General features: G+C 42.5%; 45 protein-coding genes and 1 riboswitch (1 of these 46 running past the window's edge). Of the genes, 5 read left to right on the top strand and 40 right to left on the bottom strand.

Features of this window, described 5'->3' with window-relative positions; translation table 11 throughout:
- The 28 genes from cls to EUAN_RS07995 all read right to left on the bottom strand — a co-directional run.
- On the bottom strand, window positions 1–1233 hold the 5' portion of the coding sequence (gene cls / locus EUAN_RS08130) for a cardiolipin synthase (protein WP_071063701.1). Its footprint begins 279 nt before the window's first position; 1233 of the gene's 1512 nt are visible here — the first part of the coding sequence; it begins with the start codon at window positions 1231–1233; its stop codon lies off the left edge, out of view.
- A gap of 42 nt (window positions 1234–1275) precedes the next feature.
- Window positions 1276–2340, bottom strand: coding sequence for a nicotinate-nucleotide--dimethylbenzimidazole phosphoribosyltransferase (gene cobT / locus EUAN_RS08125; RefSeq protein WP_071063534.1), 1065 nt, complete (start codon window positions 2338–2340; stop codon window positions 1276–1278).
- Window positions 2341–2432: 92 nt separating this feature from the next.
- The gene (galE, locus tag EUAN_RS08120) at window positions 2433–3413 is read right to left on the bottom strand and encodes a UDP-glucose 4-epimerase GalE (protein WP_071063531.1); all 981 of its coding nucleotides are present in this window, start codon (window positions 3411–3413) and stop codon (window positions 2433–2435) included.
- 1 nt (window position 3414) lies between these two features.
- A complete protein-coding gene (locus tag EUAN_RS08115) occupies window positions 3415–4566 on the bottom strand; it encodes a glycosyltransferase family 4 protein (protein ID WP_071063529.1) in 1152 nt (383 codons plus the stop codon).
- Between the two features lie 2 nt (window positions 4567–4568).
- Window positions 4569–5459: a UTP--glucose-1-phosphate uridylyltransferase GalU gene (gene galU / locus EUAN_RS08110; protein WP_071063526.1), complete on the bottom strand. Its 891-nt coding sequence runs from the start codon at window positions 5457–5459 to the stop codon at window positions 4569–4571.
- The gene (locus EUAN_RS08105) at window positions 5449–6309 is read right to left on the bottom strand and encodes an NAD-dependent epimerase/dehydratase family protein (protein WP_071063524.1); all 861 of its coding nucleotides are present in this window, start codon (window positions 6307–6309) and stop codon (window positions 5449–5451) included. Before EUAN_RS08105 ends, galU begins: the two co-directional genes overlap by 11 nt.
- A 31-nt stretch (window positions 6310–6340) precedes the next feature.
- The gene (locus EUAN_RS08100) at window positions 6341–6946 is read right to left on the bottom strand and encodes a sugar transferase (protein ID WP_071063522.1); all 606 of its coding nucleotides are present in this window, start codon (window positions 6944–6946) and stop codon (window positions 6341–6343) included.
- A gap of 35 nt (window positions 6947–6981) precedes the next feature.
- The gene (locus EUAN_RS08095) at window positions 6982–8433 is read right to left on the bottom strand and encodes a lipopolysaccharide biosynthesis protein (RefSeq protein WP_071063520.1); all 1452 of its coding nucleotides are present in this window, start codon (window positions 8431–8433) and stop codon (window positions 6982–6984) included.
- A gap of 159 nt (window positions 8434–8592) precedes the next feature.
- On the bottom strand, window positions 8593–10479 hold the full coding sequence (locus EUAN_RS08090) for a right-handed parallel beta-helix repeat-containing protein (RefSeq protein WP_071063518.1): 1887 nt from the start codon (window positions 10477–10479) through the stop codon (window positions 8593–8595).
- 12 nt (window positions 10480–10491) lie between these two features.
- Window positions 10492–10580: riboswitch (cyclic di-GMP riboswitch) on the bottom strand.
- A gap of 217 nt (window positions 10581–10797) precedes the next feature.
- Window positions 10798–11703, bottom strand: coding sequence for an LCP family protein (locus EUAN_RS08085; protein WP_071063515.1), 906 nt, complete (start codon window positions 11701–11703; stop codon window positions 10798–10800).
- A gap of 19 nt (window positions 11704–11722) precedes the next feature.
- The gene (locus tag EUAN_RS08080) at window positions 11723–12559 is read right to left on the bottom strand and encodes a CpsB/CapC family capsule biosynthesis tyrosine phosphatase (protein ID WP_071063513.1); all 837 of its coding nucleotides are present in this window, start codon (window positions 12557–12559) and stop codon (window positions 11723–11725) included.
- Window positions 12560–12583: 24 nt separating this feature from the next.
- Window positions 12584–14425, bottom strand: coding sequence for a polysaccharide biosynthesis protein (locus EUAN_RS08075; protein ID WP_211266329.1), 1842 nt, complete (start codon window positions 14423–14425; stop codon window positions 12584–12586).
- Between the two features lie 103 nt (window positions 14426–14528).
- Complete coding sequence (locus EUAN_RS08070) at window positions 14529–15209, bottom strand: CpsD/CapB family tyrosine-protein kinase (protein WP_071063509.1); 681 nt, start codon at window positions 15207–15209, stop codon at window positions 14529–14531.
- Window positions 15210–15222: 13 nt separating this feature from the next.
- Entirely contained in the window at window positions 15223–15954 is a 732-nt protein-coding gene (locus EUAN_RS08065) for a YveK family protein (protein ID WP_084655841.1), read from the bottom strand.
- A gap of 65 nt (window positions 15955–16019) precedes the next feature.
- Window positions 16020–17069 carry an EpsG family protein gene (locus EUAN_RS08060; RefSeq protein ID WP_071063505.1) on the bottom strand — a complete coding sequence of 350 codons (1050 nt, stop codon included), beginning with the start codon at window positions 17067–17069 and terminating at the stop codon, window positions 16020–16022.
- A complete protein-coding gene (locus EUAN_RS08055; protein WP_071063503.1) occupies window positions 17070–18293 on the bottom strand; it encodes a glycosyltransferase in 1224 nt (407 codons plus the stop codon).
- 24 nt (window positions 18294–18317) lie between these two features.
- Window positions 18318–19700: a mannose-1-phosphate guanylyltransferase/mannose-6-phosphate isomerase gene (locus EUAN_RS08050; RefSeq protein WP_071063501.1), complete on the bottom strand. Its 1383-nt coding sequence runs from the start codon at window positions 19698–19700 to the stop codon at window positions 18318–18320.
- A 12-nt stretch (window positions 19701–19712) separates the two neighbouring features.
- Window positions 19713–20657, bottom strand: a complete 945-nt coding sequence (fcl, locus tag EUAN_RS08045; protein WP_071063499.1) for a GDP-L-fucose synthase — start codon at window positions 20655–20657, stop codon at window positions 19713–19715.
- Between the two features lie 28 nt (window positions 20658–20685).
- Window positions 20686–21768, bottom strand: coding sequence for a GDP-mannose 4,6-dehydratase (gene gmd / locus EUAN_RS08040; protein WP_071063497.1), 1083 nt, complete (start codon window positions 21766–21768; stop codon window positions 20686–20688).
- Entirely contained in the window at window positions 21765–22814 is a 1050-nt protein-coding gene (locus EUAN_RS08035; protein WP_071063495.1) for a glycosyltransferase family 2 protein, read from the bottom strand. The genes gmd and EUAN_RS08035 overlap by 4 nt, the downstream gene beginning before the upstream one ends.
- A 12-nt stretch (window positions 22815–22826) precedes the next feature.
- Window positions 22827–23951: a glycosyltransferase family 1 protein gene (locus EUAN_RS08030; protein ID WP_071063493.1), complete on the bottom strand. Its 1125-nt coding sequence runs from the start codon at window positions 23949–23951 to the stop codon at window positions 22827–22829.
- 13 nt (window positions 23952–23964) lie between these two features.
- A complete protein-coding gene (locus EUAN_RS08025) occupies window positions 23965–25290 on the bottom strand; it encodes a glycosyltransferase family protein (protein WP_071063491.1) in 1326 nt (441 codons plus the stop codon).
- A gap of 27 nt (window positions 25291–25317) precedes the next feature.
- Window positions 25318–26307, bottom strand: coding sequence for a glycosyltransferase family 2 protein (locus EUAN_RS08020; RefSeq protein WP_071063489.1), 990 nt, complete (start codon window positions 26305–26307; stop codon window positions 25318–25320).
- A 39-nt stretch (window positions 26308–26346) separates the two neighbouring features.
- Window positions 26347–27399, bottom strand: coding sequence for a dTDP-glucose 4,6-dehydratase (gene rfbB / locus EUAN_RS08015; RefSeq protein ID WP_071063486.1), 1053 nt, complete (start codon window positions 27397–27399; stop codon window positions 26347–26349).
- Between the two features lie 11 nt (window positions 27400–27410).
- Entirely contained in the window at window positions 27411–28277 is an 867-nt protein-coding gene (rfbA, locus tag EUAN_RS08010) for a glucose-1-phosphate thymidylyltransferase RfbA (protein WP_071063485.1), read from the bottom strand.
- The gene (locus EUAN_RS08005) at window positions 28274–29398 is read right to left on the bottom strand and encodes a DegT/DnrJ/EryC1/StrS family aminotransferase (RefSeq protein WP_071063483.1); all 1125 of its coding nucleotides are present in this window, start codon (window positions 29396–29398) and stop codon (window positions 28274–28276) included. Before EUAN_RS08005 ends, rfbA begins: the two co-directional genes overlap by 4 nt.
- Before the next feature lie 69 nt (window positions 29399–29467).
- Window positions 29468–30622, bottom strand: a complete 1155-nt coding sequence (locus tag EUAN_RS08000; protein WP_169817366.1) for a type III PLP-dependent enzyme domain-containing protein — start codon at window positions 30620–30622, stop codon at window positions 29468–29470.
- A gap of 22 nt (window positions 30623–30644) precedes the next feature.
- On the bottom strand, window positions 30645–31613 hold the full coding sequence (locus EUAN_RS07995) for an ATP-grasp domain-containing protein (RefSeq protein WP_071063481.1): 969 nt from the start codon (window positions 31611–31613) through the stop codon (window positions 30645–30647).
- 150 nt (window positions 31614–31763) lie between these two features.
- Between EUAN_RS07995 and EUAN_RS07990 the strand changes: the two genes are divergently transcribed.
- Window positions 31764–32834, top strand: a complete 1071-nt coding sequence (locus EUAN_RS07990; RefSeq protein ID WP_071063479.1) for a GNAT family N-acetyltransferase — start codon at window positions 31764–31766, stop codon at window positions 32832–32834.
- A 56-nt stretch (window positions 32835–32890) separates the two neighbouring features.
- On the opposite strand, the gene EUAN_RS07985 is transcribed toward EUAN_RS07990, so the two are convergent.
- The 3 genes from EUAN_RS07985 to EUAN_RS07975 form a co-directional block, all read right to left on the bottom strand.
- Entirely contained in the window at window positions 32891–33379 is a 489-nt protein-coding gene (locus EUAN_RS07985; RefSeq protein ID WP_071063477.1) for a COG2426 family protein, read from the bottom strand.
- Window positions 33380–33381: 2 nt separating this feature from the next.
- A complete protein-coding gene (locus tag EUAN_RS07980) occupies window positions 33382–34899 on the bottom strand; it encodes a S41 family peptidase (RefSeq protein ID WP_071063475.1) in 1518 nt (505 codons plus the stop codon).
- A gap of 209 nt (window positions 34900–35108) precedes the next feature.
- The gene (locus EUAN_RS07975; protein WP_071063473.1) at window positions 35109–36692 is read right to left on the bottom strand and encodes an S-layer homology domain-containing protein; all 1584 of its coding nucleotides are present in this window, start codon (window positions 36690–36692) and stop codon (window positions 35109–35111) included.
- Between the two features lie 334 nt (window positions 36693–37026).
- On the opposite strand from EUAN_RS07975, the gene EUAN_RS13070 reads away from it, so the two are divergent.
- Together EUAN_RS13070 and EUAN_RS07970 are read left to right on the top strand one after the other, a co-directional pair.
- On the top strand, window positions 37027–37308 hold the full coding sequence (locus EUAN_RS13070) for a site-specific integrase (RefSeq protein ID WP_084655849.1): 282 nt from the start codon (window positions 37027–37029) through the stop codon (window positions 37306–37308).
- Between the two features lie 375 nt (window positions 37309–37683).
- Window positions 37684–37998, top strand: a complete 315-nt coding sequence (locus EUAN_RS07970) for a hypothetical protein (protein ID WP_071063471.1) — start codon at window positions 37684–37686, stop codon at window positions 37996–37998.
- 148 nt (window positions 37999–38146) lie between these two features.
- On the opposite strand, the gene EUAN_RS07965 is transcribed toward EUAN_RS07970, so the two are convergent.
- The 9 genes from EUAN_RS07965 to hepT form a co-directional block, all read right to left on the bottom strand.
- The gene (locus tag EUAN_RS07965; protein ID WP_071063469.1) at window positions 38147–39370 is read right to left on the bottom strand and encodes a ComEC/Rec2 family competence protein; all 1224 of its coding nucleotides are present in this window, start codon (window positions 39368–39370) and stop codon (window positions 38147–38149) included.
- A 67-nt stretch (window positions 39371–39437) separates the two neighbouring features.
- The gene (locus tag EUAN_RS07960) at window positions 39438–39974 is read right to left on the bottom strand and encodes an SLAP domain-containing protein (protein WP_071063467.1); all 537 of its coding nucleotides are present in this window, start codon (window positions 39972–39974) and stop codon (window positions 39438–39440) included.
- Between the two features lie 48 nt (window positions 39975–40022).
- Window positions 40023–40607, bottom strand: coding sequence for a WG repeat-containing protein (locus tag EUAN_RS07955; protein WP_071063465.1), 585 nt, complete (start codon window positions 40605–40607; stop codon window positions 40023–40025).
- Between the two features lie 158 nt (window positions 40608–40765).
- A complete protein-coding gene (locus EUAN_RS07950) occupies window positions 40766–44632 on the bottom strand; it encodes an S-layer homology domain-containing protein (protein ID WP_071063463.1) in 3867 nt (1288 codons plus the stop codon).
- 232 nt (window positions 44633–44864) lie between these two features.
- Entirely contained in the window at window positions 44865–46343 is a 1479-nt protein-coding gene (locus tag EUAN_RS07945) for an S-layer homology domain-containing protein (RefSeq protein WP_071063461.1), read from the bottom strand.
- A 10-nt stretch (window positions 46344–46353) separates the two neighbouring features.
- Window positions 46354–49116, bottom strand: a complete 2763-nt coding sequence (locus tag EUAN_RS07940; protein ID WP_071063459.1) for an S-layer homology domain-containing protein — start codon at window positions 49114–49116, stop codon at window positions 46354–46356.
- 54 nt (window positions 49117–49170) lie between these two features.
- The gene (locus EUAN_RS07935) at window positions 49171–49518 is read right to left on the bottom strand and encodes a hypothetical protein (RefSeq protein ID WP_071063457.1); all 348 of its coding nucleotides are present in this window, start codon (window positions 49516–49518) and stop codon (window positions 49171–49173) included.
- Between the two features lie 37 nt (window positions 49519–49555).
- Window positions 49556–55456 (bottom strand): IPT/TIG domain-containing protein, encoded by a 5901-nt coding sequence (locus EUAN_RS07930; protein WP_071063455.1) that lies wholly within the window; start codon window positions 55454–55456, stop codon window positions 49556–49558.
- A gap of 4 nt (window positions 55457–55460) precedes the next feature.
- Window positions 55461–55886: a type VII toxin-antitoxin system HepT family RNase toxin gene (gene hepT / locus EUAN_RS07925; RefSeq protein WP_211266328.1), complete on the bottom strand. Its 426-nt coding sequence runs from the start codon at window positions 55884–55886 to the stop codon at window positions 55461–55463.
- A gap of 173 nt (window positions 55887–56059) precedes the next feature.
- Here hepT and pdxS point away from each other — a divergent pair, with 173 nt between their 5' ends.
- Window positions 56060–56950 (top strand): pyridoxal 5'-phosphate synthase lyase subunit PdxS, encoded by an 891-nt coding sequence (gene pdxS / locus EUAN_RS07920; protein ID WP_071063453.1) that lies wholly within the window; start codon window positions 56060–56062, stop codon window positions 56948–56950.
- Between the two features lies 1 nt (window position 56951).
- Window positions 56952–57539 (top strand): pyridoxal 5'-phosphate synthase glutaminase subunit PdxT, encoded by a 588-nt coding sequence (pdxT, locus tag EUAN_RS07915; RefSeq protein WP_071063451.1) that lies wholly within the window; start codon window positions 56952–56954, stop codon window positions 57537–57539.
- The last annotated feature ends 132 nt before the right edge of the window (window positions 57540–57671 follow it).

Here is a 57671-nt window from a genome sequence, read left to right as displayed (position 1 = left end):
CTTTATTCCATTTCTCAGAAGTATTGGGTAGTACGATCTTGTCATAGAGTGGACTATCTTCTTGTCTGCTATATGCGGAGTGACTATCTTCACGTCTACACCTGACTTGGCCGCCACTGAAAGCGCCACAACCATCTCGGTATCTATTATGAGGTACGGCGTAGTTATATACACATACTTATTGGCCCTATTTATCAGGTTCAAGTATACAGACTCTCCCACAGGCTCTTCGTCAAGCGGGTTGTCTGCAAATGGCTGTACATATCCGTCCCCAAAGTCTTGAAGCTCCTCTCTTAGAGGCTTGAACAGCGAGTAGTCCTCGTCTATTTCATTTACATAGTCCCAGAGCGAAAGAAACATCACCGAAAGACTCCAGGCGGCCTCCCCTTTAAGCATTATAGCGGTGTCTTTCCAATGTCCGAACTTCTCGTATTCATTTATATACTCATCAGCTAGATTTATGCCTCCTGTAAACCCCGTATGGCCATCTATTACAGTTATCTTTCTGTGGTTTCTGTTGTTGAGCCGTGAAGACAGCACTGGGGCAAAAGGGTTGAATACAGCGCATTTTATGCCCTTCGACTCAAGCAGCTTGTCATAGCCTTTCGGAAGCTTAGTTATACAGCCTACGTCGTCATACATAACTCTTACGTCTACGCCTTCGGCGACTTTCGCCTCGAGTATCTCCAGTATTTCTCCCCACATCTTGCCCTCTTCTATTATGAAGTACTCCATAAATATATACCTCTTGGCTTTTCTAAGCTCTTCTTTCAGAACTTTAAACTTGGCCTCACCAGATGGAAGGTACTTTGTGAGAGTGTTGTTATACGGGGGCGAGTACGCATAGTCCTGTATATACTTGGCCTGATTTGCGGCCGAACTGCATTCACTCTCAAGTGCATCTATAGTTGTGCCTTTTTCCGCAAGAGCTTCCTTTAACTTCAGCTCTACTGAGTTCATCTTCCGCCTTACCCTCTTGCTGAGCTTCTTTCCTCCGAAAAAGATATAGAAAAGCCCTCCGAATATAGGGAACAGCATGATTGGAATCATCCAAGCTATCTTGTAGCCCGAGGTCATGTCGCTGTTTATTATCAGCACAACTGCAACTATGCTCAGCACTATGCTCCCTGCATAGAAAAAGGCGAAGTAATGCCTGAACTCGATTATTATGACTATCAAAAATGTAATCTGTACAAAAAGAGCCATGGCTGTAAGCACGGCTCTGTGAAACATCAAGTTGAAAAGTTTTCGCAAGTTTCTCCCCCCTTGGATCTCCTATCTTATGTCTACCAAGAAATCATCAGACAGCGATATCTCGTCAAATGTGGCCATATTGTTCATCATTGCGCAGGCCATGTCCACTATTTGAAATCCCATGGGACATCCGCTGCCCTCTCCTAGCCTCATGTCCATATCTAGAAACGGTCTGAGTCCAAGCTCTTCCATCACTATACGGTAGGCCGGCTCCATGGAGATATGGGACGGAAGAATATAGCCCTTTACATTGGGATTTAGCCTGCAAGCCAAAAGCGCCGCCACGGCTGAAATCACTCCGTCTACGAATACTGGGATCCTGTGGTATGCCGCTCCTAAAAAGCAGCCCGTAAGTCCGCCTATGTCCAGTCCCCCTACTTTTGAGAGCACATCTATAGGGTCTGAAGAATCAGGTCTGTTCAAGCTTATAGCATTCGATATTACCTCTTTCTTTTTTCTGTAAGCTTCATCGTCAAGCCCTGCTCCCTTTCCTATCGCCTCTTCTCCACACCCTGTAAGCACCATAGCCACAGCACTTGAAGTCGAGGTGTTTCCTATTCCCATCTCCCCTGTTCCGAGGATGCTGTAGCCTTCCGCTACAAGCTCTTCCACTATCTCTATGCCAGCCTCTATAGAAGCTATGGCCTCATCCCTAGTCATTGCAGGCCCTTTAGCCATGTTGTCAGTGCCGTGCTTTATCTTTCTAACTAAAAGCCCTGGGTAATCCAAGTCCGACTTTACACCTATATCTACAACTCTTATGTCGCTTCCTGCGGCTTTCGAAAGCACGCTTATCCCTGTTATTCCCTTGAGCATGTTTACAGTCTGCATAGCCGTTATCTCCTGCGGACTAGAGGCCACGCCCTCTTCCACCACTCCGTTGTCTGAGCTCATAACCACAGTGCATTTTTTTTCGAAACTGTTGTTCACTCTCCCAGTTATTCCTGCAAGCTGTACCGCCAAGTCCTCCAGCCTTCCGAGGCTTCCTATCGGCTTTATAAGGGAGTCCACCCTAGCAGAGGCACTCTCTTTTGCGCTCTCGTCTGCTGGAACTATCTTTTCTATTATCGTATCTAGTTTGTTCATCTACTGCAATCCCTCTTTCAGTGTTTATTTTATGTAGCAAAGCGGCTACCTGTGACATAATGCTTATTATATCATCACCGTAGCCGCTTTGACTAATCTTTGTATCCATTTGGATTTTTTCTATGCCATGTCCATGCGTCACCTATGATTTTTTCGATATCTCCAAATTCAGGGTTCCAGCCTAAAACAGATTTGGCCTTCTCGGAGGAAGCTATAAGCACGTCAGGATCTCCGACTCTCCTGTCTTTGACTTCATGATCTATAGTTGCTTTCGTAACTCTCTCTACAGATTTCAGGACTTCTTTTACAGAGTATCCTCTTCCATTCCCCAAGTTGAATATATCGCTCTTCCCAGTATTTCTAAGGTAATTTATAGACAGATAGTGGGCAGCTGACAAGTCCTGCACATGAACATAGTCTCTTATACATGTTCCATCCTCGGTCTCATAGTCGTCCCCAAATAGAAATACCTTCTCCCTCTGTCCTAGCAGCTTCTGAAGCAGAATAGGTATGAGATGTGTTTCAGGGCTATGGTCCTCACCTATGCTCCCCTCGGCCCCTGCTGCATTAAAGTACCTTAGCGATACATGCTTTATTCCATGCGCCACTTCAAACCACTTCATCATATTTTCTATAACAAGCTTTGTCTCTCCGTAAGCATTGGTCGGAATTGTTTTTGCAGACTCCACAATGGGAATCCGATCGGGCTCGCCGTATACAGCTGCACTTGAAGAAAACACTATATTGTAAACCCCATTTTTTTTCATAGAGTCCAGCAAGCACAGTGTACCATATACGTTGTTATGGTAGTAGCTATATGGATCCTTCATACTCTCTCCTACTATTGAGTTTGCCGCAAAGTGTACAACTTCTTTTACTGCATGTTTTTGGAATATTCTGTCCATCGAATCCCTGTCCCTTATATCTGCTTTGTAAAAGCTCTCAACATCTACAGAGCTTCTATGCCCGCTTTGCAGGTTGTCTACTACGACTACATCTTCCCCCTTATGCTGGAGGTATTTTACTGTGTGAGAGCCTATGTATCCTGCTCCTCCTGTAACCAAAATGCTCATCTCAATTCCCCTCTGCTTTCTTCTCCTTAAAAAGTTCAGGAGCCACCTTTATATATATATTCTGCATTTCACTCATGGCGTTTGAAATGTCAAACTTCTCTATAGCTTTACGTGCTTCTTCTGTAAGCCTCTCTGCAAGACCTTTCTCGTTTCTGATTCTGCTTATCGACCTTGCAATACAGTCCGAATCCATAGGTTCACACAGAAGTGCCGTCTTCTCATCTATGCAGTAATCCGATACGCCTCGTCTATTAGACGCCACCACTGGAACTCCAGCCGCCATGGCCTCCAGTCCCGCTATAGCTAGACCTTCGTGAAGCGAAGGGAATACGAAGACATCTGAAGATTTCAGTATCTCATTTATATCAGTCCTATACTCTAGAAAAATCACTTTTTCGCTAAGCTCATGCTCAAGGCACAACTGCTTAAGCTCATGCTCTAGCACACCTTTTCCGCATATTATATACTTTATATCTGAGCTGTCCAGCTTTGAAATCGCCTTTATAACGCTTTGATGATTTTTCCTCTTAGTTAAATCCCCTACAGATATGACTACAAACTCCTCTTCGAGGATCTCTAACTCTTCTCTCTTTTTCTCTTTATCTACTTCCACATTTTTAAATTTTGCTACATCAAAGCCTATGCCTGGAATGGAGTAATGCTCTCTACATTTGAACTTTTGTACAATATCAGCGTCCTCTTTGTTCATAGTTATAAGCACATCTGTATATCTTGACAAGAATCTCTCTACAGGATAGTAGATTAACCAGTTTATTTTCGGTGCCCCTTTGCAAAAGTGAAAGCCATGGGCAGTATATATTACCTTCGTTCCCTGTTTCCTAAGTCCTCTAGAGGCAAGTCTTCCCAGCACTCCCCCCATAGGAGTATGACAGTGAACTATATCGTATTTTTCCGACTCAACTATCCCTTTAAGTTGCTTGTACGCCTTTATATTCTGAAAGCTATAGGGTGACCGCTTTATCGATATGTCAAAATTCTTGTCCACATAAGGCACATCCGTCCACTTAGGAATGCTCTCGTCTCCGCTTCCAGCTACATGGACCTCAAATCCCTGACTTTTCAGCCACTTAAGATAGGGCATGTGAAAGGACGTTATATGGCGATATACATTTGCGACATATAGAATCTTCATCTTTATATCTCCTTATCCTCTTGTATTTCTGCTTCCACTATAGTCTTAAGGTATTTCATCAGCCCTTCCCTTAAGTCTTCTCTCCTCAAGGCCATCTCAACAGTGGCCTCCAAGAACCCTTGCTTATCCCCAACGTCATATCGCTTGCCTTCGAATACATACGCATACACAGCTTCTATCTTGGCAAGACTCTTCAATGCATCTGTAAGCTGTATCTCTCCCCCGACTCCTGGCGGTGTGTTCTCCAGAATCTCAAATATATCCGGGCTTAAAATATACCTTCCCAATATGGCCACATTTGAAGGTGCTTCTTCAACTTTAGGTTTCTCCACAAGATCCTTAACCTTGTAGACACCTTCTTCGATTGCTTTTCCTTCCACTATTCCGTACTTACTGACCTCTGATTTTTCCACTTCCTGAACTCCCAGTATAGTTGTCTTGTACTCATTGTACACTTCTATCATCTGTTTAAGGCAGGGCTTTTCAGAATATACTATATCGTCTCCTAAAAGCACCGCAAAAGGTTCGTCTCCTATAAAGCTTCTGGCACAGCTTACAGCATGGCCTAGACCCTTAGGCTCTTTCTGTCTTATATAGTATATATCGGCCATGTCGGATATCCTTCTAACTTCCTCAAGCATCTTTGTCTTACCCTTTTTTTCAAGCTCTATCTCGAGCTCTATAGACCTGTCGAAATGGTCCTCTATACTCTTCTTGTTTCTTCCTGTTATTATCAGTATCTCCTCTATGCCTGAATCTACAGCTTCTTCAATTATATACTGCAGAGTAGGCTTGTCGACCACCGGCAGCATCTCCTTTGGCTGGGCCTTTGTGGCAGGCAAAAACCTTGTGCCAAGACCCGCAGCTGGTATAATAGCCTTCCTAACTTTCATCTCTATTCCCCCTCTCAGTCGCCTCTATCGTGTCTTCAAACTCAAACAGCTGATAGTCTTTTCCGTACTCTGACATCTTTTTATCGTAAGTAAGGCTCCCAAAGACTTTCTCAACTGTCCCTGTCTTAAGTACTCGTATAATTGGATTGAGCAGCCTTGTCATCATTATTTTCTTTCCATTATGCTTTCCTATAAGCTTAACCATTTCACTTGTACAGACATACTCGCTGTTTTGAGGAAAAAAAAGCCCGTCTCTTTCGTCGTCTATAAGGTGTCTTGTAAATTCAGAGAGATGGTCTATGTACACCATGCTCCGACTGTTCTCTATCTGTGGGAATATAGGTATTTTTCTGGCAAGCTTCGCCAGCTTAGGATAGTTGCCCTTGCACCCTTTTCCGTAGACCATAGGCGGCCTTAAGACTGCCACTTTAAAGCACTCTTCCCTAAGATCCTCTAGTAGCTCTTCAGCCTGAATTTTGGACTTCCCATAGCTAGTGTTAGGACTCATTGGAGTATTCCTGTCTATGATTCCGCTTTCAAGACCGTACACACTCATAGTGCTCAAGAACACAAACTGCTTGACCCCTTCCGCTTTCGCCTTTTTGGCCACTTCAAAGGCCAAGTCTCTGTTGACCTTGTAATAAGAGTCCCTGTTTTCAGGTGTTTCCTTTATATGAACTATTCCTGCAACATGAAAAACCGAGTCGTAGTTCGAAAAATCCACGTCTTTCCAGCTTTCTCCCCTTAGGGATATCTTGTCCACCATGTACTTTTCATCGCTTTTTTTAAGCCAGCTTTCTAGAGAATTCCCAATGTAGCTGCTTGTCCCTGTTATCAGAAGTTTTTTCATACCTGCACCTCCTATCTCGCATCTGAATAGACTATTTTGAGTTTTTCTTGTTTTGGCCTCCGCCTTCTGCAAAACCTTCGCTTTTCACTACTGCCACAAAGGTTCCGAAAAAGCATTTCAAGTCCATTCCAATCCCCATATTTTCAACATAGTAGCCATCTAGTTTGGCTTTTTCCTCTATGCTTATCTCATCTCTTCCGTGTATCTGCGCCCAGCCTGTAAGTCCAGGCCTTATGTTATTTGCCCCGTACTTGTCTCTCTCGTCTAAAAGATCATACTGGTTCCATAGGGCGGGTCTAGGCCCAACTATGCTCATCTCTCCTTTAAGTATGTTGAATATCTGTGGCAGCTCGTCAAGACTTGTCTTCCTTAGCACCTTTCCCACTTTAGTTATATACTGTTCAGGATTTTCAAGCATATGGGTCGGAGTGTCTTTCGGAGTATCTATGCTCATGGTTCTGAACTTCAGTATGTCGAAATTGCCTCTGTTTATGCCCACCCGCTTCTGTCTAAAAAGTATAGGCCCCGGTGAGTCCAGCTTTATAAGAATAAGCAGTGCGATTATTATTGGAGAAATCACTATTATTCCAAGTCCTGAAATAACTATATCCATTGCTCTCTTGAACTTCATGTACATTTAGATCACATCCTGTATATTCAATATATTTTGTATCAATCCCTGTTTCCCCTAAGCTGCTTTATTGTTGCAATTAGATAGCCTAGACTCTCAATCCTAAATATTCTAGCAATACCTATGTATACAGTAACCCCTGTGACAACTTGGAACATAAGTTTTTGCCAGTCTGCAATGTCCAAGAAGTTTATACAGTAAACTACAGCTCCCATTGCAATCGAAGCCATTAGGGAAGGCAGTATGTCCTTAAATTGTTCAGCATGACCGTAGCCTGTCAGCTTAAATACTAGCCTTGTAACTATCAATATATCTATCAAGGAGCTCAGCACAAGCCCAAACGCTATTGCATATACTCCTCTTGGAACACTTACAAGCAGTATCATTATGCCCATCGTAGTGCTTACAATCTCTCGCTTTAAAATTATATCGCTCCTTCCAAGTGCCATTATGACCTGAAGGTTTGGAGTCATAACGGGCCATAGGGCATAATAAAGGCAGAATATCTGTAAAAACGGCACAGCTTTCATCCACTTTTCAGTGAGCAAAATCCTGATTACAGGTTCTCCCACTGCGGCTAAACCTGCCATCATTGGAAATATGACAAAGGTTGAGGTGAGTATAGTCCTCTTGAGCATGTTCTTGACTTTCGCTATATCCTCTTGATAATGGGATAGCGTAGGAAGCATAACCGCCTGTATTGATTCATTTATATTGGTCATTATCAGCTTTGGCAGATTATTCCCTCTGTTGTAGAACCCAAGTGTTGCTGAGTTATAGGCCCTTACGATTATTAGATTTATAATGTTTTCATAAAAAGTATAGATCATGTTTGAAGCCATTATTTTGGAGCTATATGAAAATAGCGTCTTTATCTTGTCTACTGAAAATACAAGTTTCGGCCTCCACTTTACAGTGAACCAAATCACTATAGCGACTATTAATTGCTTTATAAGATTGTTCAAAACAAGTGCCCATACACCTAACCCCATGTACGCAGCAAGCACACCTACTATCCCTGCTAATACTGTGCCTAGCAATGTGCTTTTAAACAACTCCCTGAACATCATATTCCTAGAGAGATACGCTCCTTGACACAAGCTGAATCCACCGATAAAAAGCGTCAGAGACAGAACTCTTGCCACAGAAACTATTCTTTCATCATTGTAAAAATCAGCTATATAGGGAGCAGACACAAACAGCACTATGTACAGGAGTACTGAAATAGACAGGTTAAGGTAAAAAACAGAGGAGAAGTCCGCCTCATCTACATTCTTTTTCTGTATAAGAGCTATATTCAGACCACTTTCTAAAAACACATTCGCAATAACTATAAAAGTACTCACCAAAACTATAAGTCCATATTCTTCAGGCATCAAAAACCTAGCCAATAAAATTTGAACTGCTGCCTGTACTAGCTGCGCTCCTCCTCTTTCCATCAACTTCCAAGCCATTGAGTAAAGAACCTTTGATTTTGTTATCTCTGTTTTCATTTTTTGAGCTTCCTCTCGAACTTAGATAAGTATTTTAACTTAGTCATATTGATACCCTCTGACCCTTAGATTAAACAGACTAGCAATTCAGCTCGATTATGGCAAAATAAAAAAAGATACGACACCAATTAAATCGTGTCGTATCTTTTTTTATTTAAACTATATTCCTTTGTTTCCTTGGAAAACAAAGCCGCCGTCATTCATTCCATATCCATAGCTGCTAAACCCTATTATCTCGTTATTAGTGAAGCTGTTAGCTCCCTTTACAGAGTTTGCATAGCTTATCCCTAGATAAAGCGTTGGGTATGCTCCTCTGTCAAAAGTATTGCCTGTCACGTTTATTCCAGTGTTTTCACTTGCAATGTGCAAGAAGCTGTTCTTATTAGGGAATGCTTCTGTACCTATGTTCTTCATAGTGTTTCCTGATACCTCAGTATTTCTAACTCCCTCTGCAAGGTTTATTCCATAGCTTTTCATATCGTGGAAGTTGTTGTTCTTTATAGCAAGGTTTTCTGCATAAGCTGCGTATATCACATTGTGATAAGAGTCGCTAGAAAGATGTGCTGCTCCTGAAACACTTATCTCATTTTCAGATATATTTTGGTTCGAACCTGAAATGTGGATTCCTGTTGCGAGCACTTTTGAAATCTTGTTCCCAACGATTTGCTCTCCGCCACCACTTAGCATCATCCCTACATTTTGACCAACTAGATTGTTTCCATTTATAGACACCCCAGGAGTTGTGCTGTAAACACCCATGCTTGTATGTGCCTTGCTGTCGTCTGAGATTATGTTGTTTCCACTTATTACAACTCCGCTAGACTCTGCCGAAAGTGTTCCTACGGCTACAGATGACTGTCCAACGTTATAGTTGTTTACAGTTATGTTGTTGTTGGACATATCAAGTCCATTTGACTTGCCTTCTGCAAGTATTCCATGTCTTGACCCATTTATTGTGTTTCCATTTATCTTTATGTTTTCAGACATGCTGTTCGGCCTATCATTGAACATATTGCTGAAAAGCACTCCTGAAAATGCATTGCCTTCAAATTTGTTTCCCGATATTTCAACGTTTTTAACTCCAACATGATCGTAGCTCTCTATCTCTATATCGATACCGCTCTTCGGTTCGTGTTTTGTCTGATTTGAAAATTCGCTGTTCAGTATTTTTATATTAGATCCAGTTGCTATAGTTAGCCCCTGTCTTCCATTATTATGACTTTTTACATTTCTAATCTCTATATCACTTGATCTAGTTCCTCCACTTTGATCTATGGCATAGTCTGTAATCATAATACCATCATCTTCCATCTTGGTGATTTCTGTCCCATCTACATATATGTTTTTAGATCCATTAATTATGCTTATTCCATAGCATGCATTGTGAGTGTTAGCTGGATGTGTATCTTTATCTCCTACAAGCTTTCCACCTACGATTTTTACATTCGACTTGTTGTTTACAGTTATCAGTGAGTATCCAGGCTTGTTAACAGTATTTGTAACCAGAACAGCATTGCTAGACATCTCAAGTGTCATATTGCTCTGCAAAAGTATTCCACCTGTTTTAGCGTAGTCCCCTTCTATTCCAGTAGCGGAAACGCCTTCTGCTTTTATCAGGTAATTTCCTGAAGGGATTACGACTTTTTGTATTCCATTTTGACTCGCATGCTTTACAGCACTGTTTATAGCTTGAGTTGCGTCTGTTGCAGGCTTTGTGAAAGCCGCATCAGCGTAGTAGTTTCCATTGCTCGGGTTGTAGTAGTTTGCATCTGCCACAGCTCCAAAATCAATTACATTTACTGCTGATGTATCTATCGCTGATCCCAACTGTGTTTCTCCTGTCGTTGCATTCTCTGTATTAGTAACTTCAGTCTGCACTGGCTTCGTCTCCTCAACCACTGGCTCGACAGGCTGCACCACTACAGGCGTTGGCTTTCTCTTGATTGTTTTGAAACTTCTAAAGCCTCTTGCCTCTACAGGTATAGAACTGATCATTCCCAATGCCATAACGCTCACCAATGTCAAACTCAAAATTCTCTTTTTCATTTTTATTTCCTCCTTGGTAATCCAGCCACCATAGAACTTTCGTTCTTTAGGTCTGTTTGACTTTGCGTCCTAGCCTTTCAGCTAGTTTGCCCTTTAACCAGAGTTAAAGTAATATATTATATTGTATTGTTTACACTATATATATCGTCACTACAAAAGTTAAGTTTATATTTTTTTATAATTTTCTGTTAACTTTTTTGCTGGAATTCTTATTACTAAAGACATTCTACATCACAAAAATTACAAAGTAAAGCTTTTTATTGTTAACTACGTTTTTTAGTTCTGTAGTCACAAAAGAGAAGGCATGCCTTCTCTTTTTTAAATGTCGCTATTCAAGAATAGTCGTTCTACAACTCCCGGAATCTCTTCCTGGTCTACGATTATATAAGATATCCCGTTTATCATGCCTGGTGTACCTGGTAGGGTCTCCATCTGGAGTTCCGATATGTCCAGTCCTCTTAGCTTCAAAGCATAGCCCAGTGCTGTGCTTAACGGCACATTAGTCTCAACATGGTTTAAACTAGATTTTATCATAGAAGATATCTTGACTATATTTCTAGTTTCAGCCATCTTAGATACAAGGCTCTTTATGAATTCCTGCTGGGCTTTTATTCTGCCTAGGTCTTGATTGTAGTATCCTTTTCTATGTCTTAAGAACAGCTCTGCTTGTCCTCCGTCTAGTGTCTGAACTCCAGGCTCAAGACCTTCTATACCGCTTGGAACATCTACTTCTATGCCCCCTAGCACATCGACCACTTCTTCCACTATCTTATAATCCACTCTCACATGGTATTCTATGTCCATATCAAGCAAATTATTTATTGAGGCCAACGAAAGATCCGCTCCACCGTAAGCATGGGCATGGTTTATTTTGTCCAGCCCATATCCTGGAATCAGTGTTCTTGTGTCTCTAGGCACAGAAAGCACCGCTACCTTCCCTGTTTTCTCAAAGTACTTGCACACCATGAGTGTATCTGTTCTCTCTCCGTCGTCTACTCCCATCAGCAAGAACGTTATATCTCCTTTTGCTTCTTCAACATCATCTGCTTCTACTTCTGGAGTATCTTCACCTTCTTGCTTGTCGTCCATCTTCGGACTGTCCTCTGGCTTCTCCGAAACTGGCCCTGGTGAATCTGTGCCGCCCCCTAGGAATACATATGCCCCTGCAACTACTCCAATCAAAATCGAAAACACTGCGATCACAGCAATTATCTTTTTTTTCATAAAATCAGCCCCTCTATTTTTAAGACCCTAAAAAGTAGTATAGTATAGCTCCTATTATGAATACAGTTATTACGACTATAGGTGAGAGTTTCAAACTGTGTAGAAATAGCTCCGTAAAGCTTCTGGACTCTTTCTTTTCAACAGATTTACCTGATAGCATTGAACTCGGGTTTTCCACAAAGAGTCTGTCAGCTTCTGCTCTAGAGCATATCCTGCTGACAACTCTATAGGCTCTCTTAAGCAATGGCTTTCTCTTCTCTGGAGAGTGACCGTCCGAGCCTATGAAATCTATATGACCTTTTTTCAAAAGCTTCTTCATTGTGCTCTCCATAGTATTTCCATACTTCCCCACAAGAGTAGCTCCCGTTATTTGAATATATGCGCCCTCATCTCTCAGCTTCTCTATATTCTCCTCGCTACTCCATATATCCCTATACTTGTCTATATGTGCGATTACCGGCTTAAAACCCCTTATAGTAAATTCGTACACAGCGTCAGATATTTTTTCGTAGGTTGCATCCGATTCAAATTCCAGCAGTACACAGTCTGTCCCCTCTATTGTGAAGTCATATGGTGGACTGTCCAGTATCTCTAGGTATCCGTCTCTCACAAAAAACTCAGCCCCGCTGTATATTTTAAAGCCGGGATACAATTCGCTTGCCATACTCTTTATCTCTGCTAGCGACTCCTCGTAAACTCTCGTTGCTCCAAAGTCCAGTGGGTGATTTCTGTGAGAAGTGGCCACTACCCCCCTTATCCCGTCATTATACATCATTTCTATCATCTGCTTGGCTTCTTCAGCGCTGTCTGGCCCATCGTCCACTCCAGGCACTATATGGCAATGTATATCTATCATCTTTGAATAACTCTCCATTTCTATTTAGTCACTTTTAGTATCTGTAATTCCTCTGTACTTAGGTATAAGCTCTTTTATTCGCTGCTCCATAAGCTCAAGATCCTTGCTCGCAAGCGCCTCGTTTATGGACTGCATCGCCTTCTCTACTTCACTTGAATCCATCTCAACTGGGTGTACTACAAATATCTTCTTGTGAAGCGTATCCATTACTCCCTCTTCACTTAGCATCAATTCTTCATAGAGCTTTTCACCGGGTCTGAGTCCTACGAACTCTATACTTATGTCCTCATATGGCTCAAACCCTGAGAGTCTTATAAGGTCTTTTGCCAAGTTTAATATCTTTACAGGCTCTCCCATATCCAAGACAAATATCTCGCCTCCGACAGACATAGATCCTGCCTGAAGAACCAATAGGACAGCCTCAGGTATAGTCATGAAATACCTTATTATATCAGGATGTGTAAGAGTCACAGGGCCACCCTGTTCTATCTGCTTTTTAAAGAGCGGTATTACAGACCCGTTGCTCCCAAGTACATTCCCGAACCTTACAGCCATATACTCTGTTTTTATATACTTTTGATTTAAGTTCTGTATACAAATCTCAGCAAGTCTTTTGCTCGCCCCCATTATGTTGGTCGGATTTACAGCCTTATCTGTAGATATCATCACAAAGCGCTCTACTCCATATCTACCTGCAATTTCAGCTGTGTTCAATGTTCCTAAAGAGTTGTTTTTTATAGCCTCAAAAGGACTCTCCTGCATCAGAGGCACGTGTTTATGAGCGGCTGCATGAAATACCAAATTAGGCCTGTATTTTGCAAACACTTCTTCAAGCCTAACTCTATCTCTTATCGATCCTATAAGCACTTTCAAGTCTAGTTCATCTCTATAACTTCTTTTAAGCTCATTCTGAATATCGTACGCATTGTTTTCATATATGTCGAAGATTATAAGTGTCGACGGCCTGAACTTTGATATCTGCCTGCAAAGCTCAGATCCGATAGATCCGCCTCCTCCAGTGACTAGAATCACCTTCCCAGATACATATCTCTCTATCTCAGGGTTGTCAATCTCGACCGGATCCCTTCCAAGAAGATCCTCTATCTCTACATTTCTTATACTTTCAATCTCTATCTTGCCATCTATGAGGTCATATAGACTTGGCACTGTCTTGAGCTTTACATCTAATTTCTTGCATTTATCGAAAATTTCTCTACGCCTCTTATTTCCCAGAGATGGTATTGAAATTATGATTTCGTCTATATCAAGTTCATCCACTACTTGTCCAACTTCATTTATTTTCGAAAGCACAGGCACGCCTTGAAGAAGCTCTCCTATCTTGCCTTCATCGTCGTCTAGATATCCAACAACTTTTTTTCTGTCTTGAATATGGCTCTGTATCTCTTTCGCCGTCATGACGCCAGAATCTCCAGCTCCTATTATAAGCACCCTCGACCGACTTCCGCTTAAAAACCCTGATGATTTATTTGGTATATATACTTTTATAACCCTAAGCATCCTATACCCAAACCTTATTCCACCTGCGGTCGCCATGAGCATAAGTCCGTTTATGACGTAGAAATTGCTCACCATATCTATATAGCTCATCCTGAATGCTAAATACACAAGAAAAACTCCAAACAAAGATGCAGTTATTACAGATATAAACTCCTTTATGCTTGCATACTTCCACAAACTGTCATAGAGTCCAAACAGATAAAATACTCCTAGTACAAAGACAGAGTAAATTGGCCTGTACTCCAAGAGTATCTCTCTGTACTTCAGAAACTCAGATGTAGACTCAAAGTTGAATCCAACCTTCAGCGCAAGTATCGCTGAAATATTTACAAAAAGCAAATCCAGCATAAAAAGCAGAACTGCTTTTGTCCTCTTATTTTTAACTATTCTCCCCATTTTTATCGCCTCACTCAGACTTTCACTTTACAGGTCTTTTGGTGATTTCAATATTTTAGTCCGTTTTTTTATCGTCATAGTAATAATAATTGTGATACTCCTTGTATTTCACCGGCGTCCTGTTAAGTACTGCGCCTATGATATTGGCACCCACTTTTTTAAGTGAGTCCACAGCTTTTCTGGTTGACTCCACTTCTGCAGCACCTGATGCACACACCAGCACTACTCCATCCATATAAGTGGCCATGACAGTTGCATCTGTAACAGGCAGTATTGGTGGCGAATCCACCATAACATAGTCGTAGTCCTTCTTGAACTCCTCCATGAGCTTTCTCATTGAGTTGGAGTATAGGAGCTCTGAAGGATTTCTAGGCACTTTTCCGGCTGTGAGCACGTCTAGATTGTCGTGGGTCATTATGTGATTCAAATACTCCTTGTGGTCCTTTCCCTTAAGCAGCACATCTGTTACACCGTACTTGTTTGTAATTCCAAAAGCCTTGTGTATGCTTGGGTTTCGAAAGTCGCAGTCCACCACTAGCACTCTATGTCCTGCATCCGCCATAGTAAGAGCTATATTCGATATCGTAGTGGTCTTTCCCTCAGACTTATTTGTGCTGGTAAACATTATGGTCTTCATCTCTTTGTCTATATTAGCAAACTGTATGTTAGTTCTTATGCTTCTATACGCCTCCGAAATCGGGGATTTTGGCTTCTCGTGCACTATGAGCTGTTTCAATTCTAGCCCCTCCTTAGTCTTCTTTCATTTTTCCAAAGTCTGGTATAGATCCTATCACCGGAATTCCTATTTGCCTCTCTATATCTTCAGCCGACTTTAGCGTATTGTCCCTGTAGTCCACTATTAAAGCTACAAGTATTCCAATCACTACCCCAGCTGCAGCAGCTATTGCCGTCAAAGCTACAGGGCTCATGTTTACAGGTTCTTCTGTAGCCGCAGCTCTGTCTATTATCTCCACATTGTTCACTTTAAGTATTCTGACTACTTCCTCTACAAATACCTCTGTTATCTTGTTGGCTATTGTGACTGCATCGTTTCTGCTCTCGGCTTCAACAGATATCCTGATTATCTCTGTAGCTTCAACTGGCTCTGAAACAGTCCTGTCTAGAAGCTCCTCGTAGCTCATGTCTAAATCTAGCTCCTCTATCACAGGCTCTAGTACGACTCTAGACTTGACTATTTCCCCGTAAGTCACAGCTATCATCTGATTCACGCTTATGCGTCCAATATCTATATATGATGCCGGATCATCCGCCGAGACTGTCCCCTTTGAGCTGCTCACCATAAGCGTAGTGTCTGCTCTATACATCGGGTTTACTAAAAAATAGCTGTATGCAAATCCCGCCAACGCCGTAAATACAGTAATAAATGCCACTATCCATTTTCTCTTTCCTAGAACCTCTAGGAGCTCTGAAATTTCCATGGTCTGTCTCAATTCACTCGCCTCGCTTTCTTGATATATCATTAGTCTATGATACCCTATTTTAAGCCCTCGCTATCAAAAATAGAACTGCTTTATTTTTCAAAAAGTTACTGCCAAAAGAAAAGATAAGGCACATAGTATGAATTTTTGAGCAATAGCCTTATTCCCAATGTCACAAGCGCCACGATGCTAAGCACATAGGCTATACGTCTTATTTTTTTGTCTGAAATAGAAAGTATTATTTCAGGTATAAACAAGATCAAGTATATATGATAGTAGTAAGCCACCCTTATGGCGCTTGGATGCACAAAAGTCAGCATAGCAATTATTATAGAAGAAAAAGACATGTTGTAGAGTATCAAGTTGTCGGCATTTCTCTTTATAACGCTCTCACGCTGAATAAACCCTCCTATAAACACAAGTATCATAAGCGTTATTAGCACATAAGGCCCTTCATTCTCAATAGGGCTGTAATTGTACTTTGTAAACTTGCTTAAAATTATGAAAACCTGCTCTTTAAGCAAGTAAGCTCCTGGTATTCCTATTGCTGCACCTATGATGTACGTCTTGGTGAGCTTCTTTCTGGCCAGAAAATATGCCGGCAGAAATGCCACCGATGAAAAGTGGAAATTCATAGCTACTGCAATAGATATTAGAAACGGAATAAGCCTCTTTTCCTTTATAAACTTAAAGCTTAAGAGTGTTATCCCCAAAGCCATAGTCTGTCTTGAAGCCAGCATCGAAAAAGTAAAAAAACCCAATGAAGCAAACACAAGAAAGCTAAGACAAGGCTCGGCTGAGTACCTGTAGACAAGTAGTGAAGTCACTGCCATGAAAAAGAACGCCACCAACAAAAAGAAAACCGTAGGATTCGACGTGAACCTTGAGACGATGTACTCAAAAAGTATATACCCCTTCTCCAAGTCGGTATTACCCAGTATTATTTCAGAAAAGCTCCTTGTGGCATCCCTCATAAAATACCAAACATAGTTGGCTGTATCCGGTCCAACGCTGTATGCCCTGAGTCCAGATATAAGCGCCATGTTGACCGCGACTACTGAACAGTAAAGCTTTTTCGAAGCCCTGTCCGAGACCATGTCCAGCAGGACCGCCCCCCCTATAAGTATTAGCACCATATTGTATATATATATTATCAATTATTTCACCTTCTTTTCTGCCCGACCGTTTATTTCACGGTAAAGGCTTACATACTCTTTGTACTTCTCTGTTTTCTCAAACAACTCTCGCACTCTGTTTATGCAGCGTTCCGAGTAAAAGCTCTTGCCATTAGCCTTAATCTTTTCTATGGAAGTTACAAGTTCTTCTAAATTCCCCTTTTCAACCACTATCCCCGTGTATTCGTCTATAGCCTCTGGACTTCCTCCAGTATTGAAAGTCACTACCGGAGTTCCGCAAGCCAGTGACTCGGCGTTCACAAGCCCAAATACCTCTTCAAGTGTAGGGTTTACAAACAGATCCGCCGCGGAGTATATTTTTGCAAGCTCCTTTTGCGAGCTTGTCTTCTCAACAGCCAATATATTGTTTGGAAGCTCTCGCTTCTGGCTCTCGTCAAGCCCTAAGAGCACTATCCTCTCGTCCTCTTTCAGCCTCTTAGAAAGCTCTAGAAAATAGCTATACCCTTTTCTTCTTTCCCATACATTTGCAACTCCAAGCATCACAAACTTTCCCTGAAGCCCATTTTCCTGCCTGAAATTCGACTCTGTGGGCTTAAACACATCTAAGTCTATCCCGTTGTATATAACTTTCACAGGATATTTTCCAAGAAAAGACTTTCTTGCAAGCCCAGCAAGCCACTCCGACGGAGCAACTATACTCAGATTCTCAATACTGTTGAATATCTTTTTTTTGTCCCTGTAGGACTCCTTAGACCTGTCAAACAGCAGGCTTCTGGGGTACTCTCTAAGATTAGGGCACTTGTAGCATCCAGTCCTCCATTTTTCACACCCGACGTAGTCGAAATATGCACAGTGACCTGTGAAGCTCCAGCAGTCGTGAAGAGTCCAGATCACAGGCTTCTTGAATTCAGACAGGTAATTGAAAAGCAGCTCTACATTCAAGTAGTGCCCATGCAGATTGTGAAGGTGGATTATATCCGGGTCTATGGCCTCAAGCTTCTTTACAAGCTCTTTTGTGGCAGACTTAGAGTAGAATCCATGCTTCCCAAGCAGCCTTGTCTTAAGCTGATGGCTCCTTATGTTGAACGCTCCTCCGAACTTTATGGCTCTTTCGTAGTCCGAATCCCCATATCCGTAGAGTATCCAGTTTTCAATATTCTCTTCATCTAGTGTCTTGCTTATATCCAGCGCTATCCTGCCTGTACTGCCGCTTCCGCAGACCTGATTGATCTGAACAGATTTCATGCTCTTCTCCACCTCTCATTCAATCTAGTATCTTCTCTTGTACTCGTCCTCCAGCCTTATTATGTCATCTTCTTCTAGGTAATCGCCCATCTGTATCTCAATTATCTCGAGTGGTATTTTACCCGGGTTTTCAAGCCTGTGCTTCTGCCCAGCTTTCATGTAGATGCTCTCTCCAGCTGAAACAAGCTTTTCCTCTCCATCGACTGTCACCTTGGCCATCCCCCTTACAACCACCCAGTGCTCGCTTCTGTGGTAGTGGAACTGATAGCTCAGTTTCTTTCCGGAGTATACGGTTATATGCTTTATCTTGAAGGAGTTCTTCTCTTCCTCCAGTATCTTGTAGTAGCCCCACGGCCTGTAATCCTGGACATGGTACTCTGTCCTGACATCGTGTCTGTCCTTAAGCGTCTGCACGACTTCCTTGACTTTCTGCGACTGATCTTTCTTACACACAAGCAGCGCGTCTCTGTTGTCTATGACTATCATGTCGTCAAGCCCTATCGTAGCCACCAGTTTTCCCTCTTCAGAGAAGATGATATTGTCGTTCGAGTCTAGGAGTATATTCTCTTTTCCAGTTATATTCTCATTCTCATCCCTCTCGAACACGTCGTAGAAGGAGTCGAAACTTCCGAGGTCGTTCCAGCTTATATCTGCTGGGACAACTGCAACGCTGTCGCTCTTTTCCATAATGCCGTAGTCTATTGAAATCCCCTCCGCTATGTTGGAGAAGGCCTCATCTATGCTCTCTGTCCCCTCAAAGGCGGAGTATATCTCGGGAGCGTGATGCTTTACCTCTTCCACAAAGAGTCCCGAGTTGAACATGAAAATTCCGGCATTCCAGTAGTAGCCGCAGCCTATATACTCCAAAGCCTTTTCATAGCTAGGCTTCTCTTTGAAGGACTGCACCTTGTATCCGTTTCCCACAGCTTCTCCAGGCGAGATATATCCGTAGCCTGTGTTCGGAGTGTCCGGCTTTATGCCGAATGTCACAAGAAAGTCTCTAGAAAGTGGTTCAGACTCCGTGATAAGCTCTGCAAACCCCTGCCTGTCCTCTATCATATGGTCAGAAGGAAATACCACAACAGTGTCCTCTCCGCTTTTGAGAGTCTCTCTTACGCCGGCGTATATTGCAGGCAGCGTGTTCTTGGCTTCAGGCTCCACAAGTATGCGTTCCTCGCTGTAGCTGTAGCCAAGCTCTTCCACGGCGCCCATAACTAGAAACTTGTATTTCTCGTTTGTAGCCACATATATATCGTCTATCTCGGCAAGAAGAAGGCTTCGCCTGAAAGTCTCCTGGAAAAGAGATTCGCTTTTCCCCTGAAGCTTTATAAACTGCTTTGGATACCTCTCTCTACTGAGCGGCCATAGCCTTGTACCACTGCCTCCTGCCAGAATAATTACTTTCATACCAATCCCCTCCTAGCGCTTTATCTTGTCTTCAGGCTGCTCTAGATACCATGCGTATACTTTACTTATTCCGTCTGCAAGTCCTGTCTTGTGCTTCCATCCAGTGCTTTCAAGAAGGCTCACATCCAGAAGCTTTCTTGGAGTTCCGTCGGGCTTGGAACTGTCCTTGACTATCTCCCCGCCGTAGCCTACAACTTCTTTTACAATCTCTGCAAGCTCTGATATCTTCAGGTCTTCTCCCACGCCTATGTTCACATGGCTTTCTCCGCTGTAGTTGTTCATTAAGTGTACAAGCGCATCAGCCAAGTCGTCCACATATAGGAACTCTCTCCTAGGCTCGCCACTTCCCCATATCACCACTTCAGCGTCTCCGTTTAGCTTGGCTTCGTGAAACCTCCTTACGAGTGCAGGTATTACATGTGATGTCTCTAGGTTGAAGTTGTCGTTTATGCCGTATAGATTAGTCGGCATGGCCGAGATAAAGTCGCAGCCGTACTGCCTTCTGTAGAACTTGCACATCTCTATTCCGCCTATCTTGGCCACTGCATAGGCCTCGTTGGTAGGCTCTAAAAGACCTGTAAAAAGGTATTCCTCTTTTATAGGCTGCGGTGCAAGCTTCGGGTATATGCAGGAAGACCCCAAGAAAAGCAGCTTCTTGACTCCATGCACATATGCATTGTGGATTATATTCAGCTCAATCATCAAATTGTTGTAGAGAAACTCCGCCGGATAAGTGTTGTTGGCCACTATCCCCCCGACCTTCGCGGCCGCCACAAAGACGTACTCAGGCTTTTCCTCTTCAAAGAATTTCTCGACCTCTGCCTGCCTCATCAGATTTAGCTCCTTGGAAGTCCTCGTGATTATATTGCTGTAGCCCTGTCCTTCCAAGCACCTCATTATAGACGATCCCACAAGCCCCCTATGGCCTGCCACATATATCTTTGAATTTTTCTCCATTTCGCTCTCCCCCTTGTGTAATGAATTATTAGTCGTCAAACTCCTGCCTTATTCTCTCTTCCCTCTCTACATGCTCCAAGTCGCTCTTCACCATTATCTTGACAAGCTCCTCGAATTTGGTCTGAGTAGGGTTCCAGCCAAGCACCTCTTTCGCCTTTGTAGGATCCCCTAGCAGTATATCCACCTCGGTCGGCCTGAAGTACTTCGGATCTATCTCCACTACAACCCTGCCTGTGGCTGTGTCTATACCCTTCTCATCCACTCCGGTCCCGACCCATTCCAGCTCTATTCCAGCCTCTTTAAAGGCAAGCGTCGTAAATTCCCTTACAGTGTGCGTCTCTCCTGTGGCAATTACAAAGTCCTCGGGCGTGTGATGCTGAAGCATAAGCCACATGCACTCCACATAGTCCTTGGCATATCCCCAGTCACGCTTGGAATCTATATTCCCCAAGTACAGCTTCTCCTGAGTCCCTTTTTTTATCCTAGCGGCCGCAAGCGTTATCTTCCTTGTTACAAAAGTCTCGCCCCGCCTTTCAGACTCGTGGTTGAAGAGTATCCCGTTTACGGCAAACATATTGTAGGCCTCTCTGTAGTTCTTGGTTATCCAGTAGCCGTAGAGCTTGGCCACCCCGTAGGGGCTTCTAGGATAGAACGGCGTATTCTCGTTCTGCGGTATCTCCTGCACCTTCCCGAAAAGCTCCGAAGTGGACGCCTGGTATATTCTCGTTCTGTCTTCATACCCGAGGAACCTGACGGCCTCCATCAGCCTGAGCGTCCCGACTCCGTCGGTATCAGCAGTGTACTCTGGCACCTCAAACGACACCTTTACATGGGACATCGCCGCCAGATTGTATATCTCGTCAGGCTGTATCTCCCTTATAAGCCTTATAAGGTTGGTCGAGTCGGTCATGTCTCCGTAGTGCAGAAGCACCTTCCTCTTTATCTTCATATCCCTCAGCAGTTCATCTATATACAGATGCTCTATCCTCTCTGTGTTGAAAGAAGAGCTCCTCCTTATTATTCCATGCACCTCGTATCCCTTCTCCAGCAGAAATTCCGCCAGAAAAGACCCGTCCTGACCTGTGATTCCAGTTATAAGCGCCTTTTTCATTGCAATTCCCCCTTCTTGCTTTTTTCAGCCAGCTTGAAATAAAAATACAGAATGGTCCCCATATTTCTTTCTAGCAGAAAAAGCTTTATCCTGTTCCTGAAATTATAGTTAGACTTTTTCACCTTTGCAATCGAGTTCTTAAAGTGTGCGTCTTCACATATCTCTGAAATGCATCTTGTTTTTTCGCCAAATGACTTCTCAGTCCCAGCGCCAACTTCGTTTACGATTGCCCATATGCACAGCTTTATATATCTCCAGCTCATCCTTTTCTCCAGTTCTTCGCCGTAGTAGCTGCTTTTTTCAAGCAGATCTCTAGTTCTCTTGCTTACAGCTTTTATCTGATCATAAAAATCCTCTCTATACCTGTTTACAGCTGAATCCGAGCTATATACATAGTGATAGTAGCTTTTATCGCTTGCAACTATATTCCCGCTAGCCAGTAATGATTCCAGACAAAACACCGTATCTTCCATTATGGCAAGCTCTTCGTCAAACAGTATACTTTGCTCTAGAATAGTATTTCTTCTGTATATCATCCTCCACACACTTCCCATAAATATGCCGTCCCACTTCAAAGGATCTTCGCCTGAGACCATACTAAACACAAGCTGCTTCTTTATAGCTTCAGAGTCTGCTCCGTTTATTCCGCTTAAATTTAGATCTTCGTTCTCCGTATAGCCGTCTCTTTCTCTTACGAATCCACATATACAGATGTCTGCTCCGCTTTCTACGGCCAAGCTGTACATCTCTTTGTACATGTCCTTCTCTATCCAATCGTCGGAGTCCACAAAACCTATATACTCTCCTCTGGCTTCAGCTATACCTCTGTTCCTAGCGGAAGACACGCCTTCATTTTCTTTTCTGACAAGCTTTATTCTCTCATCCGCTGTGTAGCTATCCACCAAGCTGGCGCTTTCATCTGTGGAGCCATCGTCTACGAATATCACCTCTATCTCCTTTAAGCTCTGGCGCTGGATGCTCTCTATGGTTTTTCTAATCCCGCATTCCGCGTTATAGAAAGGAACTATTATGCTTACCTTTATCAAGTGAACCTCCCCTTATTTTCGTCCTACTAACTTTAAATAAGTATTTTCTATCATCTTCACATTGTCGTTTATATCATAGCCTGATTCCACTATAGTCTCGTATCTATCTGACCTCTTGTAGTCAGATTCCTCGGATATTGTCTTTGCCCAGACTTTCGCTCCAGACTCTAAGGGTATGAAACTTAAAAGATCTGTCACTTTAGCTGACTCAGGTATTACATTTTCTGAGGCAAAGCACTTTAATCCAGACGTTTGGGCTTCTACGAGAACCGTTCCAAATCCCTCTGCCTTAGAAGGCAGTACAAATACATCCATACCCTGAAGTATTCTATTCGTATCTTCTCTAGCACCAAGCAGCTTTGTGCTAGACCCTAGCCCAAGCTGCTCTATCTTTCTCTCTACCTCATCTCTTAGCATTCCATCTCCCACAAGCAGCAAGAAAGCATCCTCTCTTGCTTTAAGTATCTCTGAAAATACCTCAACTAAAAAAACCGTATTCTTTTGATTCGCAAACCTTCCAACAGTCCCAACTACAAACCTGCCTTCTAAGTTTAACTGCTTTCTTACATTTATTCTTTCTGCATCATCATATCTGAATTTCTCTGCATCTATAGAATTATTAATCACCTCAATCCCTTCGTCCACAGTCTTTCCGAACATCCAGCTTCCTGCAAGTTCCGAACAAGCAAAAAACTCAGTTGCAACTCTGTTTATCTTCCATCTGTTGTAATATATTAAAGCTCTCAAAGGAAATCCAGGCTCCTCCTCATACCCGCTGCTATGAGCATGAGCTATCCTTACAGGAATCCCAGCTTTTGCAGCGTATGAAATCATATCTATATTTTGAAGACCCTGATAGTGACAATGGATTACCATATAGTCTTTATGCTTTTCAAAGAAATCTTTTATCCCTTTGTAGTAGTTGTGAATCCCTTCTCTTCTTCTAAACTTGACGTAAAGAATCTTTCCTCCCATGCTCTCTATCTCCGACTGGCATGCTATTTCCTCATCATATACGTTTAGAAAGTCAAACTGGACTTTTTTTCTGTCTATTTTTCTGTATATCCCCATAAGAAACGACTCCGTTCCACCATAGCAAGGCGACATACCGACTTGCAGTACTCTCAACGGTTCCATATATATCCCCTTTCTAACCCTCGCTTAAGCTTAAAAGTCCCTCCCTAAGCCTCTGCCTTATATCCTCAATTCCATGGTTGCTTTTCCCAAGCTCCCAGCCCTTCTCGCCATATTCTTCTACAAGTTCTGGACTGAAAATAAGCTTTCTAAGTTCGTTCTCTAGTGCACCAAGATCGTCCACCACAAATGCAGCGTCGTTCTCTCTGAGGTATATGATAGATGCTGATTCATCCCATCCTATTGCCAGTATACACCTTCCTCTCTCGAAGTAGTCCACCAGCTTTGTAGAGAAAGAAAGCCTTGTCTTTAGCCTATCCCTTATATTGAAAGCCTCTACATGCACGAGTATGTCAGCACTGTTCTGAAACTCCTCAACTTCTTCTATCGGGAGCTTACCCTTGAACTTTATGCTCTTGCAGCTTTCAAATGCCTTCTTCATCTTTGCATTCAGTACATCTGTAGTGCTTATATAGAGATGAGCTCTGTCGCCTTCTGAATTTATGGAATCTAGGGCTCTTCCGACTTGCGCCAGAGTCTCCCATCTTCCTACAGCCGATATATTTCCGCTGTAAATCAATTTCATGGGGTTCTTCCTCGCGGTAGGCTTAGGCATGTCTCCGCTGAAGTTCCCTCCCTTGTTTATGACTTCGCTCGACTTTCCGAAGCACCTGTCATATTCTTCTTTCTGATCAGAAATTATGGTGTAGACCTTGTCGCACATGGAAGTCGTCTTTCTAAGCCCGCTTCTTGAAATAATCCTGTTTAGCCAAAATATAGGCGATAGTGAAAACTGTCTCATAGAGTATATATCATCTACAAAATATATGGCCGCTTTCCGATTTGACTTTTTTATGATGTATTGTTGCAAATCATTTATATAAGAGCCTTCACAGGCAAGTGCAAATATCACATCTGGATCGTATGAATCTATGAACTCGTCTAGCTCTGACGTTTTCCACTTGCCAATTTTCCAAAGCATATTCCTAGCAAGCAGAAATATATTCCATCTGAACTTCTTGAAAAAAGAATAGAGCTTTCTGCTGGCTTCCACATCCACTTCTATATCATAATCCTCTAGCTTTGCTGTATCCTGAGCAATCTCTATTCCTGTCTTTACGCTCTTGTCGAAAAACCTCCTTATAATTCTGCTCTCCGCTATCTGAAAATACTTGTTGCATATCTTGTTTTCAGGTAAATCTCCCCTTGCATATACCATCGCTATTCTTTCCGGATCCCATCCTCCAAACAAATTGGTGTATGTATTTCCTATATTGTTAGAGTTCGACCATGTGGCATCTGAAAGAATAAGCACTTTAGGGTATTCCTCCTTTAGATCCATAGTCTCCACCTCGCCTTCCAAAGCCTTCTAAATTTTTGAATTCTCAAGTTTCCATCTTCTCTTTCTCTTGTAGTCTGTCCATGCATCTATGAGCCATGGAGTGTACCTTTCCAGATGAATCCAAACTCTGTTTTTAAAGCTCAAATTCATGTATATATCTCTGTATTCTCCGGACTTAGCCTCTTTCAGCTTTCCTTGCTCCAAGAGCAGATACCATTCATTGTTCTTTTTTCTGTCTTGTATCGTACTGTCATACTTGTAGTTTGAATACCGGTTGACTTCGTCTAGCATATCTGCAATCTCTCTGTAGTGCTCTATCTTCTTGTCTATTTCAGAGAACTTTCTGTTTGTCCATGATCCCTTAACCCCTACTCTATAGACCGACATAATCTCGTCTATATAGTAAACAGTCCCCTTTAAAGCAAGGTATATCACCAATGGATAGTCTCTCACTTCAGTTCCCATGTTGAAATAGGTCACATTTTCAAGGAGTACCCTAGGAAAAAGCAAGGAGTTCGTTGCAAAAGCTGCTCCTCCTGCAAAAATCACCTCTTCTGGGCTTATTATGCTGTCTCCATCCGAAGACCTGATTTCCGAGACTATAGTCCTGCTCTCTGAGTCCACCGAATATGCTCCGTGAAAACATACGCTGCATTCTGGATGTGCTTCCATATATTCAACTTGCTTTTGGAGCTTGTCCGGATCGATCCAGTAGTCGTCTCCTTCACAAAAAGCTATATACTTGCCCCTCAGCTCTGGAAATACTATGCCGGAAAGTATCTCAGCTCCTTGCGAATGCTGGTTTTCCTTCTGTATAATGGGCCTTATTATGTCCGGATGCTTTTCATGGTAATCCATTATTATTTCGGCTGTATCGTCTGTAGATGCGTCATCATGTATGATTATCTCCAGCGAAAAATCCGTCTTCTGCATCAAGAAGCCCTCTATAGCATCGGCTATGTATTTTCCGTGGTTGTAGGCTATACAGACTATGCTGACTATTATTTGCTCGCTCATGCTTATCCTCCTTCGGCCATTTTTCAGCCCGTTTTGATTCTAAAGAATTTTGCCGTAAAGTCCGGAGTAGTAGTTCATATAGTCCCCATCTACAATTCTCTTCATCCAGTCTCTGTTTTCTAGATACCAGCTTATAGTGGCTTCCATTCCCTCTTCAAAACTGTAGCTCGGCTTCCACCCCAGCTTTCTAAGCTTAGTGCTGTTTATGGCGTACCTTCTATCATGTCCCGGCCTGTCTTTCACATGTTTTATCAGCTCCTCGCTCTTGTTTAAAGCAAGTAGTATCTTTCTGACTATCTCAATATTTTCCTTTTCGCTATTTCCTCCTATGTTGTAGACCTCTCCTATCTCTCCCGCTACCAAAACCTGCTCTATCGCTGTGCAGTGATCCTCGACATAGAGCCAATCCCTTACTTGCTTCCCATCTCCATAGACTGGAAGCTCCTTTCCCTCCAATGCATTGTTTATCATTAGAGGTATCAGCTTTTCTGGGAACTGGTAAGGTCCATAGTTGTTAGAGCATCTAGTTATATTCACAGGAAGGCCGTACGTCTTATGGTAAGCCCTGACCATCATATCCGCTGAAGCTTTAGATGCTGAATAGGGACTGTTCGGAGCCAACGGTGTTTCCTCAGTAAAGCATCCGTCTGATCCTAGCGCTCCATATACCTCATCAGTCGAAATTTGGATGTACCTGCATCCTGGCCTGTACTCTCTACTGTACTTGTCTGCGTCCACCTTCCAGCTTTTTTTAGCTATATCCAAGAGAATCTGCGTCCCTATTATATTTGTAGTCAAAAACACCTCTGGCTCGTCTATACTCCTATCCACGTGAGTCTCTGCCGCAAAGTTCACCACCGTATCTATCCCATATTCCTCGAAAACCTTTTCTAAACTTTCTCTATCCCTTATATCACCTTTCAAGAAAATGTAGTTTTCCATCTCGAACATGTCCTTTAGATTCTCTAGATTCCCTGCATAAGTAAGGGCATCGTAGTTTATCACTCTGCACTCTGGGTGTGACTTTACCATATGTCTTACAAAGTTACTGCCTATAAAGCCTGCACCGCCTGTAACCAAAATATTCTCCATGATTGTTCCCCCTACTCCTCTAGAAGTGAAAGTATATACTCCCCGTAATGTGTCATCTTCAACTCTTCTCCCACTTTTCGAAGCTGCTCTCTGTCAATAAAACCTCTTCTCCATGCGATCTCCTCAAGGCATGAGATATACTGCCCCTGTCTAGACTGCACAGCCTGTACATACTCAGCCGCTTGCAACATCCCATCAGGAGTTCCAGCGTCCAGCCATGCCATGCCTCTGCTGAGCAGAAGTACATTCAGCTCTCTATTTTCCAAGTACTTGTTGTTTACAGAGGTTATTTCGATCTCTCCACGCGCTGAAGGCTCCACGCTCTTGGCTATTTCTACTACCTTGTTGTCGTAAAAATAAAGTCCTGGCACTGCGTAGTTGGACTTAGGCTTTTCAGGCTTTTCCTCTATGGACAGTACCTTCCCTTCACCGTCAAACTCCACTACGCCAAAAGGGCTGGCATCTTTAAGCCTGTATCCAAATATTACGGCTCCTTTCTCCATTTCCTTTGCCTCATTAAGTATCCTGGTCAAATCCTGCCCGTAGAACACATTGTCTCCAAGTATAAGGCATACCCTGTCGCCTCCGATGAAGTCCTCTCCAAGTATCAGCGCCTCAGCAAGACCTCTTGGCTTCTCCTGCTCTTTATAGAAGAACTCCACCCCTATGCTAGACCCATCTCCTAAGAGCCTCTTGTATATCGGAATATCCTCTGGCGTAGATATAATCATTATCTCTTTTATTCCAGCCAGCATCAGCACCGATATCGGATAATATACAAGGGGCTTGTCGTAGACAGGCAGCAGATGCTTTGACACCGCATGTGTCATAGGATAAAGCCTGGTCCCCTTCCCCCCTGCTAGTACGATTCCTTTCATTTCGAACTCCTCCTTATTATCTCGCACACTCTATCTACATCTTTAAACTCCATCTCCGTATGCATAGGCAGCAGCACCATGCTATTGGCGACATGCCTTGCAGTCGGCAACTCAATTTCGCTGTATCTATCTCTATAGTACTCATAGTCCACCACCAGAGGATAAAAGTACTTGTCTGCAAATATATGCTCTGCAGAAAGTCGCTCCAGTAGCTCGTCCCTGTCTAGCCCGTAAGCCTCTTTGTCAACTTGAGCAGGCATATAGGTGTAGTTCGGCTTTACATTTGCTCTGTGTTTGGCAAGCTTTATTCCAGGCACTTCAGCCAGCTGCTCTCTGTACCTCATGTGTATGCTCTTTCTCTTTTCTAAATAGCCTTCAAAATGGCTTAAATTACAAATTCCCATCGCAGCCTGAAATTCGTTCATCTTCGCATTGACACCGAGAAGCTCTGTACCATCCTCAGATACTATTCCGAAGCTCTTTACTTTTCTGAGCTGCTCCCTCTTTCGGCTGTCCTTGAATGAAAGCATACCGCCTTCTATTGAGTGAAAGCATTTTGTGGCATGGAAGCTCACCATCGTGATATCTCCAAATTCAAGTATGCTCTTCCCATCCACCTCCACCCCGAAGGCCTGTGCAGCGTCATATATAACCTTTAAATTATACTTTTGGGCAATCCTCTCTATGCCCTCCAAGTCGCAGGGATTTCCGTATATGTGAACAGGGACTATCGCAGTTGTCTTTTCTGTTATAAGCGACTCTATCTTTTGAACGTCTATATTGAAGTCTTCTTCACTTATATCGCAAAAAACTGGTGTAAGCCCATTTCTCACAATCGCGTTTGGTGTAGATATAAACGTAAATGGGCTTGTTATGACTTCCCCGCTAAGCCCCATTGAAGAAATCGCCAACTCCAGCGCCGTATGTCCATTTACAAACAGCTCGATATTTCCAAGCCCCAAGTAGTTCTCTAGGCTCGCTTTGAACTTTTGAAGTATTGCTCCCTCGTTGCTCAGCCAGCGGGAGTTCCAAAGAGGTCGTATCTGTTCTATATACTCTTCAATGGATGGCATAGAAGACCTGTTCGCCATCATGATTTTAGTCATATTTTCAGTTTTCATTTTTAAGTCTCCTCTAAATTCTATTGTAAATGCAAAGTATTGATTGAATATATATTTACCCTGTGACTATTACTTTTCCCTTATCAATATGTATTTATTTTTTTCTTTTAAATACACATAAGGTGGAGAATTAATAAAGCAGTCATTAAAGCTTATGGTGTAAGCCCCTGTATTGTGTATCTTGACTAGATCCCCTGCGCAGAGCTCGCCGTGCTCTTCCAGATGGATCATCCTGTCGCTTTCAAGGCAAGTCCCGCCACATATTATCTGCTTGCTTAGAACATTTCTGCTCTTAGAAGAATATATGGAATAATCCAGCTCCCTCTCCCGCATAAGCGGGTTCACATCCAGCAAGCTTCCATCCATAGTCACAAACCGCTTGCCTTTTATATCTCTTGTGTTCATTACTTTTGTAATATAAAAGGCCACAGTGGAAAGCAGAGAAGACCCCGGCTCCAGTATGAGTTGGACATCCTCAGGGGATATGCATTCTCTAAGGGTGTCAGCTATTGTGTGGCTGTATTCCTCCGTGCTTGGCTTTCCTGGAAGCTCTCTTCCTCCCCAGAAACCTCCACCTAGATCTATATACTTAATGTCTGATTTAAGCCCGTACTTATCTATTACTTCAACAACTTTCTTGGAAATCGCTCTGTAGACCTCGGCACTGCGTGTGCTGGTGGTGTAGTGTACATGTAAGCCTGCAACTGTGCAGCCCTTATCCCTAAGCCGTCCTATAGCCTTTTCCAAATCTCCGTTCTCGATACATATTCCAAACCTGCTAATTCCGTCTATCAAACCCGTTTCCCCTCTGCATTCGCTCTCTAGGTCAAAGTTGAACCTAAGTCCTACCGATATGTTTTCATATCCGAGCTCAAGCCCAATCTGCTCTACCATCTCTATATCTTGAAAATTGTCGAGGTTTACAAGGCTTCCTCCTTGTATGGCTTTTTTCAAAATTCCATACTCTTTTTGGGGTCCATTGAATATTATGTTCTTTAAATCATATCCTTGGGAAGCCGCATATTCGTACTCCTCGTTTGAAACGGCTTCAGCGTAAAACTCGTGTCTTTTTGCATGCGAAAGCAAAAATGGCAGATGATTCGTCTTTATAGAGTACCCAAGCCTTATGTTGCTTCCCCAAGACCTCCTAAATGCCTTTTGAATACTCTGTGCATTCTTGTCGAATTTTTCTAAGTCGACTACATAGCAAGGTGTCTTTTCCACTTCAACTTCCTCCTCTCTGCATTCATCCAGAAAATTCACTTGTCACATGTTCAGTATACTTTCTAGCTATAATCATCTTATTTATTTTCTTATCTTCTATTGGCCTACCTGTAAAGCAGTTGAGATGATTCTCCACCACGTTATACCCTGATATGTGGCTAAACTTGACTCCACCCGAAAACCTAGGGTTTATCTCCAGTAAAAACAACTTCCCACTTTCAGACCTTATGAATTCGATGTTCACCGCCCCGGATATAAACGTCTCTCTAGCCACATTCTCGCAAGTTCGCTCTAGCTCCTCGCTCTCTATTATCTCCACAGTAGTCCCTGCTCCCGAGCTATTTCTAAGCAGCTCCACCCTTGGAATGCTTACAGTTACTTCACTATTTTGGTCTCTAACCACGTCAACTGTTATAATCTCCCCAGCTACAAAGGGCTGAACTATATATTCCTCTCCCTTTAAAACATTCTTTATGCAGAGATATTCCTCTTCTGTGTAAACAAACCTGCATCCGATGCTGCTTCTTCCAGAGACTGGTTTTATAAAGACAGGAAGCTTTATATGCTCTAGCTCTGAATCGCTTAGACGTGAAGTCTCTATTACATTGCAGAGCTCCTTTTCCTTTAAGAACTTAGAAAGAGCGTACTTGTTCCTGCAAAGCCTTATGGAGTGTTCGTCGGATATGCATATATCAGTCCCTATCTCTCTGAAGTCTGGCTTCAGTCCTGATAGCACATCTACCTCCGGGTCTGTAAGAGGAATTACGTAGTGCACCTCGTTTTCTTCGCATATATTTAAAATAGTCTCAACGTACCTTTCAGCATCTGTGGCATAAGGCACCTGGTAGAATTTATCTACATTAGATGCATCAGCTATCCACTCTTTTGGATATATGTCAGCCCCAATCACATAATGTCCTGCTTCTCTGAGCACCTCTATCACTATATCTGCTGAAAATGACCCTATTGCAGTCACCAGTATCCTATACATCTTACACTACCCCTTTCTTCTTATGAATCTTTATACCCCTTCAGCCTATTTGAAAACCACTTATGCCATTCTATAGCGGCGCAGTAGTTTCAGTTCTACTGCCCAAGGGTATAATCTCTACAAAATGAAATATCTCGGGGAGGTTTTATCATGGACTCAGGTTGCAAGTTCATATATGAACAAAAAGAATGGGATTCCATTCTGAGCGGCTTCAAGCAGAAAGACGTTTATTTTGAGTATTCTTACTTCGACCTCTACAGGTGCGAAGGTGAAACTCCTGTGTTAGCTTTTATAGAAAGTGATTATGGAAAGGTGGCATACCCTTTTATGCTCAGAGATGTGCACTTTCATAGCGATATGGATTCAAAAATAGAAAAAGGCAAGTTCTTCGAAATATCCACTCCTTATGGCTACAGTGGCCCCACAGTGGAAGCCAAAGACGACAAACTTAAAGCTAAGTCTATCCAGCTTTTCTACAAAAGCCTTTCTAAGTTCTGCAAAGAGAAGAATGTGATCTCGGAGTTCATAAAGTTTTCTCCTATGCTCAAGAATCACCGTCATCTTGACTCAGCAGTAGATGTGGTGTATCAGAAAAAGATGGTTGCTGTAAACCTTCAGGACTATGGAGACCCTCTTCATGGAGAACTCACTCATACAAGACTACGGCTGGTAAACAGACGAAAGCGAAAAGGCATGGTAGCTGTCCCAGAACTAAACCCTGTCAATATAGATGAGCAGATAGGTATATACCTGGAAACCATGTGCAGAAAGCATGCTTCCAGCGCATTTATGTTTGATAAGCAGTACTTTGAGCGCATGATTGAAAATATGGGTTCAGACGTTCTGCTTATAAACATATACCATGAAGACGCACTCGTCTCCTTCGGACTCTGCTTTTTAAGCGGTGATGTGATCTATGCGCATATAGCTGGAACAAAGCAAGATTACAGGCATATGTCTCCCAGCGACATATGCTACGCAGAATTTGTACGATGGGGACATGAAAATGGCTACAGATATCTCTTTTTGGGGGGTGGCCTCACTTCAGACGAAAACGACTCGCTATACCTTTACAAAAGGTCTTTTTCCCAAAATACATCTTTCGATGCTTACATCGGGAAAAAGATATGGAACAGAGAGGATTACGACTACTTGGTGAGTATCTCAAATCATTCCGAAGAGAAAAACAGAAACTTCTTTCCGGCCTATAGAGATTATTAAATTAAAAGAGCCTCTAAAACAAACTTGCTTTAGAGGCTCTTTTAATATTTCAATTTTCACATAAGCACGCTTGAAACTCCGTGGCTTAATGTCATAATAGCTACAGCAGCTATGGCATTCCCAAGGAGTATTGCCGGGAAAGCCAGCTTGAAACGTATATTCATAAGCGATGCAACAAGGCTACCGCTCCATACACCTGTTCCTGGAAGAGGTATGGCCACCAGTATGACGAGACCAATGGTACCGTACTTCCTTATCTTTCTGCTGTGTTTTACGTTTGAATTGTACACGATCTTGTCTATTATCTTTCTGAAAAAGCTGTTTTTCCTCAGAAATCCGAATATCGGCCTTATGCCGAAGAGTATTATCGGAACCGGAATGGCACTGCCTATATAGCTTAATATGGCCGAGTGCACTGGCGAAAGCCCCATCGAAACTCCAAGAGGTATTGCTCCCCTAAGCTCTATAACCGGAAGCATCGCCATAAACATTACAGCAAGCTCTATAGACAAAAAGTCCAAAAAATCAACTACAAGCGCTTTCACAACTAATCATCTCCCGTCTCTATGGTAGCGAGGCTACCGACTTTTAATCTATTCCCATCTAGCCCCATTACGCCGGTGTTTATCTTCAGCCAGTACTCGCTGTTTGGCTCAAGTGGATCTAAAGGCTTCACCTTAAGCACCCTGTCTCCCTCGCTGTAAATATTCAGCTCCACCTCTTGTCCTGTATCTGCATCTATAAAGTCCACAGTCTCGCTGTTCAAAGTCTCAGATTTTACTCCTTTGCTGAATTTCACAGTGTATATTTTTTCAAGTGGCGCATCTTTAAGCTCTCCCACCAGCATATATTCAGGGTAGAACCCACTCCAGACTTTGTCGCCGTATAAAGAGTCCAGAAGCTCTTTATATGCTCCCCAGTAGTCTTTGCTTCTAGCCATATTTAAATCAACCTTGTAATTCTCTCCCGCTATCTCAAGCTCATGACTTCCGCTTTCACCTTGGCTTAAAAGCTCCGAAACTTTAAGCACATTGCCCTCTTCTATCTCCAAGTCTGGAGAGACCCCTACTCCGTTTATGGTGTTTCCAAGCGGTGAAAAAAACTCCATAGTAGTCATCTTGAGAACTCCTCCGTCTGAAATGTTGAAGAAGTTCTGAGCTGTGCCTTTTCCATAGCTCTTGCTCCCGATTAGAAGGGCTCTGTCTTGGTCTTTAAGAGCTCCAGCCACTATTTCAGATGCGCTTGCACTGTACTCGTTTAAAAGCAGTATAAGCTTCTTGTCTGTATAGTATCCTTGCTCTGGCGCGTAGTAGGTGTTACTGCTATTTCTGTTTTTTAAAACAAGAGCAGCCTTCTTAGGTATCAAATATCCTAGCATATCTATAGCCGAATTCAAATATCCACCACCGTTGTTCCTTATATCTACCACAAGCGTGTCTGAATTCTGCTTAGCAAGCAACTCCCCGAACTTCTTCCCAGTCTCGGCGCCAAAGCTCGATATTCTTATATACCCCGAACCTTCACCATGACCTCCTTCACTTACATATTCCATCTGAATTTTTCCTCTGACCGCATTTATATCTATCCTTGTTCCTCGCCTTAATATTCCGAGTGTTACTGCGCTTCCCTCTGGACCCCTTATTATGGTGGCCACCTCTTCACTGGATAGACCCACAAGAGACTTCCCATCTGCGGAAACGACTATATCTCCTGGCTCTATTCCGGCTGCTTCAGCAGGAGAATTTTCTATTACAGAGCTTACAAGCACCCCTTCCTCAACTATCTCAAAGTAAAATCCAACGCCATAGTACTTGCTCTCTATGGAGTCTAAAAATACCTGGTACTGATCTTTAGTCATATATGATGTATGTGGGTCGCCTAGACCCTCTATGATTCCCTCTATGCTGTCTTTGGCTAGCACTTCATCGCCCACCGCTCTATAGTAGTTGCTCTCCACAAGGCTCCTAACCTCTTCCAAGCTTGAAGCTTCGGCCACCATACCCAAGTTTACAAAAGACATAGCCAGTGCAACAGCTATAGCTGATATTCTTAATCGCATCTTCATGGAAAAACCTCCTCTCAATCGTATTATACCATTATTGAAACTTTTTGACCCATATGCACGTCTAATTTGACGAATATGAAGTCGCACCTGGGTATATGGGCTGCCCCGAGTTTGTCATTGAAAGAAAATCTGTGCAAAGTTATTTAAAATAAACTCTAAAACAGGGCGGATATATCCGCCCTGTTCTAGAGTGAAGTCTTTTTTAAAATCTATCGGTTTTTAGTCGCCTTTAATATATCTCTATATGCCCAGTGGGACTCCCTCACGTCTGAAAAAGGATTTATCGCCGATTTCAACTCCTCATCCGAAATAGTGAGCTTGGAAAGCCTATTGAGTATGGCTACAGCTTCAGCTCTGCTAACCTCTTTATTGGGAGCAAAGCTTCCGTCTGAATAACCTTTCACCACACCAGCCTTTGCCATGTCCGTTATGGCTTTTTCACCCCAATGGCCTGATATATCTTTGAATTTCAGATCTTGACCGGAATGCTCACCCTGATATATTGCAGCGGCTATGGTGGCCATCTCTGATCTAGTGAGACTTGCTTCCGGGTTGAACCTGCCGGCCTGATCCCCTTTCATATACCCCGAGTTCTGCATCGCTCCAATATAGCCAAATGCCCAACTACTGTGGCTTACATCTGGAAACTTTGCGTCTCTTTCAGAAAGTTCCAAAAGCTTGAATATCATTGACGCTATCTCCAGCCTTTTCACAGAATTTTCTGGCCTGAAAGTTCCGTCATCATATCCCGTTATATACGGTCTTGCTGTATTTCCAACAGGCTCTATATTATCGGGTAAATCTATATCTTCCTCTTCTTCTAATACATCCGGTCTCTCAAGCAATATCTCTTCAAACCTGCCTGTATCCTTGCTCCAATGTCGAATCACGCCTGAGCTGTATCTTGGATTCTCAAGCTTCCATAGAAAAGAATAGTCCGAGCTTTCGGCAACAGGATAGTTCCCTCTGTCCCACTGATGATCTGAAGCCATTACACTGTCCGGAATCAGAAGATACTCATACCTTACATAGCCTTCTCTATCCGGCGTTGGATCGTTCCAAGTAGCATCTATGTGGTAGTAGTTTCCATCTAAAACCACCATGTTCCAAGCATGGAGCATCTCTTCCGAAACCACTACAAAGCTATCCACTTCTCCAAGTCTTTCAAGCATTACAGTCAAAAGTTCGGAATAGCCCTCACATACCGCTTTCCCATCTACAAGTGCGCCGTATATGCTGTGAGACTCTATAGGTGCGTTGCCTCTCTCGTCATACTCTATGTTTAAAACCAAGTACTGATGTACTGCCAGTACCTTTTCAAGTGGAGTCATATCAGGCTCTTTTATTTTCTCTATTGCCGCAGAGAGTTTCTGCTCTATTTCAGCTTTCATGCTCTCTATCTTGCTCTTTTCGTAGTCATAATCTGGCATTATGCCGAAAACAGTTCCGCTAGATGGACTGTATGAATAGGTCCACCCTCTGGTATAGAATATATCGGGATTCTCTCTGATTATTTTATCCAGTAGCTCTCTCTGCACAGAGGTGTTTATTCCATATTCAGATATATCCACTTGAGAGTCCAGGTTTTTTATAGCATCTAATATCTTCTTTTCAGCCAAGCTTAAGCTTTTTTTACTTCCTTTGCCTCTCGTCTCGTAAGACTCTTGGTACGAATCTGATATACTGACTTCTCCATACTTCAGAATCATATCACTTGCAAAAGATCCTGTAAGTCCTGTGAGCGAAATATATGCAGCTATTAAGAATGATACAACAAATCTAAGTTTTTTCATGACAAGCCTCCTTGTGATTTATTATACCATCACTTTAGCATATACTCTCTAAAAAGCTCTTTGTTCTCTATAAATAAGCACCCTTCTTTTCAGTGAAACTCACTCACGCCTGAAACCTAACATATCGATGATATGACCTATTTCCAAAATGATATAATCACCTTAAAAGGAGATGTTGAGCTTGAATTACTCCCTAGCTGTAGAAAAATTTAAATCTTATCTCTTATTCTTGGAACGCAGTCCAGAGACTATTTCTGGATACTCGAAGGATTTGAAATACTTCGAGTCTTTTCTCAAAGACAAAAATCCATAAGCCCTCTACGATTTAAAGTCTATCTCCGAGTCAGATATCGAGTCGTATCTAGGATATATCCGGTCTAGAAACTTATCTAAAAATACGCGTAATAGAAACCTATATACACTTAGATCTTTCTATAGTTTCGCCCTAAAAAAAGACTTAGTGTCAATAAATCCAGCAATCAATATTCCACCGCTGTCTGTAAACTCCGGCGAACGAAATTTTTTAAGCTTTTCGGATTTCGAGGCGCTTATATCGAAAATTGAAGACTCAGTAGCCAAAAATATAATACATATAATGTGGATAGGTTACACTTAGTTGGACAGATTTCTTAAGGTCATATAAAATTAAATCAATAAGACTAAGGAGAAAAAGATCCCTATTGTCTTTTGATTTCATAAAAAAACACCTCCGATTTAATATCTTTGATGTATTATCTCATTTCACAGGGTTGAAATCTATGTGGGCTACAATTGACGCTTACCCAGCAGGAGAAGTTTAAAGCGGATATGTATATAGACTATCCCACATTCAAAATAAATACTCATAAATGGCTGTAAACGAGCACATAGTTTTTCAGATAGCCGCTAAGAGAGTCGGAAAACCGGAACAACCCTAAAATCAAACATATATTATAACCTTGATAGGCCACTAGACTAAGCGCTAGTGGTCTAAATCTATTTAGGGGTGATAATGATTAACAAGTCTTGGGAACGAGACATAATAGAGACATTGAAACAGGAGCTGGAGTACAGGGATGGAGACTACAGCCAGTGGATAGTGGGGATAAGCATCAGGAAACTGGGGGCTGACAGAATAACGAGAGAAGTGATATACACAGCCAGAGTAGTAGTGCAGACAAACGAATCTCCATATGTAGATGGAGTAGACATACTGTTTAAATCAAACGGGGATAGCATAGAGATAGATTCTCTGTACTACGAAAATACACCAGAGTACCAGAGATGTGAAGTAGATGATGCGGTAGAGGAGAACGAGGAGATGTGATACAACTTCCTTATGGTTTCAGTATATCATAATCTGGATAGTTTACACCGCTTATTATACACACTCAATTACCCCTTAAAATAGCCCTCTTGCATATCTAAGAGTTCTCTAATGGTCAACAAGATGGATACCTAGCACATCTTCTAATCTATAGCTCATAACATACTGTCTTTTTTTCATTTTTAGATATTTTTATATTTAAGTTATGAGACTTTAATATTTTTAGAGTGCTATCGTGCGGATGGTTGTAGTTTTTACTCGTTCCTGCTGATATAAAAGCTTCTGTTGGCTTTAAAATTCTAATAACATCATTATCAGTCCCAGTATAACTTCCATGATGAGCCACCTTGAGAACACTTTTTTTACTATAATTAGTATCTACATAGAAGTATTTGCTTTTAATTATACTGCTACTTAAGTCTCCTGTTAGATAGGCACTATACCCTCCATGTCGTATACACATACCTATAGAACTGTTATTTATATCAGGTGAAACTCTGCTATTAGCAGTATCATTGTCAGGATTTTTGAAGCAAATTTTCGTATTACCCTCGGTGATACTGCCCGGAGTATTTAAATTGTGCCAGTTTCTTATATTATTTTTAGCTGAAGTCATGAGTTCGTAGACAGCTTTTGTCGGATGAATGTAGTCTTGATTTATGATGAAATTTTCTATTTGAAAGAATTCTTCATCCAGAATGTATTTAAGTCCCCTAATATGATCTATATGCTTATGAGTTACTATAACACCCTTTATTTTATTTTCTGCCAATCGATGCCATTTAAGAATTTTTTTTACTTCAGTTATAAACTCATTCGCACCTTTTACTCCATAAAAGTTTGTATCTATTATATAGGCATTTCCGCTTGATGCTACAAAAAGCATCGAATCTCCTTGTCCTACATTAAAGCAATATAAATATGCTCTGTCAAGTAAGCATACTTTTGATTGTAAGTATTCGTAGACGTCTTTTCCTGACCTAGAAACATCTCCTTTTATATCGAATTCTTCAAACGGAGATGTCTCCCGATTGCCTCTGAAAATATCATTATCTGTGGATATAGTTGTTTCTCTAGTATCAAATATATTCATATATTCTATATTTTTTTTCGAAATTTTGTAGTAAGCACCTTGAATAACCGTTCCTTTCAAGTATCTTTTTCCAGTTATAGGGATGTCAGGATAGAATGATTTATAAAAACTATCCTCTAGTAATTCATAAGACACCTTTATGTTTCTTAGATGAAACGGAGGAAAAAACTCCGAGTCAATCACGGGTATTACTCTCAAAATGAAAGTTTCTGAATTGATCGGAGTGATTTCATCGATGGAAAATTCTATGTATTTATTGTCCTTAATTTCAGTGTTCATTTAGCACTTCCTTTTGAAATGTGAAAAGACGAGGTGCTCCTCGCCTTGTATCACGCTCTTGCTACTGCTACTTCTCTTTGCTTTTGATATCAAATATTATTGCCCAGTCATCAGGAGCTACATTTTCAGAAAAAACATTTTTGGGGTCAAAGTGGACTCTCCAAGGTCTTGCAGACAGCCCTTCTACTTCTCCCATATCAGTCAAGTCGAATTCTTGGCGAGCCAGAAGCTTTCCGTCCTTGCTTATAACTGCAAGCGGAGTCTCTTTAAGCATTACCGGTCTTTCCAATCCATTTCTGAAGAAAAAGCTGACCTCCAGCCCTTCATCTGTTCTGAACGCATATATCCCCGATACGTTTATGTCATTTTTCTTTATCGACTTGCAGTCTTTAAGCTCCTGTTCAAGCTGATTTCTCTCCATGTCGGATGTCCTTGCATCCTCTTCTGGATGAATGGACAGTCTCAGCTCCACGTATTCTTGAGTCGGTGCTGCTTCGCCTTCATTTTTTTGCCCTTCATATTCTTTTCCCGATGAATCGTATTCTGCTTGGTTCGATTTGTCGCTTGATTGTCTTCCTTTGAATATTTTACCTATGACTCCCACTCTTGCGCCTCCTTCTTTGCAATGGAATATGTCTTCTCCGTTTTAGCTCTATTCTCCACTGTAAAGTACTTCTCCGCCCTTGTTTATATATGTCCATTTATCATCTTTTGTTACCTGTGCCACTCCGTTTTCAAAAGCACCCGCCATAGTGAACTGCTCTTTTATAGCCATCTTCCCGCTATTGTCTATATATCCATAGCCTTTCTCTGTCTTAACAGCCGCAAGCCCTTCTGAGAATTCGCCTGTCTCATCATACTTTAGTTCTATAGCTATCTTCCCATCATTGTCTACATAACCTTTTTTCCCGTCCTTAGACACTGCCGCGAGTCCTTCAGAGAAATTTCCTGCTGTCTCAAACTCTGGCTTTATCGCTGTGTTTCCTTTTTCATCTATATATCCCCACTTGCCTTCAACCACGATAGGAGCCAGTCCTTCCTTGAATTCTCCAACAGTCTGAAACTTCGGCTCTATCACTATTTTCCCGGTATTGTCCATGAAGCCGTACTTGTCTCCTTTCTGGATTACAAAAAGCTCCTTCTTTCCGTCCTCTGCTCCCGAGGAGCATGCTGTCATACCAAGTGTTCCGATTATCATAATACTAGCTAAAGCTAGGCTAAACATTCTCTTTTTCACAAACTTTCCTCCTTAAAGCCCTTTCCAGCGCTATGTACAAGGGAGCTAGCCACATTGTCAGTAGCTAGCTCCCTTTTTTGTATTCTCTCTACAAGCCTTTCAAAGCTCGGCTTGTGTTTCAATCTTAGTTATAATATTCTAAGCTTCTATCTCCGATATTATACATCTAGACCATCAGCAGCTAAGTTATCTCCAGCAGATAGGTTTCCTGCGCTGTCGCTAGTAAATCCAGCTGCTATAGCAAGAGTATCCGCAGCTACTAGACCGTCTGTAGCTAGAATTACATTCTCGAACTGAGCTGCATAAGCGTCAGTCAACGTTATAACAAGTGTAGTATTGTTCTGAGCTACAGCCGATTTTATGCTGGCAGCATTGAACGCTGGAACTAGTTGTGCTTGAGAGTCAACAAACGAAACCTTAGTCGCATCTAATTGACCTTTTATATCAGTAACTCCTAGAACTTGTCCAGCTCCGTCATAAAGAGTGTTGAAGTCTGCTCCAGTAAGAGTTATCGTGTTAGCTGCGTCATTATAAACTGCATTTGTGATAGTAGCAGTAGGCGCTGTAGATCCGAAGTATATTGATACAGCTGCAGAGTCTGCACTAGCAAGAGCGTTGTTTGTTCCTCTTAGCACTCTAGCTGTTATGTTGCTAACTGCATCAGCTCCTGTCAAAGTTTGTAGGTTAGCTGCGCTTATCGAAACAGCCACGCTAGTTCCTTCTTCTCCAGCCGCTACTGTGTGTGTTCCTATTACGATGTTTCCTCCGTCACGAACTTGAAGAACATCTCCAGGTGCTGCATCAGCAGGTAGTGTTACGTTCATATTTAGAGCTGCGTTGTCCTCAGCCGCATTTATAGCTCCATCTTGCCATGCTGCAGATTGAGTCGCAAGAGCGTCTATCGCAGGTGCTCCTGAAGCTACAGATGATACGTATACTGTACGAACTGCTGAAGCCGCTGAAACAGCTCCTCCATTTTCAACTGTACGGAATTCGAATGTGTGAACCCCTTGAGAAAGTCCTGCTATAGTAGCGTCGAAGTCTTCAGAAGTTTCGTCGAAAGCTCCGTCATCTGTAGTAACTGTAACTCCATTAGTTCCAGAGTTAACCCATGCTCCACCGTCTATTCTCACTTGTACTCCTGAAACTCCAGCATTCGCATTTGCAGTTCCTTCGAATGTTACAGTGCTTACTGGGAATACTGTGTTGTTTGCAGGCGCAACATTAAGCGTTATTGTTGGAGCTGCAACTGCAGGAGATATAGCTAGTCCTGTTTGGTTTCCTTCATTTCCAGCTAGGTCAGCAACTGTTTGAGCAAGCACAGCCCCAGCATTAAGAGCATCTCTAGTGTAGACTGTTACGTCTGTATATGCTCTAGGGTTGACATCTGAAACCTCAACTGCAATTACAGGATTGTTAAGTCCTCCACCGTTAGTTACAGTGTAATTAGCTATCTTAGCAGCATCTGCACGATCTATTGGCTCGTTGAATCTTATAACGAAACTTGTTCCTCCAACTACACCAATCGTCTGAACTGCAGCTGTAGGACGAACAATGTCAACATTTACAGCTGTGTCACTTCCAGCTAGGTTTACATCATTTCCAGCTAGGTCAGTTACTCCAGTCTGAGCAGTCCAAGTCAGCGCTGCTGTTTGTATAACACCATCAGTAGCAAAAGTCTTTCCACCGTCTACTGAAGCTTTAGCTGTGAAAGTTATAGTTAAAAGTGTTTGATCTCCAACTGTAGTAGCTGTGAAAGTGTTTCCTGTCCCTAGTACTACGTTAGAGTATTCGCCTTCAGCATCTTGAAGACGTACTATATCTCCAGCCTCAAGTTTCATTTCCTCGTTGAAAAGCATTTGAACTTTGTCTCCAGAGTCTAGCTCGTTAGGGTTTCCTGCATCTTTCATAGTAGTTTGAATTGCAAGAGGTGCTACAGTATCAGGGTTAGCTGGAAGGACTATTTTAGCGCTTCTTGCTGTTCTAGACTCAACTCCTGTTACTGGGTTCTTAACAACTATACGGTATACATAAGCTCCGTCAGATAGGTTCTTGTCATCGTAACGAAGAGTCTCAGTTCCTGCAACTGTTCCAACTGTTACCCATTGCTCGTCTCCAGCTGCTATGTCATCTATAGTTCCGTCTATTCCGTCAGGACCTAGTGTTGACGCACGTTGTACTGTATAAACTGTAGATGTTGGGTTCAATGTTCCATTTGCATGTACTCCACGTAGGAAGTCTACTCTTACATCGTTCATAGTAGCTCCACTGTCAAGGTTACGTACATTTACTGTAGGTGCAGCTGCTGGTGCTTCGAATCCTGTCTCAGTAGTTATATTGAATGTAGACACTCCGTCTGCACTTGTGTTGTAGCTTACTGCTAGTACATCTCCTGCGTTTATTATCTGTTCGAACTGATCTTTAGTTATCTCTACTCCGCCTACTTGATACTTATCGTTTGCATCGTAGCTGTATAGGTTTCCTGCGCCATCTACAAATGAGTCTATATCAGTGAATACGAATCCACCTGCTGTATTAGGGTTAGAAGCTCCAAATGCTGCTTTTGCAACATAGTATCCTGTTCTTCCGCCTATTCCTACTTCTTCCTTAGCTATTCCATTAGCGTCTACAGTAAGTTGGTTGTCAGCATTTGTATCTTGGAATGCTACAAGTCTTACGTTTTCAGCTCCTGTAGTGTTGTCAACTGTTACAGTTATAACTCCGTTAGCTGGTATTTCAACGTTGTTTACAAAGTTTGTTCCAGCTGCTTGTGGTGATCCGTTTACTTCTTCTATAACTGAAGTAACCGCTCCGAAATCAGCACGCATGTTGTCGTCTACATCAGTAAATTCTCCAGTTGTAGCATTGTAGTTTCCACCTTGTATTAGAGCAAGGTCAACTTTACCGTTAAGATCTTTAACGTTTATTGTGTAAGTACGCTTTCCACGGTTGATGTTAGCATCATTTGTTGCAGTAGGTGTACTTGTTTGCTTAACTTCACTGTCTGTAGTAGATACAGTTATCTTGCTGTTGAACTGTCCTGTAGTTCCTGTGAATGTTCCCGATACTTCTCCCTTGTAAGAAAGAGTATACTCTGTTCCTTGGTTTTGAGAAGTAGTAGTTAGGTATACAGACTTCTTGTCAGCTCCGAACTTAGCTTCTAAAACTGTAACTCCATTGTTTATTGTGAAATCTGCTTTGTCAACAGACTCAAGCTCTTGGTTGAACTTAACTAGTACTGACTGGTGGTTAATTGCACTTACCGACTCAACCTTAAGTTCAACTGTAGGCTCTTCGTCCTCAACTATAGTTATCTTTCCATCTTCTCCTACAGTGTACTCATATGCTGAAGATGCTATAAGTATAGCGTCTACTGCCCATGATGGCCACTGAGCTTTGTCTACAAGGCTTGTCTCAAGTAGTTCAGCTACGTCTGAAGGAAGGTTACCTTCTCCAAGTCCTAGCATTCTGTTTATCATCATAACTGTTTCCGCTCTAGTAGCCTCTCCCATTGGGTTGAAGCTTCCTTCTCCATCCCCTAGAACTAGTCCAGCTTCTGCAGCTTTCTTAACTTCTTTTGCATACCATGCACTGTCAGCTACGTCGTCGAAAGAAGTGTCTCCCTCTGAAAGTTCTTCTCCTGTAGCATTTTCGTAAGCTCTAACTACCATTGCAGCTAGTTCCGCTCTAGTTATCTTGTTTGTAGGGTTGAAGTTTCCTTTTTCATCTCCCTTTACTATCTCAGCGTCTTGAAGTCCTGCTACGAACTCGTCTGCCCATGCAGCTATCTTGTCTGCATCTTTGAAGTCTGGGTTAGATCCTTCTAGCTCAAGAGCTCTACCTACCATAACAGCGATTTCCTGTCTAGTTATCTTTGAGTTTGGCATGAACTCTTTTGATTCATTTCCTTTGATATACTGAGGACCGTTTAGCACCTCTGGTGTTTCTGTCTCTGCAAAAGCTCCGCTAACTGTTCCAACAGCCATTGCCGAAGCTAGTGCTAATGAAAGAATTCTTTTTTTCATTATGTTTGTACCCCCTTAGATATTTATATAATTTCTTTTCTTTCTTGAACACGGAAGTATATGTACATTACCTCCAATATCGCCGATCTTCCGACCAGCAATAGTTCTCCCATTGTTACAAGGTCAATTATAACACGGAGAACTTACATGGTCAACTTTTGATTACAATATTATTTCAAAATCAGACCTTGGTATTTTTTTACCCTCTTTTCGAAAGTTTAAGCATATTTTTTTAAATTCCGTACTCTCCTTTAAGGTCTACTCTCATGTAGTCGATTATCCTCTCCACAAGAGCCGCTGCCTCTGCACGGGTAAGTGTACCTTTCGGCATAAAGTTCCCTCCATACCCACTCATTATATCGACCTGATTTACAGAGTATACAGCTTTTTTTGCCCAGATCGAAATGTTTTTGTCGTCTCCGTAGCTTGTGTAGAACGGAAGGTTCGGCGCCAGTCGCTCTATCCCGAGTGCCCTCGCTATTATGACAGCTGCCTCTTCTCTTGTAAGGTGTTCTTCTGGTCCGAACCTGTTATCTCCAACTCCGTTCATGATCTTTCTGTCTCGCACGTTTTGAATGTAGTCGTAGTTGGGGTGTCTCTTACTGACATCCTCGAACTTAGGCTCTCCCCCTGCTGTCTGCTCTCTTGTGCTGTCTTTTTCCATTCCCTCCAGCCTGAGCGACTTTACAAGCCACACGGCAAACTCCTCTCGGGTTATGTTCTTGTCCGGCAGAAAATACTTCTGCTGTATGCTGGCAGCCTGAAGTCCCGCCAGCTTCTTTATATACATCTCGCCCCAGTGGGTCTTTATATCCACATACCTTGGAATATAAAGCTGCTCCTGTGTAGGCGTGGTCCTGTAGCTTGTGGCTCCACTCCCTATATTTCTGTAGTTGTTTGGGTTCTCTCCCAGTATGGGAAGGTTGTAGTCGTACTTCATAACAGTCTCGTCGCCTTCGGACAATGTGTATATCCCGTCGAAACTGGAGACAGTGTTTGTGTGAGGTATATATGCGTCCTTTACTGTCTTGTTTATGGATACCTGCGTGTCTACTGTCCCACTCCATGGACCTGCTCCTGCTTCACCCTCTGGATCTTCCGTGTTCGTGCTCTCATTCGGCTCATAATCTAACTCATACCTCAATACCTGTTTCTCTGTAGCTCCCCAAAACTGGTCGAATCCAAATGTATTGCCTGTTATAGTCTGTGTGAGTTCTGCTTCATCTTCGTTTACAGCGTATACTTTCTTTCCGTTCCAGCTTCCCTGGTAGTGGGTCACCATGGGCTGGTTGTCGTCGACTGTAGAATTGTGGAACTGATACTCCACCAGTTCGTATTCGTCTCCATCTGCCTCTATCTCTTCTTTGTACTTTGTAATCTTGTTCACCTCTACAACCTGAGTCTTGTCCTCGGAAGGTGAAAGCTCTCTTGCAAGTGTCAGGTTTCTGCTGAGAGTTATGCCTTTCTCTATGTTTTCAAGTTCGTATTTGTACCTTATGGACTTGGCAGCCACTTTTGTTTCAAGTGTTCCCGCGAGTTCTACAGGCTCTCCTGTTATATAGATCACTTCCTTGTAGGACTTGCTCTTTGAGCTGTCTCTTTCGTTACGCCTTATTCCGCCTTCGAATCCGGTTCCTCCTCGCTGGGCTTCAGATGCTATCGGCGACAGCAGCATAATGGCCGCCAGTGCTACACTCACTACTCTCTTCATGTTTTCACTCCTATCTAACTATTATTGTATGTCCAGTATTTACGTCCGTTATTACATCTACACTGGCTCCGTCTTTTACGCGGTCAAGCCTTGAAGGCACTCCGTTCACCAGCACTATAGCATTCGAGAAGTCGAATGTCATGGACTTAACTCCTGTGCTCCAGCCATTTCCGGTCCAAGTCCTTACATCTGTCAATGTTACAGTTTCATTGTTTAAGTTCTTGCCACTGACTTTTCCGGTTCTTATGTCCCCAAGATTTGGCCTGTTATAGTCTTCACTGTATACCTGCATAGAGAGTATGTCTCCCGTGCTGTTTGTCACTATTTTGGCTTTGGGCTTTTCTCCCTGCTTGTAGTATCTTGTGAAGAACTCGTCTTGGCTGAGCTTTGTCTTTCCAGGTACAAGCTGTATAACCGCATCTGTAGGCAAATTCAGCGTCTCTACAGGAGGCGATGACACAGTGCTTCCCTGCACCTTTTGCGAGGCCGTACCGGAAACCTCTATACTCTGCCCTATAAGGTTCACATCCACTATTCTGGTGCTGTAGACTGTAAATGGATACTCTGAAACGTCTACCCCCTCTACTACGATAACCGCAGCTGTGTTTCTGCCCTGATGTGTGTAGACTGTGACAGTGTCTCCGCTCTTTATGGTGGCCGGACTTACAAGCCTACCCTCCTTCAGGACTATGGTGCTGTTGTTATAGTAGACGTTCTGATTGGATGGAATCGACACAACTCCGTTTGAAACTTTGCTTACAACGCCGCTGTACCTGTACTCGCCTACTTCTTTCAGCACTATTCTGGTTATTTCCTCTCTGCCGTTTACGACTTCCGTGTAAAGATATACGTCCTTGTTCTCTTTCAGCGCATTCTCTATATAGGTCCTCTGCTGCTCTTTGTATGTTGCGTAGTCTTCAAAAGTGTTTCTAGATATCAGTATATCTGTAGTTCCCGACTCGTCTGTGGCGTATATGTCTGCCCTGTCGTTTATCGGAAGTGTCCTTTCTTCGGAAAGCTCTTCCCACTTGCTTGTTCCGTCCAGCAGACTGCTGTCTCCCAGCCTTATCTCGTCCTTGTTTCTGTTATAGTAAAAAATCCTTCCTTTATATATGCATTTAACCGTTCTAGTCTTATGGGGTGAAAGCACTATTTTTGCTATGGACTTTGAAGTGTCCGAGAAGTAGATGGTGGCACTGTCCCCGTCTCTTATGCTGGAGAAGCTCACCACTGCCCCATCCTTGTACACTGGCGCATTCGGCACTGCAGATAAGTCGTAAGTCTCGGTGCTTCCACCGTCTTTGGCCAGCACCAGCTTCTTGCCTGCTTCCGACTTGGAGACCACTATTCCTGTGTCGAAATAGTCTCCAACCGCTATGTTTCCGCCTCCCCCAAGTCCGCCTTCTGGAACTGTTATCTCCAGCTTGTATATCTTGCTGTCCATCATATGGAACACTCCTTGCATGCCTGCTACAAGGTCAGACATCTCTTCCGACTTCCCGTTTACGCTTAAAACAGCGCCTTCAGCCAGTGGATACCTGTATTTCTGTCCATTTGAACCCTCTAAAAGCAGCATGTCCTCGTACTTTCCAAGCAGCTTTCCCTCAAGACGCTTTTCCTGGGCTGTGGAGTCTGTAGCTAGCGCCGCCTCTCCCAAAGGGGATATGTAGAAGTCCAGCATCTGCCCCACTCTTATGTTTTCCTGGTTTGAAAGCCGCTTTCCTATATACGTAAGCAGCCCTCTTTCATACTTTGCGTCTCCGTCTGAGGCCGACTGCGTGTAGAACTCCACTGTCTTGTTGTCGGAGTTTCTGATTTGCACCGTCCTCTTGCTTATGGACTTTCCGTCTTGCGTGGTGCTTTCATGCTCTATCTTGATAACTTTTCCCGTCTCCAGCTTGTAGCCCTGCTCTTTTAATTTCTCTTTTCTTGCATTGTAAAGTATCTGCCCCATCTCGGCCCTTGTAAGTGTCCCCTTTGGAGCAAATTCGTTTCTGTCGTTTCCGTTCATATATCCGTTCTGAACTACGGCCTCTATATATGGGATGTACTTCTCTCTTATCGCTTCCCAGTCTTTAAAAGTGGCTACAGCCTGCTGGGAATTTCCTGTAACTCCCTCCGGCGAAATGGCCCTGCCTAGCCAGTAGGCCGCAATTTCCCTAGACGCTGGCTGCCCCCACGTGTACTTCCTCTTCACTTTTTCTGCAAGCTCTGATTCTATGTTCTTCAACTGTGACGCTGTAAGCCTCTTGTTGCTGTAGCTCCCAAGCTCTTTGGCCACTTCGCTGTCTATCTTTTGCTGTGTAGATTCTGTCACCGGGTTTATATTCGCAAGCTCTTTGTCGTCCAGTATTCCTGCCGACTCGGCCACACTTATAGCCCCCATCACATTGTAGTGGTACGGGTTCAGTATCTTGTATCCAGCTGTATCCAGCGGCTTTGCAAGCTTTAGCCCCTCGGCCTGTGCCTCGTCTTCCAGCCCCATAAGTCTGACTATAAGGAGGAGTGCTTCTTCTTTTGTAAGGCTTCTCTGCGGCATATATGCCCCTCCGCCTGTACCTTTCATCATTCCAAGCGACCCCATTGTATAGACGGCATCGCTGGCCCAGTGGTTTTTCATGTCTTTGAAGTTTGCATTTTCATACTTTTCCCTGTAACCTGTCTCTCCCGGATACTCCGGTATGTTGTCCCCCTGCTCCGCAAGCCCTATAGCAGAGCCCGAAGTCAGTGCTATCGCAAGTGCAATTGAGACGAATCTTTTTTTCCTGTTCAATTGAATACACCTTCTTTCAAATTTTATAGGGCGGAGATTTCTCCCCGCCCCGGTTTATCCTATTTTTTTCTTTATCTCTTCTATATCGCTCCAGTTTTGGGCAGTTATTATGCTTATGTTAGACACGCTCTTCTTAATGCCTTTTATATCGCCCGAAACAGTGGCCATGTTGTACTCTAGATTTTCTATTCTGACCGAATCCACTTTTGTTCTCTCTTCAATGGCGTTCAGCATCTGTCCATGCTCTTTCAGCGTAGACTCCATTCCGTCAAGCCTTCGATCCACGCCGTCAAGCCTTTGGTCTATGCCATCAAGCCTTTTCTCTACACCCTCAAACCTTCTGTTCATCTCGCTCATTTCTGATTTCATTTCTTTTAGCAACTTCAGTATCTCTTTTTCCACGGCGATCACTCCTTTCCTATATAATATCACAACTCTGCTATTTTCCAAATGCCATATAGTATCCGCTTCTCTTTACGTTGCTGTCCAGCTTGTAGACTTCTTTCTTGTGTACATCGCTGTAGACTCTGCTGTATACGCTCTTCTCTCGCACAGCCGCCATCTCTCCTGGCTTGTAACTATAGTGCCCAATGTCTGAAAGCAATGGTTTGTCCACATAGACTGCAAATATCATTCCCTTTACATTCTCCAGCGCTGTGTTGTTTGCTCCGCTTCCCACAGTGTACTCTATCTTCACACCTTGGTTTTGAGCTGTATATCCGGATGGAGCGTATTTCAGAGCTGTAGACTGCTCTCCTCCAAACAGCTTTGTTATCTTTACTTGAAGTATCTCGCCGTCTTTGTACTCCCTTTCGCCGCTCTTCAGCGTGCTCAGCGCCGACTTTATCTCGAAGTCTCTGTGCTTAAGGCTCAGTATTCCGTTTCCACTTTTGTTTACAACAGCTGCAGGAATGTTGAGTGTTATAGTCCTGTAGTTTGTATATTTTACAGCTATGAAGTCGTGTGCATAGTCTTCTGTAGTGTATTTTTTAGAGTAGTTCACTGTTATATTTCCGCCCGACTCCAGCACCTGAGACTCGGTCTCTGTATCGTCTTCAAACTCCCCATCCTGACTGTCGTCTTCCGGCTTAAGAGTTGTCGTATTGGCCTCTGCAAATCCTTGAGACTGGCCGTACTGGTTAAGCGCCCATAGCCTGAAATAGTACTTCTTGTTCGGCTCCAGGTCTCTAACCAAGTAAGAGGAAATACTGTCCTCTACTTCCCCTAGATGCTTGAAGGGACCGTTTTTAGAGTCGCTTATCTCTATTCTGTACCTAGGCCTTATTTTACTCTCATCGTCATCTAGAATCCTTTCATCCCACTCAAGCAGTATAGTTCTTCCTGGCTTAGCTGTGGCTTTAAATCCCGTGGGTTTCATAGGAAACGGTCTTATAAACGTGATTCCGTCTTTTTCTGTATCGCTTTCGCCGTTAGGGTTTGTAACTGTCACGTCCTTTTTGAGCTCGTCAACCCCGTTCGGAAGCTCTACTTTAGGTGTCAGTATCTCTATCTTGAACTGGTCTACGAACTTGACAGACTCGGCCGGAAGCTCTTCTTCGCCTATCTTGACTGTCGCTCCTTCTTCAAACCCTTTACCGATTATCTCTACCTTTTCTCCACCGATAGATCGCACTACATTAGGCACTATCTTTATGATTACCGGTGAAGCCTTGTAGGTGTATTTTACGGAATTACTCATTCCGTATTCCTTTGTATTCTCTACATATACATCCACCTCGCCAGGGCTGTCCGCTGGAGGAGCCAGTACATGAAGCGTTGTGCTGCTCTGCTCTTTTCCCGGTCCTGGATCTGGATCAAGCTCGGCCTTCACACCTCCAAACGTGACTTCCACATCTGGATATTTGAATCCACTTCCAGTTATAGTTACTTTCTCTCCGCCTATGGTAGAACCCTCGTTCGGCTCTATTGAGGTTATCACAGGATTGCTATCCGACTCCTGGTAAAAGAAATAGGCCGGTTTTTTTGGATTCCCAACAGTTATATCTGCCTTGGAGTTGGCTGACCCTCCGTCAGGATTGGTTACCATTATGGGAAGCTGCTTTCCTATGTCCTCGGGCTTTGCAGCCACAGGAGTTATTTTAAGCCAGACCGTGCTTCCTCCCTCACGGCTTGCAATCTCGTACCCTTTTCCCTGCTCGTACTTCTGGCCTCCAATGCTTACTACAGCTCCATCTGCGAAGTCCGTCACCTTTATGCTGAAAGGTTTCCCTCCGTTCACTCCAGAAGTCACACGGTAAGCTATAATCTCCTGTCCCTCTTTAACTGCACCTTTATTGTCTTCGTCTATATCCACTATTTTGGGCTTGCTGGCCGGATTCTTGACTTCAAGCCCTTTCCAGCTGGCAGTTCCTCCATCTATATTTGTGACAGTAAGGCTTATATCTTTGCCAAGCTTCAGCATAGGAGGAGTCTTAACAGTTATTTGGGTTCCTTCCGTATTTACAGCGGCTTTTATGGCCATCTGTCTTGTGGCTATAAGCTTGTCTCCGTCTACCTCTACTTTTATTCCCTCGGAGATGTCTGCTGTTCCGGAAGTCCTAAGAGATACATACAATGGCTCACCCGGGGTTATGCTGGCTGATACATTTCCACTGGTAGATGCTCCTGCCCCGAAGCCTTCGCCAGTTTTTATGACTTCTATGTTTTTGTCCCCTCCATCTTTTCCACTTGGATAGTAATCCACTTTGAAGTTATCCATTTGAAGGGTCGTAACGCCGCTTCCAAATATGTCCTCAGACTTGCTCTCCGCTCCGAACTGCACCTCTATCTCCATCTCGACTTTTTCACCTTTTGAAGGGTTGGCAGATTTATAATCAGAGCTCTTAGCTTTCATGAACCCGGTTCCCTCTATATATATCTCCCTGCCCCCGTTTTTAGGGATCACACTTTCGTATACCTTGGTTATATTGGGTTCGGAGGATTTATATGTGAAGCCTTTTTCTTTTACAGCTATCCCGGCGGCATCTCTTGGATTCGTTACTATTACATCTACTGATCCAGCTTCTTTTGCAGCAGGAGTCTTGACGTAGAGAATAGCCGTGTAATATTCATCATTTTTATTTTTCTCCCACTCCGTCTTTATAGCCTCTGTTTCTTCTGGATATGGGGCTAAACTTCCCCCGAAATACACTTGTGGAAGCTTATCTGTTTTTACGAATGGCCCTATCTTTATGCTAACAGTCTCACCACCGCTCAAAACCCCTGTAGCATCTCCTGTCGCAGTATTTTTGATTTCAGTTATTTCCGGTTTGGTCTCTCCCGACTCCAGATATTCAAAGCCATCTTCTAGCTTGTCCCATCCAGTATCTTTGTTATAAACCACAACATCTACTTTCTCTGCTGTCACATACGGAGGAGCTTTTACCACTAGCTTTTTTCCATCCCCACTTATGCTCACCACTTCAGCTTTTCTTCCGCCGAATAGAACTATTATTCCCGACTTGAAGTTTTCACCGGTCAGCGTAACATTTATATCGGTCCCTTTTATAGTGTAACTAGGATTCACTTCTTTTATTTTTACCGTTTCTACTCCTGGAGGATTTCTATATTCGAACTTGTATGTCTTATCTGAAACAGCGCCACCTTCACTTTTAACCGAAATACTTTTAGGCCCTGTTTTCATATAAGCCTCATCTCCAGTGAATTTATCTTTTAGTTGATTGTTTTGCTCAACTAAACTCGGTATTTCAAAATAGATTATCTTTCCATTTTGCCATATATCGTCTGACCCAGGTGTAATTTCTATCGTCTCACCTTTTCGGCTTCCCTGAATTATTACCTTAGACCCTTGCTTAAAACCCTCTCCATGTATATATACAGGTGTCCCCGGACCACCTTCTTCCGGGAATATTCCTCCTACAAGGTCTGGTTTTGAATCATCATCTATATACTCAAAAGTTTCATCCGCTACCGACACTCCATCTAATTGGTAGTTGTAGGATGTCAGGCCACACTTATCTCCTGATGGACTTTTTCTTATTATCTGAACAACTTTAGATCCTATAGAGCCACCAGGTGCCTTAAATTTCAAAGTCTGAAATTCAATATTTTCCGAGTTAGCTAAGTAAGTTATATCCGCATCTTTTACCCTATGTCCGTCCACAGTCAGTATTAACTCTGATTTTTCTAGAGGTATTTTCTTACCTACTATAGTTACTTCAGTGCCTCCCTTGAAATTTATTCTTTCTGGAGTTATTGACTCTATTTCCGGCCATCTACTATTCTCTATCTTTTCTTTAAATATAAAAGTCTTATCACTCTTAGTTGCACCTAAGTCAGGATTTACAACAAATATATCTCGCTCTCCCGTTTTCTCTGAACTCGGAAAAGCCACAACTATCCTATCGCCATCTTTGCTACTATTAGGTGGAACGTCTTCTATTTTTGAAATCCCATTGTATACAGTCTCTTCCTTTATATCTCCTCTATATTTAAGTAGTGCTTTTAGTTCTTCTTTCCCTTTTGCCTGTACATAGCTTTCTATGTTTTCGTAATCCTCATTATCGTCTGCATAAGACCTTTCTAGACCATATAGTTGGCTTGCAAGTCCTATTATGTCATCTTTTTTGTATTCTCCTTTTGGAACTAGAAATACTTTTGGAAGCTCTATAGGCTTACTTTCCCCAACATTATTCACCAAAAAGTAGTTTCCACTTATTTCAGCTATTACTCTTTTTTCACTTTCAGCTCCCGATGATGCTATTGGTCCTTCTAATACGCTTACTTCTGATATCTCAGGCTCTTGAAAACTTGTTATCGTAAAGTCCATACTTGCCTCTGAAGTATCCTCCAATACAAGATCGCTCCCATTATAGTACTTATCTACGACTTCTAAGTATAGCTTTGGACTAGGTTCTTCATCTCTATAAGGTAATCTTACCTTTATATTTAGCTTCTGTACTTCTGGAGTATTAGTTATCAAACTGTTTAATATAGTTTGAGCATTAGTCCCATTTTCAGATATAGCCCCATCCATAGGATCTCCATCAGCATTAAATATTTCAAACGTTCCATAACTATTTGATCCTACTCTCACTCTGAGTGTTCGCTCTCTTTTGTTGGCTGTTGCTACCCAGTGGCTTGGCGTATTGCTTGGTTCCACCTCTCTTGTAAAAGTAAGCCTACTTTTGTCGTTAGTCCTAGCTATGGAAGTCTCTTCACTTTTATTATTCAGTATGTCCTGAAAATGTTTCCCTTGTATGGCTAGATTAACTATAGTATTTTCTCTACCTTCTTTGTCAGAAAGATTTTCATCTATTACTATTTCTCTTCTATCTGCATAGAAAAAATACGCTTTGTCACTTTCTCCTTCCACAGTTACATGTTTGCCTGCAACTTTTATAGGGACTTTTTTATCTTCATTGTCCGCTATTTCAGGAGGGCTTACTATTATACTTTCATACTCTTTCCCTTGGATAGTTACTTTCTCGCCTTTTTTATACGTTGCTTCTTTATCTCCAAATGCAACTTTCATTCCATTGTACAAATTTTCTCCAGCAACTATTACATCTGTTTTATCAGAGCCCAGTCTTGGAGCAATCCTGTGAATTTTTATATCATCTGGCCCTGGATTTACAGTTATAAATTTGTAGCTTGAATGAGATGTTGCATCTTTGTATAGATCATTAGACACTATCAGTTCATACTCTGACGGTTCTGCATTTACAGTCAATTCTATTTTATTATTACTCGAGGATGCAAATATCTCACCTATAAAAATTGGATCTAAATTATTTTCTTTTTTCAGATAAACTTTTAAACTCTCAGCAGCAACTTTTTTTGTATTTAAAAGAAATTCAAATTTCAATTCCCCTCCTTTCTCAACTTGAACCCCAGTATTCGCAATAGATATATAGTCTATTATACTTCCGACTATCAATTTTTTTGGATCGTCTTCGTCCCAGCTAGTTTTTTTATCTCCATCTATCTCATAAGTTATCTCAGGATAAAATTCTTCTCCAGGCTCGATTACTTGTCCAGATCCTAATTTTAGCGTCATATTCGTCCCAGTTTCATCTACTTCTGGGGGATTTACAATCCCAAGCTGACCACTTTTTCTATCCTTACCTTTATGGAGGATTACCTTGACATTTTTAGCTTCTTTGAGCTTATCTAAGTTCCCTCCACTAAGCTCTACGACTTGAATTTTTTCTTCCGTAACTTTATCTTTATCATCCACATTTCTCTCTACTGTTCTCTTCACGGTAATATTATTCACATAGGGATCATTCGCCGCATAAGCGCTTATCTCCCCAAACGGCAACATACCCATCACCATTGCAAACACCAGCAACAGCGACAGCAGTTTTTTCTTTATCATTTTTCTACCTCCTTATGTATTTCATTATTCTATCTGTAAACTCCTCAAAGTCACATAGATTATTCTCTATAACGCCTCTGAGTATTTCCATGTTCAGCTTCTGGTAGCTATGGACCGCTATATTCCTAAATCCTATCATGGCCTTTAGCTTTTTCAGCATGTCGCCGTCTATTATCCCCACTTCTTCGAGCGCTTCTATAGCGTCTCTGCTGTTTTGGGGGATTCCAAGCTTCTGCGTAACCACTATATGCATGGATATATCCTGTACAGCTACAAGAGCCCTCTGAATATTCATGATTATCGAGTCCTGCTTTGTATTGTCTTTCAGATTGTCCGGATTCCCGTCATACACATCTCTTGCTCTTTCTAAACACCGTTCTATCGTTCCCACCTTGTTGAAAATCATACCTCTATCTATAAGTCTCACCACCCTTTCTATACAATACACCATATTGATTTTATCGGCATATATCAGTGTATCTTTTACCCAGTTTTTATTTTGAAAAATCTATTGATTTTTGCATGAGTACAATATATAATTGTAATCATAAATATAGAGCTTGTACATAATATTGTATGGGTATTTTAAGGGGGATTTATAATATGAGCAATTCAATACTAGAAAGATACAATTTAAACAAGAACCTGGCGCAGATGCTAAAGGGCGGGGTTATAATGGACGTTACAAACGCAGAGCAGGCAAAAATAGCTGAAGCTGCCGGTGCTTGCGCAGTTATGGCGCTTGAGAGAGTTCCTGCCGACATAAGAGCAGAAGGCGGAATAGCTAGAATGTCTGACCCTAAGCTTATAAAGGAGATTCAGGAAGCTGTATCGATACCTGTTATGGCCAAAGTTAGAATAGGACATTTCGTAGAGGCTCAAATACTCGAGGCGCTTGAAGTAGACTACGTGGACGAGAGTGAAGTGCTTACTCCTGCTGACGACAAGCTTCATATAGACAAGAAGACTTTCTCTGTGCCTTTCGTGTGCGGGGCGAAAAATCTTGGTGAGGCGCTTAGAAGAATCGCTGAGGGCGCTACTATGATCAGAACTAAGGGAGAGCCTGGAACTGGAGACGTTGTAGAGGCTGTAAAGCATATGAGAGCTATGAACTCTGAGATAAACAAGCTTTCTGCCATGGGCAAGGAAGAGCTTATGAACTACGCGAAAGAGCTTTCTGCTCCACACGACCTTGTTCAGTATGTTCACGAAAACAGATCACTTCCTGTTGTAAACTTCGCTGCTGGTGGAGTTGCTACTCCTGCCGATGCGGCTATGATGATGCAGCTTGGATGCGATGGAGTATTCGTAGGATCTGGAATATTCAAGTCTGGAGATCCAGCCAAGAGAGCGAACGCTATCGTAAAGGCCGTTACAAACTTCAACGATCCTTCAGTGCTTGCTGAGATATCTGAAGACCTTGGAGAAGCTATGGTCGGAATAAACGTATCTACTATGGCCGAGAAGGACAGAATGGCCAACAGAGGTTGGTAGTTTGTACAGCGGTCTAAATATAGGGGTGCTTGCACTTCAGGGGGCTTTTAGAGAGCACAGAGCGTCGCTGGAGTCCCTGAACGCCAGCGTGACTGAGGTCCGAAAGGCTAAGCATTTAGAGAATCTGGACGGAATAATCCTCCCTGGCGGTGAAAGCACAGCCATAGGTAAGCTACTTAACCAGTTCGAACTTATGGAACCTCTTCGCGAGAAGATAAGCGGTGGGCTTCCTGTTTGGGGAACTTGCGCCGGAATGATACTCCTTGCTAAGTCGATTGAAAACGACGACAGACGTCACCTTGATGTTATGGATATATCTGTAGTCAGAAACGGATACGGAAGGCAACTAGGAAGCTTCGGTGTAGAGCAGATTGTGCCTGCTGTTTCTGAGAAGCCTATTCCGCTTGTGTTTATAAGGGCGCCTTATATAGTGGAAGTCGGCAAAGACGTGGAAGTTGTATGCAGCGCGGACGGAAATATCGTGGCAGCAAAGCAGGACAATATGCTGGCCGTGTCTTTCCACCCGGAGCTTACGCCGGACACTTCTTTTCTAGAGTATTTCCTCAATATGTGCAAAGAACCTGCTTAGGGATTTGATATGATACCTCCAAAGTGGACAGTCTAATTAATTAAAATTAGATAATCTACTTGGAGGTATTTTTTTATGAGCAGAACACCTAAATATAGCAAAGAGATTAAAATTAAAGTATGTGAAGATTAT

This window comes from Andreesenia angusta (genome assembly GCF_001855385.1).
GTDB lineage: Bacteria > Bacillota > Clostridia > Tissierellales > Gottschalkiaceae > Andreesenia > Andreesenia angusta.
This window is presented reverse-complemented; position numbering and strand designations above follow the sequence as displayed.

Bases quoted from the DNA above. Each gene is read 5' to 3' on its own strand.
- fcl (WP_071063499.1), bottom strand. From the start codon at position 20,657: ATGGAGAAAAATTCAAAGATATATGTGGCAGGCCATAGGGGGCTTGTG.
- rfbB (WP_071063486.1), bottom strand. From the start codon at position 27,399: ATGGAGAATATTTTGGTTACAGGCGGTGCAGGCTTTATAGGCAGTAAC.
- EUAN_RS08080 (WP_071063513.1), bottom strand. From the start codon at position 12,559: ATGATAGATATACATTGCCATATAGTGCCTGGAGTGGACGATGGGCCA.
- EUAN_RS08055 (WP_071063503.1), bottom strand. From the start codon at position 18,293: ATGAAATCTGTTCAGATCAATCAGGTCTGCGGAAGCGGCAGTACAGGC.
- EUAN_RS07965 (WP_071063469.1), bottom strand. From the start codon at position 39,370: ATGAACACTGAAATTAAGGACAATAAATACATAGAATTTTCCATCGAT.
- EUAN_RS08075 (WP_211266329.1), bottom strand. From the start codon at position 14,425: ATGCTGGATTTGCTTTTTGTAAATATTTCAGCGATACTTGCGCTGAAG.
- gmd (WP_071063497.1), bottom strand. From the start codon at position 21,768: ATGAAAAAGGCGCTTATAACTGGAATCACAGGTCAGGACGGGTCTTTT.
- EUAN_RS08100 (WP_071063522.1), bottom strand. From the start codon at position 6,946: ATGTACATGAAGTTCAAGAGAGCAATGGATATAGTTATTTCAGGACTT.
- EUAN_RS07950 (WP_071063463.1), bottom strand. From the start codon at position 44,632: ATGAAAAAAAGAATTCTTTCATTAGCACTAGCTTCGGCAATGGCTGTT.
- EUAN_RS08105 (WP_071063524.1), bottom strand. From the start codon at position 6,309: ATGAAAAAACTTCTGATAACAGGGACAAGCAGCTACATTGGGAATTCT.
- EUAN_RS07930 (WP_071063455.1), bottom strand. From the start codon at position 55,456: ATGATAAAGAAAAAACTGCTGTCGCTGTTGCTGGTGTTTGCAATGGTG.
- EUAN_RS08025 (WP_071063491.1), bottom strand. From the start codon at position 25,290: ATGGATCTAAAGGAGGAATACCCTAAAGTGCTTATTCTTTCAGATGCC.
- rfbA (WP_071063485.1), bottom strand. From the start codon at position 28,277: ATGAAAGGAATCGTACTAGCAGGGGGGAAGGGGACCAGGCTTTATCCT.
- EUAN_RS08090 (WP_071063518.1), bottom strand. From the start codon at position 10,479: ATGAAAAAGAGAATTTTGAGTTTGACATTGGTGAGCGTTATGGCATTG.
- EUAN_RS08030 (WP_071063493.1), bottom strand. From the start codon at position 23,951: ATGGAACCGTTGAGAGTACTGCAAGTCGGTATGTCGCCTTGCTATGGT.
- EUAN_RS08020 (WP_071063489.1), bottom strand. From the start codon at position 26,307: ATGAGCGAGCAAATAATAGTCAGCATAGTCTGTATAGCCTACAACCAC.
- EUAN_RS08050 (WP_071063501.1), bottom strand. From the start codon at position 19,700: ATGAAAGTAATTATTCTGGCAGGAGGCAGTGGTACAAGGCTATGGCCG.
- EUAN_RS08065 (WP_084655841.1), bottom strand. From the start codon at position 15,954: ATGATATATCAAGAAAGCGAGGCGAGTGAATTGAGACAGACCATGGAA.
- EUAN_RS08115 (WP_071063529.1), bottom strand. From the start codon at position 4,566: ATGAAGATTCTATATGTCGCAAATGTATATCGCCATATAACGTCCTTT.
- EUAN_RS07990 (WP_071063479.1), top strand. From the start codon at position 31,764: ATGGACTCAGGTTGCAAGTTCATATATGAACAAAAAGAATGGGATTCC.
- EUAN_RS08085 (WP_071063515.1), bottom strand. From the start codon at position 11,703: ATGAAAAAAAAGATAATTGCTGTGATCGCAGTGTTTTCGATTTTGATT.
- EUAN_RS07975 (WP_071063473.1), bottom strand. From the start codon at position 36,692: ATGAAAAAACTTAGATTTGTTGTATCATTCTTAATAGCTGCATATATT.
- cobT (WP_071063534.1), bottom strand. From the start codon at position 2,340: ATGAACAAACTAGATACGATAATAGAAAAGATAGTTCCAGCAGACGAG.
- EUAN_RS07970 (WP_071063471.1), top strand. From the start codon at position 37,684: ATGATTAACAAGTCTTGGGAACGAGACATAATAGAGACATTGAAACAG.
- EUAN_RS07945 (WP_071063461.1), bottom strand. From the start codon at position 46,343: ATGAAGAGAGTAGTGAGTGTAGCACTGGCGGCCATTATGCTGCTGTCG.
- galE (WP_071063531.1), bottom strand. From the start codon at position 3,413: ATGAGCATTTTGGTTACAGGAGGAGCAGGATACATAGGCTCTCACACA.
- EUAN_RS07980 (WP_071063475.1), bottom strand. From the start codon at position 34,899: ATGAAGATGCGATTAAGAATATCAGCTATAGCTGTTGCACTGGCTATG.
- EUAN_RS07995 (WP_071063481.1), bottom strand. From the start codon at position 31,613: ATGTATAGGATACTGGTGACTGCAATAGGGTCATTTTCAGCAGATATA.
- EUAN_RS08005 (WP_071063483.1), bottom strand. From the start codon at position 29,398: ATGAAAACTGAAAATATGACTAAAATCATGATGGCGAACAGGTCTTCT.
- galU (WP_071063526.1), bottom strand. From the start codon at position 5,459: ATGAAAGTTAGGAAGGCTATTATACCAGCTGCGGGTCTTGGCACAAGG.
- pdxS (WP_071063453.1), top strand. From the start codon at position 56,060: ATGAGCAATTCAATACTAGAAAGATACAATTTAAACAAGAACCTGGCG.
- EUAN_RS08095 (WP_071063520.1), bottom strand. From the start codon at position 8,433: ATGAAAACAGAGATAACAAAATCAAAGGTTCTTTACTCAATGGCTTGG.